Source organism: Castellaniella sp. (genome assembly GCF_049671645.1).
GTDB lineage: Bacteria > Pseudomonadota > Gammaproteobacteria > Burkholderiales > Burkholderiaceae_B > Castellaniella.
Genome location: NZ_JBATVG010000014.1, coordinates 56491 through 112504 on the forward strand (window position 1 = coordinate 56491; position 56014 = coordinate 112504).

Consider the following 56014-nt stretch of genomic DNA (forward strand, 5'->3'; position numbering starts at 1 on the left):
TGCTGGCCCTCATCGCGGCATGGCGATTGTTGTGTCTGCGTTACCAACGCGCCCACATCGCATTGCTGGGGCGCCATCTGGCCAGCCTGCAGCTCGAACGCCACATGGAAACGCTGACGCAGGGCTACACCCGCGCCATCCATGAGCAGGATGAAACCCGCCAGCTCCAGGTGCTGGACACCTTCGCCCCCACTGAACGCGCAGTGGCGGCACAGATACGGTCGCTGGCCGACGCCATGCAAAAGGAAAGCGCCCAGGCCACCCGCATGGGCGCGCTCTCGTTCTGCGTGCCCTACATCGAGCGCTTTCTTCCCGCATCGACACGGGACTTCCGCGCGCTGCTGCGCATCCACGCAGTCGGGCTGCGCCATGTCGTGGACAATGAAGACCAACTGGAGCCGAAAGACCGCGCCTACCACCTGTCGGCGGAACTCTACCTGCTGCAGCACAGCTGCCATTGGTTTTGCAAATCACGCGGCGTGGCCGACGCGCGGCTGATGCTGCGGCATCAGGTCCAGTACCGGAAGGCGCTGGAATCCGTGTCCGCCATAACCCGTTCGGCGTATCTGAAATGGCTGCAGGGCGCCGCCGCGCAGTAGGCCCCGCGCGGCAGGCCACTCCCCGCTCGATGACCGGCCGCCATACTCAATCCACAGCAATCATCCCCCTATGCCTCATCCTCACAACACAAAACCCGACGTCATCGTGATCGGCGGCGGCATCATCGGCACGCTGACCGCCTGGCGGCTCCGGGAGGCCGGCCAACAGGTCTGCCTGATCGAAGCCGATCTGGCCGGGCTGTGCTGCTCGACCGGGAACGCCGGCAGCATCAGCGCGGGCTCGGTGGCCCCGCTGGGCATGCCCGGCATCTGGAAACAGGTGCCGGGCATGCTGCTGGACGCGGACGGACCGCTCAGTATCCGCGCAGATTACGCGCTGCCGATCACGCCCTGGCTGATCCGCTTCCTGCGGTCCTCGACCCCCGCCCAGGTGGCGCGCACCGCCACGGCGCTGCACGCGCTGAACGCGATCGCCATGGCCGAATACCGGGATCTGGCCCGGCAGCTGGGCAGCCCCGACATCTTCCGGGCGACCGGACAACTGCAGGTCTATCGCAGCGCCGAAGCAGTTCTGAAGGACGCCGCGGGCTGGCGGCTAAGACGCGAACACGGCGTCGAAGTCCGCGACGTGGATGCCGGGGAACTGCACGATCTGGAACCCGACGTGGGCCCGCAGTTCACGCGGGGCGTCTTCCTGCCCGATGAAGGCATGATCGCCCACCCCGAACGCCTGCTCAGGACCCTGCGCGCGCAGTTCGCGGCGGCCGGAGGCGAGATCGTCGAGGCGCGGGCGGAGTCCGTCGATCCCGTCGACGAGGCAACGGTGGCTGTGCGGACTACCCAGGGTGTGCGCCAGGCGGGGAAAGCCGTGATCGCCGCCGGGGCCTGGTCGCGCCGGCTGGCCCGCAGCCTGGGCGACCGGGTGCCTCTGGAACCCCAGCGGGGGTATCACGTCGTCTTGCGCGACGCAGGCATCGCCCTGCAGCGTCCCGTGGTGGCCGCGGAGGCCAAGATCTTCGTCACGCCCATGGAGATGGGCCTGCGGGCGGCGGGCACCGTCGAATTCGGCCGCCTGGACAGCGCGCCCAATCCACGACGCGCCCAGGCGCTGATGCGCAACACGCAAACACTTTTCCCCGCGCTGAAAACCGGCGCGCCGGAAGACCGCAGCGAATGGATGGGAAACCGCCCCTGCCTTCCGGATTCCCTGCCGGTCATCGACCACGCACACCGTTCCAGGCGCATCCTTTATGCCTTTGGCCACGGCCACCTGGGCCTGACGCAGGCGCCGGCGACGGCCAGGATCATCACTGACCTGGTGCTGGACCGGTCGCCCGCCTGCGATCTCGCGCCGTATGGCGCGCGTCGATTCTAGCGTCCGCATGGGCGGCGCGAACCGCCCCCATCACCCGGACAAGTCAGCCATCCACAGGCTCGAGCGGCACGTCCAGCAGCAACTGGTAGAACGACAGATCCAGCCACCGCCCGAACTTGAAGCCCACCTGCGGCAGCGTGCCGACGTGACTGAATCCCAGACGCTTGTGCAGCGCGATGCTGCCGGCGTTGGCCGCGTCGATGCCCCCCACCAAGGCATGCACGCCGCGGTCCCGGGCCGCCGCGATCAACGCCTGCAGGATCTCGCGGCCCAGGCCCCGGCCCCGATGATCCGGATGCACGTACACGGAATGCTCGACCGTGTATTTGTAGGCCGGCCAGGCCCGAAATGTCCCGTAGCTGCCGAACGCCAGCAGCGCGCCGGAGGCGTCTTCGATGCCGATGACTGGAAATCCGCCCTTTTCCTTGGCCGCGAACCAGGGCCCCATGCTCTCCGGGGCGCGCGGCGCGTAGTCGTACAAGGCAGTCGAATTCAGGATCGCTTCATTGAAGATGTCCAGGATGGCCGTTGCGTGCCGCTCGTGTGAGCACGGCACGATGCGATGTGTTGTCATGGGGATTTCCGGGGATTGTCCGTTGCGCTGGACGATACCAGATCCCCTCCCCCTCCGGACAGGCGCAGCGTCGTCCGCACGCTGACGCGCTTGAAGTCCGACACCAGGATGTCGATGCGCACGTCCCAGTGATCCCGCTGCGGCAATTGAATGCCGCTCACCTTCCAACTGCCGTCTTCGGCCTGCCGCGCGGGATAGGCGATCGGCTCGATGCCGGCATCCGTGTCGGAAAACACCACCTCGACGGCCTGCGCCCGCAGGTTCTCGAAACCGGGCGTGGACAGGTACAGGGACAGCGATGCGGCGCCGCCTCGCGGCGCTGGCAGATAGCTCAGATCCACCATGGCCTGCGATCCGTGGATGTGTTCGGAGACCGCCGCCGGGACGGCGGCCCGGGCGGCCGCCTCCAGGGCGCGCGGGGGCGGCGTGAAGCGCCACAGCGCCACGACGGCCAGGATCGCGAGCCCGACGACGATTTCAGCGCAAACCACCCGGCGCAAGGAACGCCGGGCCGCCAACTCGCCCGCCAGCACCGCGCCGGTCAGGCGGTAGCGGTTGTACGCGCCCAGGGCCAGCAGGACGGCCACCAGCAGCAGCTTGCCGATCAGCACGCGCCCGTACGCCGTCCGCCACAGGGAAGACGGCGTATCGAACTGCAGATAGATCAGCGCCGCGCCACTGACCAGCAAGGCCAGCAGCGCAGCCGGAATCACGCGGGAGAACCATCGCAGCAGCGTCCCGCTTCCGGCCGGGGACCGCAGCATGACGTACAGCGGCGCGAGCGACCCGACCCACAGCGTGACGGCTACGACGTGCAGCCAGACAGCGGGGCGGGCCAGCCAGACGGGCGGCGCGGTGCTGGCATGCCCGCTGGCCGCCAGGGCGACGCCCAGCAACGCGGCCGACAGCAATGCCAGTCCGACGCGAAAACGGACGGGGGCCGTCATCCAGGAAGCCGCCGCGCAGGCCAGCGCCAGCAGGGCCAAGGCGGCCGACAGCCCAAAGGAAGTTGCGGCGGCGGTCTGCCAGGCCTGCGCCCGCAACAGCCCGGCCAGCGGCAGGTCCAGGGCATCGATCCCCAGCAAACCGACATTGACGACGACGACCGCGCCGGCCGCCGCCAGCCAGGACAGACCCAAGGCGCGGCGACGCGGCGACGCAGCTCCGCGCGCTGCGCAGAGGGCCAGGCCGACCCCGGAAATCAGCATCACGTACCAGGCGGCCGAGCCCAGCCAGACCCAGAAATCCCGGGCGAAATGCGCCGCATGGACCTGGGTGGGGCCGGCTCCCGGTTCCCCCACGGCGAACGTGAGGGTCCCGCCCACCGGATGGCCGTCCGCGGACACCACGCGCCAGCTCAAGGCATAGGTCCCGCGTTCCGACAGCGCAGGCAAGGACAGCATCAGACCATCGGCCACCGGCTGTATCTTGCGTACGTCCCGAGCCGTCCCGTCCGGTTCAATGATCTTGAAGACCAGCGCGGACACCGGTTCGTCGAACGTCAGGCGCGCTTCGTGCGGCGCTGTGGACAGCACCGCCCCTTGCGCGGGCGAACTCGATACCAGGGCCGCATGCGCGAAGGCGCGCGGCCCCCAGGCCAAGGCCGCCAGCACCCACAGCAGGCTTGCGAACCCTCGAAAACACAGGGCGTGAACGCGCCTTGTCGCACCCATCATGGGCAGATCCATGTTCATTCTCCCGAGCCCGGGGCGCCCGGCCGGCAGGCGCTCCGGAGGCCGCCCTTACTTGGCTTTCGGCAACAGCTTCAGGCCCGGCGCGGGCGTATCCCCGTGATCATCATGCCCATGCGCTTTTTCCTTGCCATCGGGAATATCGATCCAGCGGTCCACGCCTTTCTCGCATTCCTGGATCACCGGGAAATACAGGGTGCTGCCCGGCTTCAGGCTGCTGCTGATGTAGCCCCTGAACACGAACTCGTCATAAAAGTCATCGGGCAAGGGGCCGCCGGCCCAATCGACCTCCGTCACGCCGGAATCGACCTGTGAACCGTACAGATCATAGGGTTTGCTGTAATCGCCCTTCACGACCGTCAGCTGCCAGCCAGCTTTGGGCTGCGGCTTGACACCCAGGAAACCAGCCGGAATCTGGATACGCAGTTTGACGGTGGCGGAACCCTGGCAGCCATGGGGCACCCGCATCACCGCCTTATAGCTGGCGCCCACCGGCGCCTGCTGCGTTTCCAGCGTGATGTGGGAAAAGGCCGAAGGGGCGAACAACAGGGCGGCGCATGCCGCAGCGGCGCACGCGCCGGTACGAAAAATGGACATTGAAAACCTCGCTTGAAAGAATGAAAACCGTTCCGGCTGCGATCAACGTAGCCGTCAAAGGACAATCAGGCGAAATTCAACGGAGGGGCGCGCGACCCCAAGGGCGGTCCGGCTACGGGCGCAGCCACGCTCACCTTGGACGGCGCCAGGGCGAACAGCAGGAACTGCGCCGCCATCCCCACGACAGCCAGACCCGGTTGCGTGGGCAGCGGCGCATGCGAGGCGGCGACAAAGAACGGGCAGCTCTGGGACTCGTGATGCCCGTCGTCGTGATGCGTCAGGCGCTCCACCAGACGCGAGAACGTGACTCCCGCATCCCCGGTCCCTGTGCAAAACCACAAGACTCCCACACCCCCGGCCGCATTCGCGGCCGGCATGTAGCCGGCAGGAATCATCGCCCGACACAGGAACGCCACGACAGCCAGGCAAAAAACCAGTTGCCGGGCTGCTGCGCGTGGGATTCGGGAAGGCGGTCTCAGGGCGGGCATGGGGGCAATAATACGTCAAAGAATCGCTCCCACGCCACGCAAGTTATAATTTCGCTCGCATTGCTTTCATGGGTTCCCTCACCCCATCCACCAAAAAGGTCTTTCATGACACCCCTGCTCGTCCCGCCGTCGCGGACCTCCCGCTATCTGGCCCTGCTGGTCGCCTTTCACATCGCGATCATCATCGCCAGCAACTACCTGGTGCAATTGCCGATCGACCTGTTCGGCTTCCACAGCACGTGGGGCGCCTTCAGCTTCCCCTTCATTTTCCTGGCCACCGACCTGACCGTGCGGCTGATCGGCAAGGCGCAGGCTCGCCGGGTGATCGCGCGTGTGATGCTGCCGGCGCTGATCGCGTCCTATATCGTGTCGGTGCTGTTCCACGAAGGCCGGTTCAATGGGGCAGGCGCCCTGGGCGCGTTCGACGGCTTCGTGTTCCGGATCGCGCTGGCCAGCTTCGCGGCCTACGTGTTCGGGCAACTGCTGGATGTGCAGGTCTTTGACCGCATCCGCCGCAGCCGCATGCCGTGGTGGGTGGCGCCGTCCGCATCCGCCGTGCTGGGACAGGCGCTGGACACGGCGATCTTCTTTGCCGTGGCCTTCTGGCACAGCAGCAATCCGTTCATGGCGGAACATTGGGTCGAAATCGCCCTGGTGGATTACGCGATCAAGCTCACCGTCAGCCTGCTGCTGTTCGTGCCTTTGTACGGCATCGTCCTGAATGCGGTCCTCCGGGTCCTGGGGCGGCGCCCCCTGACCGAGGCGTCGCCGGCGTGAACACCGGTCGCGCCCTGGTCCTGCTCTCCGGCGGCCAGGATTCCACCACCTGCCTTGCCTGGGCGCTGACGCGCTTCGGCCACGTCGAAACCCTGGGCTTCGACTACGGCCAGCGCCACTGCGCGGAACTGGACTGCCGCGCGACGGTGCGCAGCCGCATCGCGACGTTGCAGCCGGACTGGGCGCAGCGTCTGGGCGACGACCATCTGCTGGACGCGGGCGTGCTCAAGCACCTGGGCGCATCCGCCATGACGGACGACGTCGCCATCGCCTTGCAGGAAGACGGCCTGCCCAATACCTTCGTGCCGGGCCGCAACCTGCTGTTCTTCACCCTGGCGGCCGCGCTGGCGTACCGCCGGGGCCTGGACGTGCTGGTGGGCGGCATGTCCCAGACCGACTATTCCGGCTACCCGGACTGCCGCGACAATACCCTCAAGGCGCTGCAGGTCGCACTCAGCCTGGGAACGGATCGCCCGCTGAGGCTCGAAACCCCGTTGATGTGGCTGGACAAGGCCGACACCTGGGATCTGGCCCGGCGACTGGGTGGCGCCGCCTTGGTAGACCTGGTGCGCGTCGAAACGCATACCTGCTATCTGAACCAGCGGGACCGGCTGCACGACTGGGGCTACGGCTGCGGGCAATGCCCGGCCTGCGTGCTGCGCGCACGGGGCTACCGGCAATGGGCGGCGCGGCGAACCCCGGCCTAGGCCTCGCCCGCGCAACGCTTCGTCCGTACAACAATCGTTCGCGATTTTGTCAGAAGACCCTACAGCGGATATCCACGCCTTCTCCCCTATAAGGCTGCGGCGCGCGGCCGATCGCACGGACGGCCCGCCCGGCCCGACTGTCGAACCCGCTTACAGTCCCCTCCGGAAGACCTTGATATGGTGTTTGTGAGACCCTCGTTTTCAGGAGATGCTCATGTCAAAGAAGATTCCCGGACTCCTCGCCGTTCTGGCCGGCAGCTTTATCCTGGCCGCCTGTTCAACCCCATCCACCGTGACGACAAACGATGGACGGACCGACTACACGGCCGACGCGCCGAAGACGGATACGGACGATGGTTTCGTCCACTATGAAAAAGACGGGCACGAGGTCAAGGTCAACAAGTCCGACGTCGAGCGGATCGAGGAAGTGAACTAAGGCAGCCGCTCCCCGCCCGACGGCGGCACGCCGCGGCGGAACAGCCTGATGCGGCCCTGCGGGAACGAGTCCTCGATGGCCGCATCAACCATAAGTGCGCAGGAAAAACACCACGGTGATGAAGAGCGTCAGCGCCAGGGTGCCGAAGCGGATGACCGGGGCCGGTATGCGCTTGCCCCACACCGCGCCCAGGTAGCCCCCGAGACTGGCCGTCACCAGCATCACCCCGGTTTCCCGCCACTGGACGGCGCCCGCGCTGATGAAGATGATCACGGCCATGGTGTTGGCCACCGTGACCATCAGCACACGCGGCCCGCTCATGCGTTTAATGTCGTGCGAACCCAATAGCCCCCAGACCGCCACCATCATGATGCCTACCGCGCCGCCGAAATAGCCGCCGTAGATTCCCAGGAAAAACTGCAGAATCATCACGACGGCCGGATGCACCCGGCAATGCGCCCGCACCCACTCGCCGATCCGGCGGCCGAAGCCCAGCGCGATGGTCGCCACCAGCAACAGCCAGGGCAGCACGAAATCGAACGCCCGCGAGGGCGTCAGCAACAAGAGCAAGGCGCCCGCGCTGCCTCCCAGCAGGGTGACGAAAAACAATTTGCGCAAAGGCACGTCGCCCACGCCGCCCAGGCCGTCGCGGTACGCCCAGGCGCTGGCCGCGCTGCCGGGATAGAGCGCCACGGTGCTGGATGTGTTGGCCAGCACCGGCGGCACGCCCGCCGCGATCAGGGCGGGCAGGCTGACGAAGGAGCCGCCGCCCGCCAGGGCATTCATGGCGCCGGCCGCCACACCGGCGCCGGCCACCAATAACAGGGATTCCATCGACAAGGCTCCTTGGTCCGTGGCGCCATCATAGCCGGGAGGTATGCATCCCGATACCCAGCGGCCCCGCGTTCAGGCCGGCGCCGGCGTCATTTTGTCCGCAGCACGATCTGCGTGATTTCCGAAGGCCGTCCCAGGCGGATCGCCAGGCCGTTCCACAAGCCGGTGCCATTGCTGACGTACAGCGTCATGGGACCGACCCGGTACAGGCCGGAGACGAAACCGTTATTGGCCCACTGAGTGATGAAGTGCAGCCCCAGGATCTGCCCGCCATGGGTATGCCCCGACAACTGCAGCGCCACGCCCGCGTCGGCGTTGGCGGGCGCGTCGCCCGGCCGGTGCTCCAGCAGGATCACCGGCGTTCCCGCCGGAATCCCCTGCAAGGCGGCCTTCAGGTCGGGGCGCGGCAGGCCGAAGGCGCCCGCCTGCCGGTCCGTCACCCCCGCCACCGCCAACGATGCCCCGTCCCGGTGGATCAGGACGTGGCTGTTTTCCATCATGGTCAGGCCCAGGGCGCGGTAGGCCTGCATCCAGCGGATGTAGTCGCTGTAGTATTCGTGGTTGCCCGGGATCGCCAGCACGCCATCCTTCGCCCTCAGGTCCCGCAGGGGCCGGACATCGGCTGCCCGGAGTTCGGGCGTGCCATCGGCCAGATCCCCCGTGATGACGATCAGGTCCGGATCCAGCCGGTCGGCCCGGGCCACCACGGCTGCCTGCCAGGATTGCGGCAGCAGGCGGCTGGCATGCAGATCCGTCAACTGCACGATGCGATAGCCGTCGAACGCCGCAGGCAGACCCGGAATCGTCACCGCTACGGTACGGATGCCGGGGACCTTGACCGCCTGCCAGACCCCGATGGCCGACAGGACCAGCGCCAGCCCCCCGAGGGACAGCCCTACCGCCCGACCTTGCAGGATCGCGCGCCCCGCCCCGTGCGCCGGCAGCCACACCAGCACACCGACGACATCCCTGACCAGCAACAGCAGCGCCAGCAGCAGCACCACGCCAAAGGCCCAGGCCAGGCCGATCAGGATCCACTGGGGCAACTCCGGAGATCCCAGGGTGCCGAAAAACCGCCCCGTGATCTGGTGATATTGGGCAGCCAGCAGCAGCTCCGCCGCCAACGCCACCCGGCCGGCAAGGCCGAAAGGCAAGGGCCAGACGAAACGCCACACGATGTACAGCCAGATGGCGCCAGTGACGAAGGGCAGGAGGGTTCCCATGAAATAGTCCTGTTGCAATCAAGAAGGCGGAATATCGCCATCGAACAAAGCATCTTACCAAGAGCCGCACTGAGCAAGCATGCGGAATCCCCGCCCGCCGCCGGCGCCCCGACCCTCCCGGCAGGTGCGTCCCGGCCGACATGAACTTCGCCTGAACAGCCGCTTCACACGCGATTCAGACGCCGGATTCCATACTGCCCGCATTGCCGATACCAATCGGCTCGCACTCGGAAATCCGCATGAAGACACGCACCGTTCTGTTCTCCTTTCTGGGGATTCTTGCCCTGGCCTGGGCCTGGGACGCATTCGTCCTGAACCCCATGGCCGGCGACGCCATCTGGGTCGCCCGCAAGCAGGGCATCTACTTGACCGGCATCTGGGCCATGGGGCTGATGTCCCTGACCATGATCCTGGCTACCCGCCCCGCGTGGCTGGAGCCCGCCCTGGGCGGCATGGACCGCATTTATCGGCTGCACAAATGGGCCGGCATCCTGGCGATCAGCCTGGGCATCACCCACTGGCTGATGGAGATCGGCGGAGGCGCCCTGCGCGCGCTGGTCGGCGCCGCCGTGAACAAACCGCCCCGCGTGGCCGTGGCCGAGTTCCTGCAATCCAGCCATGGCCTGGCCAAGGACGTGGGAGAGTGGGTGATCTACGCCTTGATCGCCTCTCTGCTGATCACCCTGTGGAAGGCGTTCCCTTACAAATCCTGGCGCGTCCTGCACCGGATCATGCCGCTGCTGTACCTGGCCCTGGTCTTTCACTCCGTCGCCCTGACCCCGGCCGCCTGGTGGCTGCAGCCGCTGGGCCTGATGATGGGCGCCCTGATGCTGGGCGGCAGCCTGTCGACCGTTCCCGCCTTGCGCCAGTCCATCGGCCACAGCCGCCGGCACGCCGGGCGCATCGAATCCGTGCGCCAGCTGGAAGGCGGCATCACAGAGGTGAACTGCGCCATGGAGCGGAGCTGGCCGGGCCACCGGGCGGGGCAATTCGCCTTTGTGACTTTCGACGCCCGCGAAGGCGCCCACCCCTATACGATCGCCAGCGCCGACCGGACCGGCCGCCTGACGTTCCAGATCAAGGCCCTGGGAGACTACACCCGCACACTGGCGCAGCGCCTGCAAGCCGGCCAGGCGATCCGGATCGAAGGCCCCTACGGCCGCTTCGATCACCGCCGGGGCGAAGACCGGCAGGCCTGGGTGGCTGGCGGCATCGGCATCACGCCGTTCCTGGCCTGGCTGGAAGCGTTGCAGGACCAGCCGAACGCCGCCCCGCAAGCGCGGCTGCACTACTGCGTGCGCGACGCGGCCCGGGACCCTTTCATCCGCCGACTGCGCGAACTATGCGCCAACCTGCCCCGCATCACCCTGCACATCCACGACGCCAGCGCCGGGCAACGGCTGGACGCGCGGACCTTGCGGGACGCCAGCGGAACGCAGTCCGGCGAAATGCCGGAGGTCTGGTTCTGCGGCCCGGCCGGTCTGGCCCGCCAACTGGAAACCGGCCTGCGATCCCTGGGCCTGAAGGACGTGCCGGTGCATCGGGAGGCCTTCGAGATGCGCTGAAAAATTTATCGTATAATGCTGGACTTGGCTGGATCACCCCAGCCCATCACCGGCGCAATGGCAGAGTGGTGATGCAGCGGACTGCAAATCCGTATACGTCGGTTCGATTCCGGCTTGCGCCTCCAGCATTCAAGCGGCTTTTCAGACGTCCGAAGCCCAGCGGGATTTCCGCGATTATGGAAATTTTCCGCAAAACACGCTATTCAGCCCGCCTCAGCGCGGGCTTTTTTGCGTCTGCGTGCCCCGCCCCCGGGCATCGCAGCGAGTCGTAATCTCGATGCCGTCCGTCGTCTTTTTTCATGCACCGGGCAGGCTTTCTATTGCCGGATAAAACTGCGTATTTTCTTTCACAATCCGCGAATGAACCATCTTTAATACGATATTCGCTTCATCACGGAATTTCTGGGGATCAGCGGCCAATGTGACTTGGTTCCAGTGTCGAGAAAATTTGATGTAAGCCGTCGCGATACCCTTCATCTCTTCCTGATACGCACTGCTCATCGCCGCTATTTTTGCGCTCTTGTCCTCACGCAGCACCGGATAAAGCACCAGATCCTCGGTAGCCAAGTGCGAACTGATTGTCCGGCTCATCGATGCCAATAACGCGGCAATTTCCGCAGAGTGGCTTTCGATTCCATGAAGCGATAACTCGCGCAATGACTTTATCTCGCTGAGTATTTCGACGTGCTGGGCTTTGAATTTATCAATATTCATCGGACTATCCTCCTTTTCTGAAGCATCTTTATTATTTATTTAAACTTCATACAAAATTGCTTCGTCAGTTTAGTCCCGCATCCGACCTTCGTTCAAGAGACTGCTGCAGGGGTGCGCAGCTGCTAACGTGCCTCCCACAGCGATCCACACAAGGACAACGCCGAGGGCTTCGATAGCCTCATGGGGTCATCTCCAATAGGCTCCGATTCCACCCACGAGCGCCGGAACGCACGACAGCAGACGAGGCAGCCGGCTACAAGCATTGCAAACGCAGGCACCGAAAGACTCGAAAGCGTGTCGGCGGCCAGCGCCTGCAACGGTCCGTCCGGACGACGGTGCAACGGCATGATGACTTCGAGGCTTTGCGCTCCAAAACAGTCAGTGCCAGATGCAAAACGGAAGAAGCGAGGCCCAGCTATCCCTGTAATGACCCAGCATAGCCACGTCCCCCGCCACTTTGCTGGCATGAGACCGCAGCCATCACCTGAACGTACTAATCACCTTGTAGGTGATGCCCGTATTATCCGCCTTGATCACTTCGAGCTCTGCTCCCTTATAGCCAATCCTGGAGGAGGTCGAAAGATCATATTCAACATCATTGTTGAATGCCGGCCGTGCGGTGTTACCGGAGAACTCACGGTATCCAATATTGATCTTGTCTCCAACCTTGCCACTGTATATTAAAGTCTGCTGAAAACTCGCCTCGCGAGCTGTTGTCCGCTTTTTGATCTCAAAATCCGCGTCATAGCAGGCCCTCGCACCATAAACCGTGACTACGCACACCTGTTTCGCACCGGGCTTCTTTACTGACAATAGCTGCACCGGATCTGCCAACGCTGCTCGAATGATGCCTGATGGATCAAAGAACTGTTCCTCACCTTTATCGCCAAGCTTCGGGTACACGCCTGAACGGATGTCATAAAACACCCCATCGACAGACTTCTTCAGATCGACAACATCCTCACTGACCAGTACGCCCTTTGTCAGCATTTCATCCCCAATCCTGGCAGTGACGATTTCACCAACAGTCGGATGGTCCACCATCTGCGTTTCAGGTAACGATGGGGTATAGCTCACCGCACAGCCAGTCAAGCCGAGCGCTGCTGCCACGCACAGCATCTTTCTAAACATAGGCCCTCCTTATTTGTAAGAGAATCATACGCCAGAAGTTATGCTAGGGCCCCCAGCGCCAGCCCTTCTCCAGAAGGCTTGCCGTATCATCCCCTACCCCATTGCTTTAGTTCCATAATGCGAACTCGCGCTTTCACCAACGGCGAACGAAGCGGATTTTGTGCTTAGCGACCAGGCTCGGATAACGCCGAATGTCCGTGACTCTGGGCACTAGGCCATCGTCACACGGTTGCTATCTGCACGTGCGTCAGGGCGAGTCCGGAGCCAAACTGCGAGTTGTCGCAGATGGAGAACTATCCGTCGTATTGGAGCGGACCCGCGAACGCCGTGCCACCTCCGAAATCATTACCACGCATCTAGCGGTCAGGCTGACTAGAATGCTGGTTCAATTTTTGGACATGCAATCGTCCCGAAACTCGCACCAACATTGGCACTTGTATGCAAGCTGCAAATCCGTATACGTCGGTTCATTCCGGCTTGCGCCTCCAAAACATAAAAAGGCCTGTGCTTCCAGCACAAGCCCTTTCTCAGCACCGCCCCATCAACCGCGCGGCAGCAGCGCCACCGGGCGGTAACGCGGCTCGGACGCCGCGCCATGGCCCGCGTCGACAGCCCGATCATCCACGCGGAACGTGCCCACCAGTCCGGCCAGGGTATTGGCCTGATCCTGCAGGCTGGCCGCGGCCGCGGCGGATTCCTCGACCAGGCTGGCGTTCTGGTGCGTGACGTCGTCCATCTGCGTCACTGCTGTATTGATCTGTTCGATGCCCGTGGTCTGTTCATGATTGGCGGCGCTGATTTCGCCCATGATGTCGGTCACGCGGCGGATGCCGTCCAGGATTTCCTGGGTAGCCTTGCTGGCGCTGGCGGCCTGCTGGTTGCCTTTGGTCGTGGCCTGCACAGAGACTTCGATCAGGTTGCGGATTTCCTTGGCCGACGCGGCGCTGCGCTGGGCCAGTGCTCGGACCTCGGCGGCCACCACGGCAAAGCCCCGCCCCTGTTCGCCGGCGCGGGCGGCTTCCACGGCTGCGTTCAGGGCCAGGATATTGGTCTGGAAGGCAATCGAGTCGATCACGCCGATGATCTCGGCCACCTGCTGGGACTTGGCGTTGATTTCGCTCATGGTCGTGACCAGTTCCTCCACGGTGGCGTTCCCGGCGGTGGTGGTCTTGGCGGCGGCCGCCGCCAGCGTATTGGCCTGCTGGACGTGGTCGGAATTCTGCCGCACCGTGGCGGTGATTTCCTCCATGGTCGCAGCGGTTTCCGCCAGCGAACTGGCCTGCTCCTCGGTGCGCGAGGACAGATCCTGGCTACCGCTGGCGATTTCCGTGGCGGCCGTCTGCACGGAATCGGAGGCGGCGCGGATGCGCACGAACACAGTGGAAATCTTATTGGCGAACAGGTTGAAGGCGCTGGCGATCTGCGTCAATTCATCCTTGCCGGATTCGCTGAGACGGCGGGTCAAGTCACCGTCGCCGGAAGCGATGTCCTGCAGGGCATCGCGCACCTGGACCAGCCTGCCCAACTGCTGACGCACGAAGCCGGCCATCAACAGGCCCGCCACCAGCACGCAGATCACGGCAATGACGACCGCCAGCCACAGAAGACGGTTCAAGGCCGCCGTGGCCTCGGCCTGATCGATGCTGATGCCCAGCACCCAATGCGTGCCGGCCACGTTCGCCGCATACAACATCTGCGGCGCTCCGCCGATCGAAACCACCTGGTGCCCGCCTTGCTTCGCCAGGCCGGACACCAGATCGGTGCTAAGTTCCGGAGACAGGTCCGTGATCGGCTTGAGAGTGAGACCGGAGTCCGGATGCGCCAGGATCTTGCCGGTGCTGGCATCCATCAGGAAGGCGAAGCTTTTTTCATAGGGGCGGATGTCGGCGACTTTCTTGATGACCGACTGCATGGTCATGTCCGAGGCCACCACGGCGACGGTCTTGCCGTTTTCCACGACCGGTTCGGCAAAGCTGAGGGTCAAATCGCCCGTCGCCGCATCAGCATAGATCGGCGTGACCACAGGCCCGCCCGCGGCGGCGGCCTGCTTATACCAGTCGCGCTGTGTCCCGTCGTAGCCATCAGGCTGCTTGCGGGTAAAGGCGTACGATTTATCGGCCCGCACGAAATAGGCCAGATCCAGACCGGCATTCTCAGCGGCCTTGAGAAAGGGAACGGGATCCTTTTGCGGCAACGCCAGCTTGATCGAGCTGGTGATCTGCTGCTTGTCCTGAACCCATTGAGTCAGTTCGCCCGCATAGATCTTGGCCAGCCGGTCCGTGCTGGCATCCAGGGAATCCAGCACGATGGACCGCACCACCAGAAAAACGGCGGCCGTCAGAATGATCAGGGACAGTGAAACAATCAGGACACTGACGCCGGTCAGACGGGCGCGCAAACTGTTGAACATGAGGAGACTGCCTTTGAAAGGTTTCGGTAAGTTTCAAAACCATTCTACAGAGCAGTCCGGGGGCGAAATCAGGGAAACTGGTGCCTGATCCGCCAGTAATACGCGGCTTTTGCCGCCATCAGAGCGGCAACGCGGCCATGGCCTGGGCGATGGCCGCCGTCAGCCGCTTGGCATAGGGCACGTGCAGGAATTCGTTGGGGCCATGGGCATTGGATTTCGGCCCCAGCACTCCGCACACCATGAACTGCGACGTCGGGAAACCCTGCAGCAGCAGATTCATCAGCGGAATCGTGCCGCCCTGCCCGATGTAGCCGCATGGCGCCCCGAAATACTGCTGCGACGCCGCATCCAGCGCATCCAGCAGCCAGGGGGCGGATGCGGGCGCATTCCAGCCGCTGGCCGCCCCGGGGTCGGGATGGAAGAGCACCCGCGCCTGATAGGGGGCATCCTGTTCCAGCAAGGCCTTCAATGTCCGCGCCGCAGCCACGGCATCCACCAGAGGCGGCAGCCGCAGAGACAGTTTGAAGGCGGTCCGCGGTCGCAGGACATTGCCGGCGCTGGCCAACGGCGGCAGGCCCTCGGCCCCCGTCACCGACAAGGCAGGGCGCCAGGTGCGGTTCAACATCGCCTGCTGAGGGTCCCGGGTCATGGGCAGGACAAAGCCCTGATCGGCGCCGCAGGCCCAGGGAAAACGTCGCCAGACCTCGTCCCCGAGGATGCGGGCCGCCTCTCGTGCCTGATCCCGGCGTTCGGCCGGGATATCGCAATGGAAACTGCCTGGCAGCACCCGGCCGGTGCCGCTGTCTTCCAGACGGTCCAGCAGATGACGCAGCACCCGGAAGCTGGACGGCACCACGCCGCTGGCATCCCCCGAATGCACGCCCTCGTCCAGCACCTGGACTTCCAGCACCCCGGAGACCAGCCCGCGCAGGGATGTCGTCATCCAGAGCTGGTCATAATTGCCGGCCCCGGAATCCAGGCAGACCACCAGCGCCACGCGCCCCAGGCGGTCCCGCACCGCATCGACATAAGGCAGCAGATCGTAGCTGCCGGATTCCTCGCAGGTTTCGATCAGCCCCACGCAACGCGGGCGCGGCACGCCCTGGCGGTCCAGGGCCTCGATGGCTGTCAGCGAGGCATAGACGGCATAACCGTCGTCGGCGCCGCCGCGCCCATAAAGCCTGCCGTCCTGCATGACCGGCTGCCAGGGGCCCAGGCCCGCGCGCCAGCCGGAAAATTCGGGCTGCTTGTCCAGGTGGCCATACATCAGCACGGCATCGCCCTGGTCCCGGCGCGTAGCGGGCGCCTCGAAGAACAGGACCGGCGTGCGGCCCGGCAAGCGCAGGATCTCGACCTTCAGGCCCGTGACCGGCCGGGATTCCAGCCATTGGGCCGCATCGCGCACAACCTGATCGATATAGCCACGCGTGGCCCAATCGGGGTCGAAGGCCGGGCTTTTGGCGGGGATGGCAATGTAGTGTTTCAGGGCGGGGACGATTTCCCGGTCCCACTGAGTATCGACGAAATCCTGCAACCCGGCAGGATTCAGACCCGCGCTGATGGGGGTATCCATGACGGTTTCCCGATGATCTTGGCAAACTCCCATTCTACGCCGGTCCCCGGGGGGGAATACCCCGCGCCATACCGCCGGAATGCTGCAGGCCGGCGATTTTCATGCCATCCTTGGCAGACACATCGATCACCGCAGGACGACGACATCATGGACGAACAGGTACTGGCTGCCATGGCCCGCTGGCCCGACGTGCCGGCGGCCTATGGCTGGCTGTCCCTGTCCCGGCGAGGACAGTGGTTGCTGCACCCGCACGGCCAAGGCTGGGGCGCGCCGGACGAAGAACCGGGGGAAACCATCACCAACCCGCAGATCGCGGCCTTCATGAACCGCAACTACCAGTCCGACGGCCAGGGCCGCTGGTTCTTCCAGAACGGCCCGCAACGCGTCTACGTGCGCCTGGACGGCGCCCCCTGGATTCTGCATACGCCGCCGGATACCCGGGGGCCGCTGCAGTTGCGGACCCATGCGGGCCAGCCCTACGGCCCCATCACCCACTGGTGGCTGGACGACGAAGGCTGCCTGTACGCCCAGTCGGACCAGGGCGCGGGGCTGGTCGCGGACCGGGATCTTGCCCAGGTGATCGAGGCATTGCGCACAGAGGACGGGCAGCCGGTCGGCGCCTGGCTGGAAGCCGGACCGGGCGCGCCGGGCGCGGACGCCATCATAAAGGTCCACGCGATCGACCCTGGCGCGGAGAACCCCGTCAGCGCGGGTCCGGGCGCCGGCGCTTCCCCGCAGGCGCCCGCGCCATTCGGGCGCCTGCGGGCGGCGGACGCGGGAGCCGCCCTGGGTTTCATCCGGCGGCCGGCCGCCGCGTCGACCGACACCACTGGCTGAAGCATCTCCGGCATCCCGCGCCCCGGCCGTCACGCTAAAATCAGCGCATGAACCCGTCCGACCCCGCCTTTTATCATCCCGCGCCCCGCACACAGCAATACTGCTCGCAATGCGGCCATGCGCTGACCCGCGACATCCCGCCGGACGACAATCGCATCCGGGACCTCTGCACCCACTGCGGGGCGGTGCACTACCAGAACCCGCGCAACGTGGTGGGTGTGGTGCCGATCCTGGGCGATCAGGTCCTGCTGTGCCGCCGCGCCATCGAACCGCGGCATGGCAAATGGACCTTGCCGGCCGGCTTCATGGAACTGGGCGAGACCACCGAGCAAGGCGCGGCCCGGGAGAACCAGGAAGAATCCGGCGCGCGCATTCAGATCCAGTCTTTGTATACGGTGATCGACGTGCCGTCGGTCAACCAGGTGCACCTGTTCTATCTGGCCCAAGCCATGGACACCCATCTGGCCCCCGGCCCTGAGACGCTGGAAGCCGCCTTCTTCGATCTGGACCGCATCCCCTGGCACGATCTGGCGTTCCGCACAGTCAGCACGACCCTGGAACACTACCTGAAGGATCGCGAACAGGGCCGGTTTCCCACCCGGCACTACGCCATCGATCTCCGGTTTCCAGACTGACCGGCCTACCCCGCCGCCGACTGCCATGCCGATCGCCTGGGTCGAATCCGACGCGCCCCTGCCCGATATCAGCCGGGCATCGCCCGAGGGCCTGGTAGCGGCCGGGCTGGATCTGTCGCCCGCGCGGCTGCAGGAGGCCTACCGCAAAGGTCTGTTTCCCTGGTACAGCCCCGGCGACCCCGTGCTCTGGTGGAGCCCGGACCCCCGCATGGTGCTGCATTGCCAGGATCTGCACATCAGCCATTCCCTGGCCAAGCGCATCCGCCAGTTCGGGCGCGCGCCCGCAACCGGCCCGCAGTCCCGCGAAGCGGGCGGCGCGCTGTCCGTCACGCTGAATCTGGCCTTCCCCGAAGTCATGGCCCGGTGCGCGGGGCGAGGCACGCCCCGGATCGGCCTGGGCCAGGCGCGGCTGGGCGGACAGTGGGCCGACCCCGGACACCCGGCGGGCCGGGATGCCACCTGGATCACGCCGGACATCATCCAGACCTACACAGCCTGGCATCGCATGGGGCGCGTCCACAGCGTCGAGACCTGGGTGGACGGCCGGCTGGCGGGCGGCCTGTACGGCGTCAGCCTGGGGCGATGTTTTTTCGGCGAATCGATGTTCAGCCTGGCCGCCGATGCCAGCAAAGTGGCCCTGGCCTATCTGGTGCGCTACCTGCAGGCCCAAGAGGTCCCCTGGATCGACTGCCAGCAGGCCACCCCGCACCTGGCCAGCCTGGGCGCCCGCCCGATTCCCCGAGCCCGGTTCCTGGGCCTGCTGGCCGCCGGGCGCGACGCCCCGCCCCCCGCCTGGGGACGGGGGCGCCTGCTGGCCGACGGCCGCCTGGTCGCCGAGGCCGCGCCGTCGGCGTAAGGCCCCGCGCTGCGCGGAGCCGATCCACGCACTTGAATTCTGAATCCGGCGGGACGCCCCGGCGCCTCGCAGGCCTCAGGCCACCGGCGTCAACAAACGCTGGTGGTCCTGCCAGGCGTTCAGATTATCGACCACCAGCTGCGACATCTTGCCGGCGGTTTCCCGGGTGCTGCTGGCGGCATGCGGCATCAGCACCACGTGATCGATCGCGGCCAGGTCGGCGGGAACGCCGGGCTCATGTTCAAACACATCCAGACCCGCCCCGCCCACGGCCCCCGACTGCAGCAGGGGAATCAGCGCCGATTCGTCCACCACGGAACCCCGCGCGATGTTGACCAGCAGGCCTTGCGGCCCCAAGGCCCGCAGGACCGGCTCATCCACCAGATGCCGGGTGGCCGCGCCGCCCGGGCAGGCCACCACCAGGAAATCGGCCCATCGAGCCAGTTCGACCAGCGAGGGCTCGTAGCCGTAGTCCGGCAGATCCGTGCGCGGCCGGCGATTGTGGTAGCGCGTCGTCATGCCGAATCCTTGGCCACGCCGAGCGATGGCCTCGCCGATCCGGCCCATCCCCAGAATGCCCAGCCGCTTGCCCCAGGCCTGGGTGCTGAGCGGGAATTTTCCCTGCGCCACCCAGCGGCCTGAGCGCGCGTACCGATCGCCCGCCGGAATCTGGCGGGCGCCGGATAGCAACAGCCCCCAGGCCATGTCCGCCACGCACTCGCTCAGCACGTCGGGCGTGTTGCTCACGACGACCCGCCGCGCCCGGGCGGCCTCCAGCGGCAAGGCGTCGCAGCCCACGCCCCAGCTGCAAATGGCCTGCAAGCGCGGCAAGGCCTGCAACGTATCGGCCGTCAAACCCACCCGGGCGGACGTGACCAATAACCGGACGTCGGGCGCCAGGGATTTGAGCCGCGCCTCGGGCGCGTCCTCCTCGAACAGGGGCAACACCCGCCAGCGGGCCGCCAACTGCGCGTTGTAATCCGCCCCGAGAGATACCAATTGCGCAAGCTCCGCGCCCACCTGTGCCATGCCGTCCTCCAAAACCAAATTTTTCCAGACCTATGTTGTACGACAACAAGCCCGGGCAATTCAAGCGGCGCGCAGGCGGCTGGCCTTCGCCCGTGGCAGGTGTCACAATGAACCGACAGGAATTCCGGTCTTCGCCATGAGCAAACCCAGTGAATCGATTTTCCGCCGACTGCAGTTCTACACCACGGCCGCCTATCCCTGCAGCTATCTGCCGGGGCGCATGGCCCGGTCCGAAGTCGCCGCCCCTGCCCACCTGGTGGACGATGCCGCCTATTCACGCCTGATCGAACAGGGTTTCCGCCGCAGCGGCCTGTTCACCTACCGACCCGCCTGCGATGGCTGCCAGGCCTGCATCCCGCTGCGCGTCGACGCGCAGCGCTTTCAGCTCGACCGCACCCAGCGCAAACTTTGGCGCCACATGCAGGCGGCGCTGACGGCGCAACTGGCGCCGCTGCACTGGGACGCCCGGCATTTCGACCTGTACCTGCGCTATCAGCAGCAGCGTCATCCGGGCGCCGGCATGGATCAGGACGACCAGGCGCAGTACACGCAGTTCCTGCTGACCAGCCGCGTGCGCACCGAAATGGCGGAATTCCGCGACGCGCAAGGCGCCCTGCGCATGGTCTCCATCATGGACCGCATCGATCACGGGATCTCGGCGGTCTACACCTTCTACGACCCGGACTGGCCCGGCAGCCTGGGCACCTACGGAATCCTGTGGCAACTGGATTATTGCCGGCGCCTGGGCGTGCCCTGGCTGTACCTGGGCTACTGGATCGCCGAAAGCCGTAAAATGGCCTACAAATCGCGGTTTCAGCCGCATCAGATCCTGCAGAACGGCGTCTGGAGCGAACCGGCGCCGCACGCAGCCGATTGACCCGCTGGTGTCCTGACTACCCGAACAGGACACTAACGACCAGCGCCGCCACGATCCTCACGGAATTCCGACCCACGCCATGTCCCTGTTCTTCAACGCCTACCCACTGGCTCGCGCCGCCCTGTTCTCCATGGACGCCGAACAGGCGCACGAATGGACCTTGAAGACGCTGCAGCGCAGCCATGACTGCACCCTCACGCGGCTGGCCACGGCGACACGCCAGCCTACGCTGCCGCGCACGATCATGGGGCTGCCCCTGCGCAATCCGGTCGGCCTGGCCGCCGGGCTGGACAAAAACGGCGCGCACATCGACGCGCTGGCGGCCCTGGGCTTCGGCTTCATCGAAGTCGGCACCGTCACACCCCGCGCCCAGCCCGGGAATCCGAAACCGCGCATGTTCCGCCTGCCCCGCGCCCGCTGCCTGATCAATCGCATGGGGTTCAACAACGACGGCCTGGACACCTTCATCGCCAACGTGCAACGCAGCCAGTGGCGCCGCCAGGGCGGCATCCTGGGACTGAACATCGGCAAGAATGCCGCCACCCCCATCGAACATGCCGTGGACGACTACCTGCGCTGCCTGGACGGCGTCTACCCGCATGCCGATTACGTCACGGTGAATATTTCCTCGCCCAACACGAAAAACCTGCGCAGCCTGCAAAGCCACGACGCGCTGGACGCCCTGCTGGCCGCCCTGCAGGCCCGCCGCCAGGCCCTGGCCGACCAGTACGGGCGCCGCACCCCGCTGGTGGTGAAAATCGCGCCCGACCTGCAACCCGGGGAAATCGACGCCATCGCCGACCTGGTCCCGCGCCACGGCATCGACGGCATCATCGCCACCAACACCACCCTGTCGCGGGATGCCGTGCGCGGCCTGCCCCACGAAGACGAGGCCGGCGGCCTGTCAGGCCCTCCGGTGCACGAACTGTCGCTGGCCGTGATCCGCCGCCTGCGCGAGCATCTGGGCGCGGACACGGCCATCGTCGGCGTGGGCGGCATCGAATCGGGCCGGCAGGCCCGGGAGAAAATCCAGGCCGGCGCCGACGCCGTCCAGCTCTACACGGGCCTGATCTACCGGGGGCCCGCGCTGGTCCGGGAATGCGTCCAGGCGCTGGAATGAAGCGCGCGGATCCCGGGATTTACCAGGGTTTACCCGCGTTTACCCCGTCCTGCCCCGTAAAACCGCGTTACACTGGGCTACGATTTCATCGTGCGTGACGCGCCAGGTAGCCCGCGACCGCTACGCAGCTGCATATCCATCTGTTCAGGGTAGCGCCGCCAGTGAATCCGGTCTGACGACCTGCCCTTTCATAGGAGGCAGGTCATGTCGTTCACACGCTCTACGCTTTCCCCGGAACATCCCTCCCTATCCCGGTCCGATTCCCCCCCGTCCCCTTCCCGACGCCATATCCTGCAGGCAGGCAGCCTCGCCGGGCTGGCGGTCCTGGGCGTGCCGTTCCTGCCGGCCCGCGCCTTCGCCGCCGGCAAGACCCTGAAGATCCTCCAATGGAGCCACTTCGTTCCCAGCTACGACAAATGGTTCGACACCTTTGCCAAAGCCTGGGGCGAAGCCAACGGCGTGCAGATCACGGTCGATCACATCAACATCGGCGATCTGGTCACGGCCACGACGTCCGAACTCTCGGCCAATTCCGGCCACGACATCATTGAACTCGGGCCGGAAGCCGCTCAGTTCACCCCCAACGTGCTGGACATGGCCGACGTCAACCAGCAGGCCGCCAAACAGTTCGGCGACATCTTCCCCATCATCCAGCGCGTGTCCTACAACCCGGTCGTCAAGACCTGGTATGCCTTCTGTCACGGCTGGACCATCGACTGCGGCGACTACCGCAAGTCCCTGTGGGACAAGGCCGGCATGGCCAACGGCCCGGACACCTGGCAGCAATTGCTGGACGTGGGCGAGAAAATCCGCAAGGAACAAGGCGTCCAGGTCGGCATCGGCATGTCCCAGGAACTGGACTCGAACATGGTGGCGCGATCCGTGCTGTGGTCCTGGGGAGCCTCGGTCCAGGACGCCGAGGACAACGTGATCCTGGGGCAGGGCAACAACCGCGCCCTGGCCATCGAGGCCGTCAAATACATGGCGGACCTCTACCACCGCACCATGACGCCCGCCGTGTTTTCCTGGAACGCCGCATCCAATAACCAGGACCTGATCGCAGGCAAGGCATCCTACATCGTCAATTCGATCTCGGCCTACCGCTCGGCGCAGGCGGCCAAGCCCGACATCGCCAAGGACGTGTTCTTCACCGGCCCGCTGGCCGGCCCGAAAGGAGACCGCTGGGCCAATGTGCACGTGCTGTACAACTACATCATCCCGAAATTCGCAAAGGCCCGCGAAGACCTGGCCAAACAGTTCATTCTGCATCTGGCGGCGAATTACGACCAGGCGATGTACCAGAGCAAGCTCTACAACTCCCCCAGCTTCTTCGGCACACCCGTGCCCGGCGGCGACCGGGGCTATGCGGCGGTCCAGGGCGCCAAGACGCTGAAAAACCTGAACGACGCCTGGTTCGCCCATGATCCATTCAAGCTGGATGGCGAGGCCGACGGCAAACTGGCCCCCCTGGTGCCGGCTCCCGACTGGACCACCAACCTGGGCCACCCCGGCTATTCCAACCCGGCCGTGGGCGAAGTCTTCAACACCTTCATCCTGCCCAACATGATGGCCAAGGCCGCGCGAGGCGATCTGACGCCGGAACAGGCGGTGGACGAAGCCGCCAAGCAATGCGAAAGCATTTACGCCCAGTGGCGCGGCCGCGGCCTGATCGGCGGCAAGAAGGCCTGAACCCCCAAAAAGGAATCCCCTTATGGCCAGCCTGAGCATCGAGCACCTGAGCACCACCTACGACCACGGCCGCGTCAAGGCAGTCGATGACGTCAGCCTGGATGTCCCCGACGGGGAATTCCTGGTGCTGCTGGGCGCCTCGGGCTCGGGAAAATCCACCCTGATGCGCACCATCGCCGGGCTGGAGCACCCCGGCAGCGGCACCATCCGCATCGATGGACGCGTGGCCAACGAGGAACCCCCGCGCCTGCGCAACATCGCCATGGTTTTTCAAAGCTATGCGCTCTACCCGCACAAGACGGTCGCCCGCAACATCGCCTTTCCGCTGGAGGCCATCAAGATGCCGGCCGCCCAGATCCAGGACAAGGTCCGGTGGGCGGCCGATCTGTTCGGCATCGGCCAATTGCTGGGCCGCAAGCCCCGCGAACTGTCCGGAGGCGAACGCCAGCGGGTTGCGCTGGCCCGCGCCCTGGTCCGGACGCCCAGCCTGTTCCTGATGGACGAACCCTTGTCCAACCTGGATGCGAAGCTGCGTCACTCCGCCCGCCGGGAATTCAAGCGCCTGCACCAGCAGACCGGCATCACCACCTTGTACGTGACCCACGACCAGGTCGAAGCCATGGGACTGGGGCAACGCATCGCGGTCATGAACCACGGCAAGATCCAGCAGATCGGCACGCCCTACGAGATCTATCACGAGCCCGCCAACACCTTCGTGGCGCAGTTCATGGGTTCGCCTCCCATGAACCTGATCCCGTCGGGCGACTGGCTGCTGGGCTTCCATCCGGAAGACGCCCGCCTGACCGAACACGCCGAACTGCCGCAGCACCACATGCTGCCCATCGAAATCCAGCAGGTGGAAAACCTGGGGGCCGACGCCCTGGTCTACGGCACGTTCACGCCCAATCGCAGCGACGTCATCCTGAAGCTGCCGGAACGCCTGGCCGAAGGCCTGGCCGCCGGGCAAGCGTGCACATTCTGCGTGCCCGACGCGCTAATGCGCCGCTTCGATCCCCGCAGCGGCCTGCGGATCCAGGACTGAGCCCATGCCGCGCCGCCATACCTCGACCCTGACCCTGAACCAGCGCGACACGCTGCTGGCCATGGGCATGGTGCTGCCCGCCGTCCTGTACATCACCCTGCTGCTGGGCATTCCCATCGTGCTGGCCGTGATCTACAGCCTGAATGACGTCACCACCGGCAGCCCGGTGATGCGCTTCATCGGTCTGGAAAACTTCCGGGCCTTGCTGGACACACCCGACTTTCTGCGGGCCATCGGCAACACCTTCGTCATCACGATCAGCACTCTGATCGGCGTGCTGGTGCTGGGCACCATCCAGGCCGAACTGCTGCTGCGCCCCATCCGGGGAAAATGGCTGATCCGCTTCCTGATCCTGCTGCCCTGGACAGCGCCGGCATCCCTGAGCGCGATCGCCTGGCTGTGGATGCTGGATTCGACGTTCAGTCCGCTGGACTGGATCCTGCGAGGGCTGGGCCTGCTGGGCCACCCCGGCGCCCTGTTCGGGGATTTCGACAATACCTTCTGGCTGGGACGCAGCGGCCTGGCGCTGTTTTCCATCATCCTGGTCAACGTCTGGCGCCTGTTGCCGCTGGCCACCGTCATCATCCTGGCAGGCCTGAACGGTGTGCCGCGCGACATCCTGGAACAATCCGAAATCGACGGCGCAGGCTACTTCCGGCGCCTGTTCCACATCATCCTGCCCATGCTGATTCCGGTGTTCGGCGTCACGATCCTGTTCACCTTCGTCTTCGTCTTCACGGACATCGTCACCGTCTTCATCCTGACGCGCGGCGGCCCGGCCAACGCCACCCAGGTGCTGCCCACCCTGGCCTTCTTCACCGGGGTCCAGGGGGGATCGCTGGGGCGCGGCGCCGCCACGGCGCTGTTCCTGCTGCCGGTGCTGGCCGCCGTCTCGATCGTGATCCTGTCCATCATCCGCCGCCGGGAGATCTGAACCATGCGCATCGCGTCCCGATCCCCCGCCCGCACCAGCGGCCTCTACATCGCCACGCTGCTGTTCGTGGTGTTTTCCGCCTTGCCCTTCTACGTGATGCTGATCACCAGTTTCAAAACCCAGGGCGACATCTTTTCACCGGCGGTCAACCCCTTCTGGTTTTCCGCGCCGCCCACTCTGGCGAACATCAAGCTCCTGTTTTTCCAGACCCAGTTCGTCCAATGGTTGATCAACACGGTCTGGGTGGGGCTGGCGGTGGTCGTCATCACGCTGGCGCTGGCGGTGCCGGCGGCCTATGGGCTGGCCCGCATCGCAGGCGGCTGGGGCGAAACGCTGGGGATCGGCATTTTCCTCAGCTACCTGGTGCCCCCCACCCTGCTGTTCATCCCGTTTTCCAAGGTCATCGCCTTTCTGGGGCTGCAGAATTCGCTCTGGGCGCTGATCGTGGCCTACCCGACTTTCACCGTGCCGTTCTGCACCTGGCTGCTGATGGGGTTTTTCAAGGGAATCCCCCGCGATATCGAGGAACAGGCCATGATCGACGGCCACGATCGCTTCAGCGCCTTCATCCACGTAGTGCTGCCCCTGGCCCTGCCCGGACTGATGACGGTGGTGGTCTTCGCCTTCACCTTGTCGACCAGCGAATTCATCTACGCGCTGGCCTTCGTCACGCACACGGCCGACAAGACCATCAGCATCGCCGTGCCCACCGAACTGATCCGGGGCGACGTCTATCACTGGGGGCCGCTGCTGGCGGGCGCGCTGATCGCCAGCATCCCGATCGCCGTGCTGTACACGTTCTTCATCGACCAACTGGTGGCGGGGCTGACGTCGGTGGCGCGCAACTGAGGCCTGCGCCACATCACGGGGCCGGGAAGCCTTGGAGCCAGGAGGCCGGGCGCTGTCACTACCCGGCGCCCCGCTGCGCACTGCCCCGCCCAGCGGGCCGGATTCCGTTCACCGACCCGTCGGGCTCGTTGCGCGAGCCGCCACCCGCCGGCTGCGCAGCCGCCGCGCCTGCTTCAACGCCCGCCCCCGCACATAATGGTGATGCACGCGATCCAGGTACAGGTAGACGACCGGCGTCGTGTACAGCGTCAGGGCCTGGGACAGGATCAGCCCGCCCACCATGGTGTAGCCCAGGGGCTGGCGCAATTCCGACCCCGCCCCCGTGCCCAGCATCAACGGCAGCCCGGCAAACAGGGCGCACAGCGTCGTCATCAGGATGGGGCGGAACCGCAGCAAGCAGGCCTGGTAGATCGCCTCGCGCGATGACAAGCCCTGTTCGCGTTCGGCCACGATGGCGAAGTCGATCAGCAGAATGCCGTTTTTCTTCACGATGCCGATCAGCAGCAGGATGCCAATCAGGGCAATCACGCTGAAATCCATGCCGCTGACCATCAGGATCAGCAAGGCGCCCACCCCCGCCGCCGGCAGCGTGGACAGAATGGTCAGCGGATGGATATAGCTTTCATACAGCAGGCCCAGCACGATGTAGACCGCCACCAGGGCGGCCGTGATCAGGTAGGGCTGCGTGGCCAGCGATTCCTGGAAGGCCTGGGCCGTGCCCTGGAAGGACCCCTGCACTGAAATCGGCACGGCCATCTCCGCCTGGGCCTGGTTGATGGCATCCACCGCCTGGCCCAGCGAATACCCATGCGCCAGGTTGAAGGAAATCGTCACTGCCGGGAACTGCCCCTGGTGATTGATGGAGAGATAGCCGGTCTTGGAGGTATCCACCTTCACCAGGCTGGACAGCGGCACCTGCTGTCCCGTCAGCGGCGAGGTGATGTACAGGTGCGAGAACACGTCCGGATCGCGCTGCCATTCGGGCGTGACTTCCAGCACGACGTTATAGCTGTTGATCTGGGTGAAATACTGGGCCACCTGGCGCTGGCCCAGCGCGTCGTAGATGGTGCTGTCGATCATGGCCGGAGAAATGCCGAACATCGCGGCCCTTGCCCGGTCGATGGTGACCACCGCCGTATTGGCGCTGTTCTGCTGATCGGTGGCCAGATCGGTCAGCGGCGCCAGGGTGCGGAAGCGGTCCAGCAGCCGGGGCGCCCAGACGTTGAGTTCGTCCAGATCGGCGCTGGTCAGCGTGTACTGGTACTGCGTGCGCGACATCCGCCCGCCGACGTTGATATCCTGCCCCGCCTGCATGAACAGGCGCACCCCGGGCACTTTCGCCAGTTGCGGATTCAGGCGCCGGATCACGGCATCGGCCGAGGCCGTGCGGCCCTGGTCCCTGGGCCTCAGGCTGATGAAGAAGCGGCCGGTGTTGAAGGTCGGCGCGTTGCTGGTCATGCCGAAAGAGGCGACGTCGGGGTCCTGACGCAGCACGTCAGCCAAGGCCATCATATGATCGTTCATGGCCTCGAACGAGCTGTCCTGGGAGGTTTCCGCCAGGCCGAAGATCGCGCCGGTGTCCTGCTGCGGGAAAAAGCCCTTGGGAATGACCACCAGCAGGACCGCCGAGGCGGCGAGCGTGGCCAGGAACACGCACAGCGTCAGGAAGGCATGGTTCAGGACCACGTCCAGGCTGCGCCGGTAAGCATTCAACAGGACATCGAAGCCGCGTTCAAAGGCCAGGTAGACGCGCCCATGCCGCGCGTGCTGCAGATCCCGCAGGAACTTCGAACAGAGCATGGGCGTGAGCGTCAGCGTGACCAGGACCGAGAGCCCGATGGTCATGACGACCGTCACGGCGAATTCCCGGAACAGCCGCCCCACGATCCCCCCCATCAGCAGCAAGGGGATGAACACGGCCATCAGCGACACGGAAATCGACACGATGGTAAAGCCGATCTCGCGCGCGCCGCGCAAGGCGGCATCCAGCGGCTTCATCCCTTCTTCGACATGCCGCCAGATGTTTTCCAGCATCACGACGGCGTCGTCGACGATGAAACCGACCGAAATCGTGAGGGCCATGAGCGACAGGTTGTCCAGGCTGTAGCCCGCCAGGTACATCAGGGCGAACGTCCCCATCAGGGCCAGCGGCACCGTCACGCTGGCGATGAGGGTGCCGGCCAGGCTGCGCAGGAACATGAAGATGACCAGGACCACCAGCACGATGGACAGGATCAGCGTGAACTCGACCTCGTGCACGGATGCCTGGATATTCTGGGTGCGGTCCATCAGGGTGCTGACATGCACGCTGGCCGGCATGGCCGCCATCAGCTTGGGCATTTCGGCCCGGATGCGGGCCACCGTATCGATGACGTTGGCCCCCGGCTGCTTGGTGACGCCGACCACCAGGGAGCGGCCATTGATGGCCACGTCATGAGGCCCGGCCCCGCGTCCCGCAAACGCCCAGGCGGCCTGCTTCGCGTCTTCCGGTCCTGGCACGGCCTGGCCGATGTCGCGCACCCGCACAGGCGCTCCGTTGCGCCAAGCGATGATCGCGTCATTCCACTGGTCCACGTCCGTCAACTGATCGTTGGTATAGACGGTGTAGCTCTGCCGTGTGCCATCCACCGAGCCCTTGGGCTGGCTGACGGTGGTGGTGGCGATCACGCCCCGGATGGATTCCAGGTCCAGCCCCAGCGCGGCGATCTTGCGCGGGTCGACCTGGACCCGGATGGCGGGCTTCTGCTGGCCGAAAATATTGACCTGTCCCACGCCATCCACCCGCGACAGTTGCTGCGCCAGGATGTTGTCGGCGTAGTCGTTCACGACGGTGATCGGCAGGACGTCGGACTGCACGGACAGCAGCAGGATCGAGAAATCGGCGGGGTTGATCTTGCGGAAGGTCGGCGGGCTGGGCATGTTCGACGGCAGTTGGCGCGCCGCCGCCGCAATCGATGTCTGCACGTCCAGGGCTGCGCCATCAATGTTGCGGTCCAGATCGAACTGCAGCGTGATGCGCGAGGCGCCCAGCGTGTTTTCCGAACTCATCTGCACCAGGCCGGGGATGGTGGAAAACTGCCGTTCCAGTGGTTGGGCCACACTGGTCGCCATGGTTTCCGGACTGCCGCCGGGCAGTTTGGCGGTGACTTGAATGGTGGGAAAATCCACCTGCGGCAAGGGCGCCACCGGCAGCAGCGGGAACACCGCCAGCCCCACCAGGAACAGGGCCAGGGCCAGCAGCGACGTGCCGATGGGCCGCTGGATGAAAAGAGTGGAAATATTCAAGATTCAGCCCCGATCACGATGCGGCGTCCGTGGCCGGGGCAGCGGCCGGCTTGGCCTCCTGCGCCGTCCCGGCGCTTTCGTCCGCCCGAGGCTGGATTTCGGCGACCCGGACGCCGGGCCGCAACCGGTATTGCCCGTCCACCACGACCCGATCGCCTGCCGCCAGGCCCTGGGCGATCACGCTGAGCCCGTCCTGAGAGGCCGACACCTGCACGGGTTGCGGCTGGACGACGTCGTCCTTGCCCACCACATAGACGAACAAGCCCTGCGCCCCGCGCTGCACGGCCGGATCCGGCACCACCAGCGCATCATGCCGCACCCCGAGGACCAGCCGCACGTCCACGGTCTGGCCCGGCCACAGGCGCTGGCCGGGGTTGGCCAATTTGGCCTTCAGGCGCAACGTGCCGCTTGCGGCGTCGATCTGGTTGTCCACCAGCACCAGGCTGCCCTGGCCCAGCACCTGGGATTGCCCCTGGGACAGCACCTGGACCTGGATCGCTCCTCCGGAGGGATCCGCCGCAGCCTTGGCCCCGGGAGTTTCGGAGGCGGTCTGCCCGGCGTCGCGGTCTTGGCCCGCCGCCTGCAAGGCTGCGCGGATCTGCGTGTAAGCGGTATCCGGCACGGTGAAACTGACGGCGATGGGATCGACCTGATTGATGACCACCAGCCCCTGGACATCAGTGGCCCGCACCAGATTGCCGGGATCCACCAGCCGCGCCCCGGTGCGGCCGGCAAACGGCGCCACGATCCGGGTGTAGGCCAGTTGCACCTGCGCCGCCTGGACCTGGGCGCCATCCGCCTGCACAGTGGCCTGCAGCGCCGCCACCTGGGCCCGCTGGGTGTCGAGCGTCTGGCGATCGATGGCCGCATGGCGGGCCAGTTCGGCATAACGCTTCAGGTCCCGGCGGGCATTATCCAGCTGCGCCTGATCGCGGCTTCGCTGCGCCACAGCTTGCGCCAGCTGCGCCTTCTGTACCCGGTCGTCCAGCTGCGCGATCAACTGCCCCTGGCGCACCGTGTCGCCTTCCTTGAAACCGACGGATTCCAGCTGGCCGTCGATGCGGGAACGCACCGTGACGGTTTCCCAGGCCTGGACGGCGCCCAACCCCGGCAGACGGATGGGCATGTCCTGCGCCTGGACGATGGCCGTTCGCACCAGAACCGGTCCGCCGCCGCCCGCCTGGGGCGCTGGCGCAGCCGCCGGACGGCTGAACCACCAGATGGCGACCCCCAGCAAGATCAGAATCGGCAGGCCAATCAACAACAAAGAACGGCGCACAGCGGACATGCTTTAAGGTCCCCGACAGATTGTGACGGAATGGAACAGACGCCGACAGACGCCCTGTGCGAGTATAAGGGCAAGGCCGCCCCAAAAGATGAAGGAATTCTGGAATTCACACCCCCACGCCGCGCAGGCTGGCGCCTGCTTGCTGCCCCCCGAGGGGGCGCTTTTGCCTTGGGGCGGCCCGGCGGCAAAAGCCACGCCCCCACGCCCCGCAGGCTGGCGCCTGCTTGCTGCAGGCCCGGGACGAAAAAAAGCCAGGCGGATGCCTGGCTTTTGAAGACGGAGCCGGCCGGCTACGGAACCGACCGATGCCGCTGCTGCAATCAGTTGGCCGAGCGGCGAGCGCGGGCGGGCTTGGAAGCCTTGGACACGTCGGAGGCGGCCTTCAGGGTGGCGTTGGTCGCGGCGGCGAAGTTGGATTCGGCGGCGCTGGCGGCCTGGCGGGCAGCCTTGGCAGCGGATTCGTAGGCGTTCGTCGCGGTGGCCAGAGAGGACTTCAGCAGCGCCACGGCGCCTTCGGAGCCGGTGGGAGCGTTGCGGGAGAACTGTTCCACGGCGTCGGCCACGCGTTCCTGGTTCTGGGCCAGTTGCGCTTCAGCCAGCTTGCTCAGCTCGCCCTGCACGTCGGCCAGGATTTCGTAGACGTCCTTGCCATAGGCCACGGCCTGTTCCGGGCGCACCAGCGCCGAGGTGAAAGCCAGCAGTTCCTGGGCGTCTTTCAGTTCGGCGGCTTCCTGGGATTTCTGGGCGGCGTCTTCCATCGCGGCCTTGGTGGCCTTCAGGTTGAGATCGACCAGCTTCTCGAAGCCGCTGAAGAAAGTACCCTGGACAGCCAGGAAGTTGTCGACGATGGCCTTTTGCGAGGCTAGCAAGGCTTGGGGGTTTGCGCTCATGATGACTCCTAGTCAGTAAGTAGAAGGCTTCCTCAGAGGCATCATGCCCGGCACCTTCTCGACTGCAACCGTAATGTTGCAGTGCACAAATCAAATTCTAAATCAACCAACAGCGAAGTCAAGCGTTTTTTGTTGCGGCGCAACAAAACAATCCGGACCTGCCGCGTGACGGTTGTTTCAATGCTGGGACTCGTAGCCCAGCGCCTCGGAAATGCTGGTGGTGGCCGCCAGCAGCAGCGGGATCCAGTCGTCGCGCATGCGCTCCGCCGGCGCGGACAAGGACAGCCCCGCCAACAGAGTGCCGGTGTCGTCGTAGACCCCGGCGGCAATGCAGCGCACGCCCAGTTCCAGTTCCTCGTTGTCGCGTGAATACCCATGACGCCGCACCAGGGCCAATTCGCGTTCCAGCTGGTCCAGCTGGGTGATGCTGTTGCGCGTGTTGCCGGCCAGGCCGGTGCGCATGGCATAGCTGCGCACGCCGCGCGCGTCCCAGGTGGACAGGAACAGCTTCCCGGTGGACGTCAGGTGCAGGGGAGCCCGTCCGCCGATGGCCCGCACGACCTGCATGCCGGAGCGTTCGCTCCAGGCGCGTTCGATGTAGACGATCTCGTCTCCCTGCGCCAGGGACAGATTGACGGTCTGCCCCGTCTGGCGATGCAATTCGCGCATGGGCCCCATGGAAGCAGCGCGCACGTCCAGGCGCCCCTTGACCAGGGACCCCAATTCCAGCAGGCGCATGCCCAGGCGGTACAGGCCGCTGTCCACCCGCTCGACATAGCGTCCGACAGCCAGATCGGCCAGGATGCGATGGGTGGTCGAGGCGTGCAGCCCCGTGGCGGCCGCCAGATCCTTCAGGGCCACAGGGTCGCGCTGTCCGGCCAGGACGTCGAGGATGCGCATGGCGCGATCCAGCACCTGGATCGTGACGGAACTGTGTTCAGCCACGGTATCCCGCAGCGATGGCTGGGGGGAGGACAACAGAGAGGAAGAGCTGGAGGGACGCGCCATAAATGGAATTTGTTGCAATGCCACAATTCCATACTATGAAAAATCACTCCATCTGGCAAGCGCTAAATGTCGAACAGGCGCGGACACGCCCCGGGATATTTCAGACCGGCGGGTTCAGGCGTCCCCCCAGGGACAGGACCTCCGTGCGCAGCCAGGCCAGCGCCCGGGCCGCGGAATCGGGTTCGCCTTTCACACCCAGTTCGATGTGCGGATGGCCGCCCGAATCCCCGACATTGGGCAGACTGAAGGCCCGGATCCCGGGCCAGCGCTGCTCCAGGGATTCCAGGGCGGGCGTGATGCGCGATTCGGGCAGGCCGAAGACCAGGAAGGAATGTTCGACCCGGGCTTCCTGGTGATGCCAGCGGGCGTAGCGGGTATCCAGCGTCCAGGCCATCATGGGGTGGGCCATGACGGGGAAACCCGGCATGAAGCTGTGATTGCGGATGTAAAACCCGGGGATGCGGTTGTAGCTGTTGGGAATGATGTCCGCGCCCACCGGGAATACCCCCATCTGCAGGCGCTGCTGGTTCTCGGGGGTGGACATGTCGGCGCTGCCCTGCCCCTTGGCCGCCATTTCCGCGCACCGTTCGCCGATCAGCCGGGCCGCTTCGGGATGCAGGGCCAGGCCCACCCCCAAAGCGCGGGCGGCCGCCTGGCGGGTACGGTCGTCGGGCGTGGCCCCGATGCCGCCGCAGCAAAAAACCAGATCGCCGGTCGCGAAGCTGCGTCGCAGACAGGCCGTGATGTCGTCCTCGTCGTCGGAAATGAATTCCGCCGCCTTCAGCCGCATGCCGCGGGCCTGCAGCAGTTCGATCAGGGTGGCGAAGTGCTTGTCCTGGCGCCGACCCGACAGGATTTCGTCGCCAATCGCAATCAGGCGCACCGACGGAACGGGTGAGCGCGCCGCCTGTGACGCAGACGGAGGGATGCTCGGGGAGGATGTCATCGAAGGGTTCCCGTTTGAGGATCAGAAATCAGGGGCCGGGGACCGCGGCTAGCGTCCCGGCATGTCGATCACGGTTTCCGCCCGCAGGCGCCCGATGGCGTCCAGGCAGAAATGGGCATAGACCAGCGCTGAAAATACCGGCATCACGAGCCAGAACAAAGGCACCAGATTGATCACGGCCAGAATGGCGGCGATCAGCCAGAGCTGCCGGTTGTGGCGGCGCCATAGCAGGCGCCGCTCGGCCGGGCTGGCGTGTTCGATCATGGCATCGACCCGCAGCATGCGGTTCAGCGCGAAGGCCCACCAGAAAATGGGCAGGACCAGCGCCATGGGCGGCAGCAGCCACAAAGGCATGGTGAACAGCCAGCCCAGGCAGAACAGCAGACCCACCCAGATGGCATTCCAGGTGCCCAGCACGGTCGCATGCTGCCCCTGGCGGCCAAGCCCCGGATAATCACGTTTTTCCAGGTGCTGCAGCACCAGGGGCATGACGAAGACGGCGGCAATGCCCAGCCCCAGGATCCCCGCCAGCGGCAGCAGCAGGCCGACCGCCATCAAGGGCACCAGCCAGAGCTTGAGCGAAAACAGCCCCACCGCCACCAGCCAGCCGTCCACCGTGTTGAATACCCCCCAGGATGTGGCTTCCTGATCCAGCCAGCCGGTCAAGGGCGACCAGAAGAACCACAGCAGGACGACCGCCCCCAGCGCAGCCACCAAAAAAGGCAGGAATAGCGCGGCGACCATGCGCGGATGCAATTGACTGAGCAGGGCGCGACGGAACGCCTGCCCGACCAGGGACAGGCCACGAGAAGACTGCGACCCGCGCAAGACAAGATTCTGATGCGTCATACGGCACACATGGTGTGAAAAGAAGATGGAATTTTCATACTATATTGCCCTGATGAAAGTATTCAACCCCCACACCGATCTGCCCGCCCTGCGCGAGCGCCTGGCCCGGGACGACGGGCGCCGCATCGTGTGCTATTGCGCCGCCTGGTGCCGCACCTGCGATGGCTATCAACCCGCCCTGGAATCGCTGGCCGCGCAGCATCCCGACTGGACCTTCATCTGGGTGGACGTCGAGGACAGCCCCGACTGGCTGGGCGACGAAGACATCGAAAACTTTCCCACCGTGCTGGTGCAGGATCGCGCCGGCACACGCTTCTGGGGGGTTCAGCTGCCCTATGTCGAACATCTGCGGCGCCTGTTGGACGGCGCGGACGATCTACCGGTGCGGGATGACGGCCCCGGCCGTATCGACGACCTGGCAGGCGCCTGAATCGGCCGGGTCGGGGCCGGCCATCCGCCGGCCGGGCCTGGAGAGATCAGTCGGACTTGCGGGGGCCGCCCAGCAGCACCCCGACCGGCCGCCGCGCCGGCGTGACCGCGGGCCGGACATCCGGCATGGCGGGCTGATCGCCGACGGCCGCAGGAACATACGGCTGGGTGAAAAAATCATCCAGCGGCGCTTCGGAGGCGTGCCAGCCCTGCCCCCCGCTGCGATGCACCCCGACCGGACGGCGGCGGGGCTGGCGCGGCAATTCCAGCTCCCCGCGCGGGATCTTGGTCTTGATGAGTTTTTCGATATCCAGCAGGTAGCGCTCTTCATCCGGAGAGAACAGGGCGATGGCCTCGCCTTCCGCGCCCGCGCGGCCCGTACGTCCGATGCGGTGCACGTAGTCTTCCGGATTGCGCGGCAGATCGTAATTGATGACGCAGGGGATACCGGCCACGTCCAGTCCCCGGGCAGCCACGTCCGTGGCAACCAGGACTTCCAGCGTGCCGGCCTTGAAGGCGTCCAGGGCCTTCATGCGTTCGACCTGGGACTTGTTGCCATGAATGGATTCCGCCCGGATGCCGTCCTGTTCCAGTTGCCGCGCCAGGCGGCTGCAGCCGATCTTGGTGTTGGAAAACACGATGACCTGGTTGAGCTGGCGGGATTTCACCAGATGCACCACGGCGCGGCGCTTGGCCTCGCCTTCCAGGGGATAGGCGATCTGCGTGACGGTATCGGCCGTGGCATTGGGCCGGGCGACTTCGACTTCGACGGGAGTGCGCAGGAAACTGCGGCCCAGCTTGCGGATTTCAGGGCTGAAGGTGGCGGAAAACAGCAGCCCCTGACGCCCCGGGGGCAACAGGCGCATGATGCGGTCCAGGTCGGGCAGGAAGCCCATGTCCAGCATGCGGTCGGCCTCGTCCAGCACCAGGATGCCGACCTGACCGAGGTTCACATTGCGCTGTTCCACGTGATCCAGCAGCCGCCCCGGGGTGGCGATCAGGATTTCGCAGCCCTGGCGCAGTTGTTCTTTTTGCGGGCGGATGTCCACGCCGCCGAAGACCACGGCCGCGCGCAGAGGCACGAACTGGCTGTAGCGCTGCACGTTTTCGTGAATCTGGTCGGCCAGTTCGCGTGTGGGGGTCAGGATCAGCGCCCGCACCGGATGACGGGCCGGCGATGCGCTGGTGCTGGCAAACGGCATCAGGCGATGCAGGATGGGCAGGGAAAATGCGGCGGTCTTGCCGGTGCCGGTCTGGGCCGCCCCCATGACGTCGCGCCCCGTCAGGGCAATCGGGATGGCCTTGGCCTGGATCGGCGTGGCGGACGTGTAGCCCGTGGCCTCGATGGCCTTCATGATGCCTGGATGCAGGCCGAACTGGCCAAACGCGACGGGTTGTTCGGCAATGGGATCGGTAGGGGTGGATTCGGTCATTCGTAGCTAAAGGAACACAGGCGCCGGAATCGGCCCTGCGTGTTCATGAACAGTCTATTTTAACGTGCATCGCCGCAGGGCGGGCAATTGGTACAATAAATCCCTAATTCATCTGGGAGACGGCAATGTCCATGGCTGACCGCGATGGGGTGATCTGGTATGACGGCAAACTCGTGCCCTGGCGCGACGCCACCACCCACGTCCTGACACACTCACTGCATTACGGCTTGTCCGTCTTCGAGGGCGTCCGAGCCTACAAGACCGACCACGGCACCGCCATCTTCCGCCTCGAAGACCACACCCGGCGCCTGTTCAATTCGGCGCATATCTACCAGATCAAGATTCCCTACACGCGCGAGGCCATCTCCGAAGCCCAGATCGAAGTCGTGCGCCGCAACGAACTGGAATCCTGCTACATCCGCCCGATCGTGTTCTACGGCTCCGAAAAAATGGGGGTTTCGCCCAAAGGCGCCATGGTGCACGTCGCCATCGCCGCCTGGCCCTGGGGCGCGTACCTGGGCGAAGAAGCCCTGAAGCAGGGCATCCGCGTCAAGATCTCTTCCTACGCCCGCCAGCATGTGAACGTCACCATGCCGCGCGCGAAGATCGCCAGCACCTACGCCAATTCCATCCTGGCCAATACCGAAGCCCTGGAACACGGCTACGACGAGGCCATCCTGCTGGACACTGACGGCTTCGTGGCCGAAGGTTCCGGCGAAAACCTGTTCATCGTGCGCGACGGCGTGATCTACGAACCGGATATCGCCTGCGCACTGACCGGCATCACCCGCGCCACGATCCACCAGATCGCCGCCGACCTGGGCCTGCAGGTCGCGTCCCGGCGCCTGACGCGCGACGACCTGTACATCGCCGACGAGGCCTTCTTCACCGGCACGGCTGCCGAAGTCACGCCCATCCGTGAAATCGACGGCCGCCAGATCGGGGCCGGCGAACGCGGCCCCATCACCGCCCAATTGCAAAAAGCATTCTTCGAAGCCGTCTCGGGCAAAACCCCGAAATACCACCATTGGCTCTCGAAAGTCTGACAGGAAACCTCATGAGCAGCACGCCCGCTTCATCCCAGAAACCGGAACCCATCGTCGTCGGCGCCGAAGACCTGCCCGTCTACTGCCCCGGCCCGAAATCCCCGCTCTGGTCCATGCACCCCCGCACCTACATCGAAGTCGTGAAAAACGGGGTCGCCAAATGCCAGTACTGCGGCACTGAATACATTCTGCGCGACGGCGACCACCCGCATGGCCACGAACAGGCCGGCATCCGTATCTGATTCGCCCGCCCGTCTCGACATCAGCCGCTGCCCCGTGCCGGCCTGGCTGCCGGGCGGGCATGCGCAAACGCTGTACGGCGCTTTCTGCGCGCAGCACCCCGCGATCCGCTTCGTCCGCGAACGGGTCGATACGCCCGACGGCGATTTCGTGGATCTGGACTGGTGCGGCCCGGGTCTGGATCCGCATGTCCGGCCGGATGGTCTGGCCACGCCCCACGAATCCAGCCTGGTCGGCACGGCCGCCAGTCGCTGGATGGAACCGGCCGACTGGCCCCGCCTGCCCGCGGACGCCCCCGCCCTGATCCTGTTCCACGGCCTGGAAGGCAGCAGCCTGAGTCCCTACATGCAGGCTATCGCCCATGCCTTCCGCAGCCGGGGCTGGGTGGTGGCGGCCGCCCATTTTCGGGGCTGCTCAGGCGTGCCCAATCGCATGGCGCGGGCCTACTACAGCGGCGACTCCTCGGAAATCGCCTTCCTCCTGGATCATGTCCGCTCGCGCCTGCCGCGGGCCGCCTGGCACGCCGCCGGTATTTCCCTGGGGGGCAACGCGCTGCTGAAACACCTGGGCGAGACCGGCCGCGGCGCGCAAGGACTCCGGGCGGCGGCCGCCATTTCCGTGCCCATGGACTTGGCCGCCTGCGGGCGCCGGCTATCGGACACCGTCTGGGGGCGGCAGCTGTATTCACGCTATTTCCTGCACAGCATCCGCCGCAAAATCTTCGGCAAGGCTCAGGAATTCCCGGGCTCGGTGGACGTGCTGCGCACCCAGCGCATGCGCAGCCTGCGCGAATTCGACGATCTGTACACCGCCCCCATGCACGGCTACCGCAACGCGCTGGACTACTGGACACGTGCGGCCTGCCTGCCCCTGCTGCCGGACATCCGCGTACCCACCCTGATCCTGAACGCTCGCAACGACCCCTTCGTGCCCGAAGCCTCGCTGCCCGGAAGCCGCGACGCTTCATCGGACGTCCTGCTGCATCAGCCCAGCCAGGGGGGGCACGCCAGTTTCGTCACCGGCATGTTCCCGGGCCACCTGGGCTGGCTGCCCGCCCGGCTGCACCAGTTCTTCGACAGCGGGCGATAGCCGGCCGCCCGCTCCGGGCAATGCGTTATTTCTTGTAGGGTTCCAGCAGCGCCCGCTGATTTTCCAGGCGATCGCGCAAGGCGCGGATGCGCATGTCCAGACGCGACTGCTCGTAGAAGTCCCGGGACAGGCGGCGCGCCTGCTGCAGGTGTTCCATGGCCGTCGGCAAGGCGCCCGTCTGCTCGAAATAGGACGCCATGGCTTCGTGCGCCTGGACTTTTTCGCCCAGGCGTTCCAGGCTGGTGGACAGCAACTGCTGGAATTCCGGCGTGTCGGGCCATTGCTGGATGGCGGCCTTCAGGAAATCCACTGCGGCCTGATCCTGCCCGGCCGCTTGCAAGGCGCGCGCCCGTTCGTCCGCGACCCCCTGGCTATGCGGCCAATGTTTCCAGGCCTGGGCCGATGCCTCCACAGCGGCACTCGCGCTGCGCGCCCGCGCCAGACGGACCTCCAGCATATCCAGCTGGGGAGCCGGCTGTACCGCCCGGGCGGCCTCCACCTGCTGCTGGGCTGCCGCGGCCTGGCCGGCTTTCCAGTCCAGCCAGGCCAGGCCGTACAGAGCGGCGGCCTGACGGCTGCCCTGCCGATCGCGAGCCTCGCTCTTGAAAGTCTGCCGCAGGCGGTCCTCGGTGCCACGCCCCTGGATCAGCGCCAGCCGCGCCCGCACGAACCAGAACTCGGGATCCGGATGCGCAGCGACAGGCGGCAGTTCGGCGATCCGGTTCTCGATATCGGACAGGCGCCGGATGGACAAGGGGTGGGTCGAGGCGTAGCCGCCTCCTGCGCCCTCGTTCAGGCGTGAGGCATTCATCAGGCGCCGGAACATATCCACCATGCCCCGGGGGTCGAAGCCCGCCTGGCGCATCATCTGGAAACCCGCGCGATCGGCTTCCTGTTCCGCGCTGCGGGAAAAACCCAACTGGCGATCGATCGTGGCGGCCTGACCGAACGTCGCCACCCCCATGGCCAGATCCCCCTGCCCCGCCAAGGCCGCCAGCAGCGCCCCGATCAGGCTGGCCACCATCAGCCCGGTGCCCTGCGACTGCTGGGCGATGCCCCGGGCGATGTGGCGCTGCATGACGTGGCCGATTTCGTGCGCCAGCACGCCGGCCAGTTCGGATTCGCTCTGGGCGGCCACGACCAGGCCACTGTGGATGCCGATATAGCCGCCCGGCAGGGCGAAGGCGTTGATGGCCGGATCGCGCACCGCAAAGACGGTGATGGTCTGGGACAGCGGCTGGGGCGCATGTGAAGCCAGCTTCCGCCCCAGGCTGGTCAGGTATTGATTGATGTCCAGGTCAGCGATATAGGTCGGGTCATGGCGGCCCTGCTCCATGATGGCCTGGCCCAGGGTACGCTCGACCAGAGGCGATAACTCCGCCGCGGACGCGGCTCCCATCGATGGCAGCCCCATGGGCTGGCCCCAGGCGGGGAAGGCGCAGGCCAGCGCCGCCGACAGGCAGAAGGTTTGTCCGATGCGGCGCAGGCCGGTGTTCATGGGCGGGCTACGAAGCGGCACGGGTCGAAGGCTGTGGCGCCCGGCGCTTGGGCTGCGGCAGACGGCCGCGCGACGACAGGCGCATCAAGGTCCCCAGGGCATACAAGAGGCCGAAGGTTTCGATCAGGCCCGCCGGCACCCACATGATCAGCCCCCCGATCACCTGATCGTCCAGCGCGCTGAAACCGGGCAACGCCCGGCCGCACAGATCAAAAACCGGGTAGAGATCATGCCCCGTGAAGGCGATGATCGCCCCGGCCAGCATCTGCGGCGCCATGGTGAACACCGGGGAAAAGATGCGTCCGCCCGCGGACAGGGAGGCGGGCGGGTGGGGCCGCCGATCCAGAATCAGATTCCAATAGAGCAGGCCGCTGATGACCACCGACCAGTTCATGAAGCGGTAGATGCGCCAGTCCAGCATGGAATAGAACTGCACGGTCGGCTCCAGCCAGATCAGCACCAGCAGGACAAACAGGAAGGGAATCAGAAAGCGGTGGGTGGCCAGGGCTTCCAGCCGCCGCACCGGGCCGTGCCGCCGCGCAGCCGCCAGCCACACGCGCCAGCGCAGGGGCAGACCCGCCCGCATGACCTGGCCGGGATAGGCCCCCATGATCAGCAAGGGCCCCAGGTGGTGCAGCACCAAGTGCTGCACGCGGTGGATGAAGAACATGCGTTCGGCGTAGTAGTCCACCCGGGTATGCAGGGACAGATACAGCAGCGCCCAGCCGATCCAGAACAGCGTCTGGCGCGCCCGGCCTACCCGATGAACATGCAATCCGCGCAGGAACAGCCACGCCGAGGCCAGAAAGGCCAATACCAGGGTGGGAGAAAATTCCCAGGGCTGCAGCCAGGCAAGCAGATCCATGAGACAGCGCAATGGCTCGGAAAAACGCAATCCGTCTAGTTTAAAGCATTCTAAAATGGGCGTTTTCCCTGATCGCCCGCCCTGCCCATGTCCGACCACCCGACCTACGACATCGTGATTCTCGGCTCCGGCCCGGTCGGCTGCGTGCTGGCCCTGGATCTGGCCCGCAGCGCGCCGCGCCCGGACCGCATCGCCCTGATGGGCCCCGATCCGGCCCCGCGCGCGCCCGACCAGGCCATCGACCCCCGCGCCCTGGCCCTGAATCACGGCAGCCGCCAACTGCTGCAGCACCTGGGGGCCTGGCCGGCCCGCGCCGCCGACATCCTGACCGTGCACGTGTCCCAGGCGGGACACCTGGGCCGCACCCTGATCGACCAGGCGGAGCTGGGCGTGCCCCGCCTGGGCTGCGTCGTGGCCTACGACGCGCTGCTGGAATCCCTGCACGCGGCGGTCCGGCGCAGCGGCGTGCGACGGATCACCGAACGTCCGGCCCGGCCCCGACCCGGCCAGCCCGTCACCCTGCAACTGGCCGATGGCCCCGTCACCAGCCGCCTGGTGCTGATGTCCGACGGCGCCCGCCCCCAGGGGCTGCACCGTGAATATGGCCAGACCGCCGTGCTGGCCACGGTCCGGGCGGCACAGCCCGTCGCCGGGCGCGCCTTCGAACGCTTCACCCGCACCGGTCCGCTGGCCCTGCTGCCCCATCCCGCCGGCCAGGATCTGTACAGCCTGGTCTGGTGCGTCCGGCCCGAGCAGGCGCGCGCGCTGGCCGATCTGCCGCCCGACGCCTTCAACCAGGCCCTGCAGACCGCCTTCGGCCAACGCCTGGGCGCACTGGAACGGACAGGCGGCGTCCATACTTTCCCGCTGTCCCTGCATGCGGGCCCCAGCCTTCAGGGCGCGGGCATCGTCGCCGTGGGCAATGCGGCCCAGACCCTGCACCCGGTGGCGGGACAGGGGCTGAACCTCGGGCTGCGCGATGCCGCCCAACTGGCGCATGCCCTGCAGCCCTGGCTGTCGGACCCCGCGCAGCCGCTGCAGCCGCTGCTGGAACATCACGCCCGCCAGCGCCGCCTGGACCGGGGGCTGACGCTGGGCATCACCGATCTGCTGCCGCGGATCTTCGCCACATCCAACCCCGCGCTGCGCCACCTGGGCGGCCTGGGCCTGGCGGCGCTGGACGTGCTGCCGGCCCTGCGCAAACCCCTGGCCCGCCACCTGCTGCAGGGCCAGCGGCTGTAGCCGCACGCCTGCTTCTACAATACCGGCCATGCGTATCGGAACCTGGACCCTGCCGCACCCTGTCTGCGCGGCCCCCATGGCGGGGGTCACGGACCGCCCCTACCGGCGCCTGTGCAAGGCGCTGGGAGCGGCCTATGCAGTCTCCGAAATGGCCGCCAGCAACCCCCGTCTATGGGACAGCGTGAAGACGTCCCGCCGCCTGAATCACGACGGCGAGCCCGACCCCATCGCCATCCAGATCGCCGGCGCCGATCCCGAGATGCTGGCCGAGGCCGCCCTGTTCAACATCCGCAAGGGCGCCCGCATCATCGACATCAATATGGGCTGCCCGGTGAAAAAGGTCTGCAACATCGCTTCGGGGTCGGCCTTGCTGCGCGACGAGGGCCTGGTGGCCCGCATCCTGCAGCGCGTGGTGGCGGCATGCGCCCCGCTGGGCATCCCCGTGACCCTGAAGACCCGCACCGGCTGGGATCGCGACAGCCGCAACGCCGTGCGCATCGCCCGCCTGGCGGAAGACTGCGGCATCGCCGCATTGACCCTGCATGGCCGCACGCGCTGCGACCTGTACGCCGGCCAGGCCGAATACGACACCATCCGCGACGTCCGCCAGGCCATCCGCATCCCCCTGATCGCCAACGGCGACATCGACAGCCCGGAAAAAGCCCGCAGCGTTCTGGACTACACTGGGGCCGATGCGATCATGGTCGGACGCGCCGCCCAGGGTCGCCCCTGGATCTTTCGCGAGATCGCCCACTATCTGGCGCACGGCACCTATCTGCCACCCCCCACGTACGGCGAACTGCGCGAACACCTGCTCGGCCACCTCGAAGACCACTACACTTTTTACGGCGAGCGCACCGGAGTGCGGACGGCTCGCAAGCACATCGGCTGGTATCTGGCGGACCTGCCAGGGGCCGACGCCCTGCTGCCCGCCATCATGGCGCTCGACAGCACGGCGCAGCAGTCCCTGGCGCTGCGGCGCTGGCTGGATGAACAGCCCGCCGATGCACCCGCAGTCCCGGCTCCGGCCATATTGCACTGACGCTTTTTTTATCCAAGACCCTTTCCTGATTCCTTTTATCCCATGCCTACCACGACGCCCCTGGAAAAAGCCGTTCGCGACCAGTTGGATCGCTATTTCGAAGATCTCGGGGATTCCGCGCCCAACGACATGCTGGCCATGGTGAATCTGTGCGTCGAACGCGCCGTGCTGCAAGTCGCGCTGGAACGCACCGAAGGCAACCAGACACGCGCCGCCGACATGCTGGGCATCACCCGCGGGACCCTGCGCAAGAAACTCCAGGTCCACCAACTGACCGCCTGATCTCTTTTCCGTCCTTTCCCTGCTGCCATGACCATACAGACTGCTTTGATCTCCGTGTCCGATAAATCGGGCGTCGTCGAATTCGCCCAGGCGCTGGCCCAGCGCGGCGTCGCCCTGCTCTCCACCGGCGGCACCGCCCGCCTGCTTCGCGACGCCGGCCTGACCGTGACCGAAGTCGCCACCCACACGGGATCCCCGGAAATCCTGGACGGCCGTGTCAAGACCCTGCACCCGCGCATCCATGGCGGCCTGCTGGCCCGGCGCGACGACCCGCAGCACATGCAGACCCTGAAGGACCAGGACATCCCGACCATCGATCTGCTGGTGGTCAACCTGTATCCCTTCCAGCAAACGATCAGCAAACCCGACTGCATCCTGGCCGACGCAATCGAGAACATCGACATCGGGGGCCCCGCCATGCTGCGCTCCGCGGCCAAGAATCATGGCTCGGATCAGGGCGGCGTCACGGTGGTCATCGACCCGGCCGACTACCCGCGCGTGCTGGCCGACATGGACGGCCCGACGCGCCAACCGTCCTACGGCCTGCGCCTGGAACTGGCCGCCAAGGTCTACGCTCACACGGCCGCCTATGATGGCGCCATCGCGGGCTACCTCAGCAGTCTGGCCGAGCGCGAACCGGCCCCCGCGCAGGTGCCGGTGCGAGAATCCTGGCCCCGGGTGCTGACCGTGCAGATGGAACGCCAACAAGCCCTGCGCTACGGCGAAAACCCCCACCAGGGCGCCGCCGTCTACCACGACAAGCCCATCGGCAAAGGCCTGCTGGCCGGCTATCGCCAGATCCAGGGCAAGGAACTGTCCTACAACAACATCGCCGACGCCGACGCCGCCTGGGAATGCGTGCGCAGCTTCGCGACCGGCGCCTGCGTCATCGTCAAGCATGCCAACCCCTGCGGCGTGGCCCTGGGCGCGAACGCGCTGGCCGCCTACCAGCAGGCCTTCAAGACCGACCCGACATCGGCCTTTGGCGGCATCATCGCCTTCAACACCACGGTGGATGACGACGCCGCTCGCGCAGTCAGCGAGCAGTTCCTGGAAGTCCTGATCGCGCCGGCCTACACCGGCGCGGCGCTGGCCGTGCTGGCGGCGAAAAAGAACGTGCGCGTGCTGGAGATCCCGCCGGGCGCCGCCCGCAACCCCTTCGACGTCAAGCGCGTGGGCGGCGGCTGGCTGGTGCAGGATCCGGATGGCCATCCGGCCGGCGAATCCGACGTCAAGGTCGTCACCCGCCTGGCGCCGACCGCCGCGCAGATGCAGGATCTGCTGTTCGCCTGGAACGTGGCGCAGTACGTGAAGTCCAATGCCATCGTCTTCTGCGGCCAGGGCATGACCCTGGGCGTCGGGGCCGGCCAGATGAGCCGCATCGACTCGGCCCGCATCGCATCGATCAAGGCGGAAAAGGCCGGCCTGTCGCTGCAGGGATCGGCCGTGGCGTCGGATGCCTTCTTCCCCTTCCGCGACGGTCTGGACGTGGTGGCCGATGCAGGCGCAACCTGCGTGATCCAGCCGGGCGGCAGCATCCGCGACGACGAAGTCATCGCCGCCGCCGACGAGCGCGGGATCGCCATGGTCTTCACCGGCACCCGGCACTTCCGCCACTGATGCGCATTCTGGGTGTCGATCCGGGCTTGCGCCGCACGGGCTTCGGCGTCATAGAGGTCCATGGCGCCCGGCTGCGCTATGTCGCCAGCGGCACCATCGTCGTGCCGCCCGCCCTGCCGCTGCATGCCCGCCTGAAGGTCATTCTGGACAATCTGCGGGAAGTCGCCCGGGATGCCCAGGCCGATCAGGCCGCGCTGGAAAAAGTCTTTCTGAACGCCAACCCGGCCTCGACCCTGCTGCTGGGCCAGGCCCGGGGCGCGGCCCTGTGCGCGCTGGCCGACAGCGGCCTGGCCGTGCAGGAATACACGGCCCTGCAGATCAAGAAGGCCGTGGTCGGCACCGGCCGCGCCAGCAAGGAGCAGATCCAGGCCATGGTGCGCCGCCTGCTGGCGCTGGACGGCGAGCCCGCGCCGGACGCCGCCGACGCCCTGGCCTGCGCCATCTGCCACGCGCACTGCGCCCCGCTGGCCAGCCGGCTGCAGGCGCTGGCCCCCGAGACTTTATCGTCCCGCACCCGGCGCCTGCGCACAGGCCGTCTGGTATCCTGAAGGCCACCCACGGCCTGCCCTCCATGCACGTCCCGCGTCACTCATCCCCCAGGAATCCACCATGATTGGCCGCATCACCGGCACCCTGATCGAACTGAGCCCTCCGACCGTCTGTATTCAAACAGGCGGGCTGGGCTACGAAATCGACGTGCCCATGAGCACGCTCTACAAGCTGCCCCCGGTGGGCCAGACCGTCAGCCTGCACACGCACCTGGCGATCCGGGAAGATGCGCACGTGCTCTACGGCTTCGCCAGCGCCGCCGAACGCAGCGCCTTCCGGGCCTTGATCAAGGTCACCGGGATCGGCGCCCGCACCGCGCTGGCCGTGCTGTCGGGCCTCAGCGTCGAAGACCTGGCCGATGCCGTCGAACGCCAGGAATCCGGGCGGCTGGTCAAAGTCCCCGGCATCGGCAAGAAAACCGCCGAACGCCTGCTGCTGGAATTGCGCGACAAGCTCACCCCGCTGGCGGGCGCGCCGCGCACCGATGGCGCTCCCGCCGGCGCGAGCGACAGCGACGTCCTCAACGCCCTGCAGGCCCTGGGCTATTCCAGCGCCGAGGCGCGGCGCGCCATCGGCGCTCTGCCGGAGGGCCTGACCGTATCCGACGGCATCCGCCAGGCCCTGAAAGCGCTGTCCCGGGCATGAGTCCGGACACTGATATCGACATGCCCATGCACGACGAGGATCGGATGCCCTTCTGGGACGCGGACGGCGAACCGGTGCAGGCCCTGGCCCCGGGCGATGCCCCCGCCCCCATCCGCTATGACTCCGCCCTGGACGCGCTGCGCGAGGTCTTCGGCTACGAGGCCTTCCGCGGCGAGCAGCAAGCCATCATCGAGCACATCATCTCGGGGGGCGATGCCCTGGTGCTGATGCCTACCGGGGGCGGGAAATCACTGTGCTACCAGATCCCATCCCTGGTGCGGCCCGGCGTCGGCGTGGTGATTTCGCCTCTGATCGCGCTGATGCAGGATCAGGTAGACGCCCTGCAGGAGTTGGGGGTGCGGGCCGCGTTCCTGAATTCCACCCAGACGCCGGGCCAGGCCCGCGAGGTCGAGCGCGCCTTCCTGCGCGGCGAGCTGGATCTGCTGTACGTGGCTCCGGAACGGCTGCTCACCCCCCGCTGCCTGGACTTCCTGAGCCAGGGCCGCATCGCGCTGTTCGCCATCGACGAGGCCCACTGCGTCTCGCAGTGGGGGCACGACTTCCGCCCCGAATACCAGGGCCTGAGCCTGCTGGCCGAACGCTGGCCCGGCATCCCCCGGGTGGCGCTGACGGCGACCGCCACGGCGGCGACCCGCAGCGACATCGTCTCCTGCCTGGCCTTGCAGGACGCCCCGCAGTTCGTCGCCAGCTTCGACCGGCCCAACCTGTACTACCGCATCGTCGAAAAACAGGAAGTCCGCCGCCAGCTGCTGGATTTCATCCGCGCGGAACACGCCGGGGAATGCGGCATCATCTATGCGCTATCGCGCACCCGCGTGGAACAGACGGCGGAATTTCTGACGCGCAACGGCATCACGGCCCTGCCCTATCACGCCGGGCTGGACGCGCGGATCCGCGCCGACCACCAGGCTCGTTTCCTGCGTGAAGACGGCATCGTCATGGTGGCCACGATCGCCTTCGGCATGGGGGTGAACAAACCCGACGTGCGCTTCGTGGCCCACATCGACCTGCCGAAATCCGTCGAAGGCTACTACCAGGAAACCGGACGCGCCGGACGCGACGGCCTGCCGGCGGATGCCTGGCTGGCCTACGGCCTGCAGGATGTGGTGCAGCAACGGCGCATGATCGACGATTCAGACGGCGACCCTCTGCACCAGCGCCGCCAGATGCGGCAACTGGACGCCATGCTGGCCCTCTGCGAAACCGTCACCTGCCGACGTCAGGATCTGCTGGCGTATTTCGGCCAGACCATCGAGCCTTGCGGAAATTGCGACACCTGCCTGGAACCGCCTGCCGCCTGGGACGGCACGGTGGCGGTGCAGAAACTGCTGTCCGCCGTCTACCGCCTGTGGCGCGAACGCGGCCAGCGCTTTGGCGGCGGACACCTGATCGACATCCTGCGCGGCCAGATGACCGATCGCGTGAAGCAGCACGGGCACGACACGCTCAGCGTCTTCGGCGTGGGGGAAAACCTGTCGGTAGACGCGTGGCGCGGCATCCTGCGCCAGGCCCTGGCCCTGGGCCTGCTGACGGTGGACCTGGAAGGCTACGGCACCCTGGCCCTGACCGAAGCCAGCCGCGCCGTGCTGAAGGGGGAACGCACCCTGATGCTGCGCCCGGTGGCCGTCAAACGCGCCAAAACCAGCCGCCAGCGCACCACCACAGCCGCCCAGTTGGACGCCCTGCCACCCGACGCCCTGGCCCGCTTCGAGCATCTGCGGGCTTGGCGGGCCCGCGTGGCCAAAGAGCACAGCCTGCCCGCCTATGTCATCTTCCACGATGCCACCCTGCGGGAAATCGCCTTGCAATGCCCCGACAGCCTGGACGCCCTGGCCGGCATCAGCGGCGTGGGCGCCCGCAAGCTGGAGACCTACGGCGCCGATGTGGTGGCCTGCGTGGCGCAGGTCCAGAGCTAGCACACCGGGCGCCCTTCCATCCATCTGAAGGGCGCGACGAGACGGTCTGCGTCACGAGCGATCAGCGATGCTGCCAGAACGTGCCTTGCACGTAGGTCGGCGCCTGCGAATAAGGCGCGGGCGGCTCCCAATCCACGGCCGCATACCAGGCGGACCAGGCCACGATCACCAAAGACAGCACCCAGAGCCAGACGGGAATGGGCGACGGCGACTCGGCCCGGCGCGGTTCGAACGGCTCCTCGGCTCCAAAGGCGTTGACCGTGAAATGCAGATTGCCATGCACGATCGCCTCGGCCCGAATCCCGGTGAGCGTGATGCCCGGCCCGTTGCGCACCTGGAATGGCACCTCGCGCACACCCACCTGGCCGTCGTGGCCGCGCGCCTCGATCCGCAGGCGGTGCGGGCCGTCCGGCAAGGCCCGCGTGTCCAGGTTCACCGCCACCGGCGGCGCATACTCCGCGATGGGTTCGGGTTGCTCGTCGAGATAGATGCGGATGCGCGATTCATCTGCCATGGCACTGACTCCTTTACCGATCATCCCGCAAGATCCCGTATTTGGGATGATGTGTTTCCTGCTCGCCCGGATGGATCAGCATCCGCAGCGCGACCGCGAAGCACGCGACGGTTCCCAAGCCGAACACCGCCAGAATCACCAGATTGCCCACCCAATGGTCAGCCCAGGCTTCCATCATCATGGCTGCTCTCCCTTGGCCCGGATCGCCGCCACCTCGCCGGCCGTCACCGCAGGCGCATGATTGCCCCACGACGTTCGTTCGTGGTCGATGATGTCGGCGATCTGGGCATCGCTCAGTTGCGCCGCAAAGGACGGCATTTGCGCGGCATAGGTCGTGCCGCCGATGGCCCGGCCGTGCAGGCCGTGCAGCACCACCCGGACGTGCTCGCCGGGATCCTTGTCGTTCACCACGGGATTACCGGCCAGCGGCGGAAACACGCCCGGAACCCCGGCCCCCTGGGCGCCATGGCAGGCCGCGCAGGTCGACGCAAAGAGCCGGGCGCCATCCGCCGCATCGAACGCAACCGCGACCCCGGCCGCAGTCGCGCTGCTGCCCGCCGGGACCGCGCCGCCGCCCGGCGACGACGATGCGGCCGGTTGCGCGGCGCCCGCCGCCGCCATCGCCGAGCTTCCGGATTGCCCCTTGGGCAAAGCCGGCTGCTTCAGCGACAGCAGATACGCCACGAGAGCCTTGGCATCGGCAGTCGGCACCACCACGCCATGCGCGGGGGCGTAGGACTTGGGGACCGGCACAGCCTGCTCGCCCGCGGACGCCTGGTCCCGGACCTCGAACAAGGCCCTGAACGAGGGCATGACCGACTGCGGCACCACCGCTCGCGGATCGTACAGGTGGATGTACTGCCAGATAGCGCTGGACTGGCGCTGGCCCACATTGGTCAGGTCGGGGCCGGTCCGTTCCGACCCCAGCAGTTCGGGTGTCTGGTAGGCAAAGTCCCCAGGCGCGGAAGGGCGACCGAAGATCCGATCCACCGGCAAAGGCCGGACCTGCTGCGTGTGGCAGTAGGCGCACCCTTCACTGACATAGACATCCCGACCGTGCTGCTGCAGCAGGGTCAACTGATCCACCCCGGAACCGGGCGGCACGGCCGCCAGCTCGAAACCGGGCAATATCGCCATCATGAACGACCAGACGGCATACAACAGGGCGGAACCCCCGGCGATCGCCAGCAACTTGAACATGAATCACACTCCCGTTCCGACCGCCGCAGGCATCCCAGCCACGCCCGGCGCACGACGATAGGTCATGTCCCAGACGTTCCAGGCGAATACCAGATGACTCAGGAACATCAGCAAGCCGCCCACGGACCGCCACAACCAGTAGGGGGCCATGTCCGCCACCGACTGGATGAAGGGCTTTCCGGCCACCCAGTCCAAGCCCTGAACCGTGCCGCCGATGGACAGCGCCATCACATAGACCACGATGCCCACCGTGGCCAGCCAGAAATGGATGCCCAACAGCAGATTGTCGGGCTTGCGGCCCGTCGCGCGCGGCAACAGCTCATAGATGCCTCCCCAGATGGCGAAGGTCACGAAACCGTACATCGTCAGATGCGAATGCCCCACCGCGTAATTGGTGAAGTGCCAGATCGCCTGCATGGAGCGAAAGGCCTCGAGCGTGCCCTGAGTGGAGCCGATCAGATAGCCCAGCACGCCCACGAGGATGAACATGGCCGGCGCCCGATACAGGCGCTCCGGCCGCCCGCGCATGGTGAGCAGATAATTGGCGCTGCCGCCCCACACAGGGACGAGCATGGCCACGCTCGCGATGATGGCCGTGGTCTGCAGCCACCAGGGAAGCGGACTGAACAGGAAATGATGCGCCCCCAGCAGCGGATAGAAAGCCAGATTGGTCCAGAACGCGAAAATGCCCAGCGAATATGAATAGATAGGCCGGTTCATCGCCTTGGGCAGCGCATAGTAGAAAATCCCCAGGCACAGCGGCGTGAACCACATGCCCACGGCGTTGTGCATGTAATAGCCCTGCACGGCGACCTGCCCCAGGCCACGCTGGTACCAGGGCGCCAGCGTGATGAGCACGATGATGATGGTCCACAATGTCCCGCCGATGGTGTACCAGTTCGACAGATAGATATCCTTGCCCGCCCGGCGGGCCACCGTGCCGATGAGATTCCACGCGGTCAGCACCAGCCCCGCCCCCAGGATCACGCGGATCCACCACAGCCATTCACGGTATTCCTGAGCGCCGTTGTTCAAACCCAGGTCCAGCGCCACCGTGCCGGCCAGCGCCGCGACGTTCAGCAGGATCAGGGTGATCCAGGCGAGTCGCGCGCTATAGAGCCGCGCTCCTGAGCTTTTTGCCGCGATGTAAAGCGCCAGCCCGATCATCGCCGGGCTGGCCCACGCGTAGAAGGTGTCATTGGTATGGATCGGCCTCAGGCGCCCGAACGTCAGCGACAGGGCGGTGCCGGCGAATTCCGGGTAGACCAGCTTGACGGCCAGGAGCATGCCGACCGCCGTTGCGAACACCAGCCAGATCGTCGCACAGACTGTATAGGCGCTGAAAATGCGCGTCAGCTCGGCATCCGGCCCGACAGGCGCCGCCCGCGACGCCCCGGCGAGATTTTCTTCAGTCACTGTGTACCTCCGGCAGAAAATCGCTTTCATGGTACGTCGCCGAAAAGAGTCGGAGCCCCAATTCATGCGAAGCAATCAGTGTTTAAAGAAAAATGTCAAGTATTTTTAAGATATGTGTAAGACGCGCCTCATACACTGGAAAGTGTCTGCCTTTCGCGACAGGCACGGCGCTTGCTCGATCCGAACCCGCCAGGCGCCTGGCGCCTTTCGGCAGAACTCAGGTTCGTGGCAAGGAGACATGCAATGAAGTTTCCAACACTTCGGCCATGGATAGCATTCACGACCGCACTCCTGGGCGTAGCCGGCTACGCCCTGACCATCCCGCAGGCAGCCGCCGCTGAGCCCATCGCCATCGGCGTGCTGGCCCCCAAGAGCCAGATACTGGGCAAATCCATTTTCAATTCGGCCGAGCTGGCCGCCGCGGAGATCAATGCCAGCGGCGGGATAGACGGCCGCCCCATCAAACTGCACGAATACGACACGCAGGAATCCGCCACCAACGCGGCGCAAGCTTTCCAGCGCACGGTGCAGGAAGACCATTCCGTCGCCGCAGTGGGGATTTTCGAGAGCGAAGTGGGGCTCGCCCTGATGCCCTGGGCTTCCCGCCTGAAGACCCCGCTGCTGGTGACCGCCACAGCCTCGCCCGAAATCCCGGGCCGCACGCACGCGCAGCCGGACCGCTTCAAATACACGTTCTCTTTCTGGTTCAACTCCGAGGTCCAGGCTCAGCAGATCTGCCAGATCGGCCACGACACGCTGATCCGGAATCCACAACTGGCGGGATTCAACCGCGTCGCCATCCTGAGCGAAGACGCCGACTGGACCAAAGCCGTGGACAAGACCTATGAGAGCTGCCTGCCCAAGGCCGGTTTCAAGGTGGTGAATCACACGCGCTTCGCCCCCAGCACCACGGATTTCACCCCGATCTACAGCAAGATCAAGAGCGATCACGCCAACGTCATCATGGCGGGGGTCGCCCACGTCAGCGTGCCGCCGGTGGTGCAGTGGCATCAGCAGCAAGTGCCCGCGCTTTTCGACGGCATCAATGCCTCGGCGAGTTCGTCCGACTTCTGGGCGGCGACCAACGGCGCGACGGATGGACTGATCACCACCAGCGCCGGCTTGTCGGGCGCCGCAGTGACCAGCCGCACCGCCGCCTTCTACAACGCCTACAAGAAGCGCTTCGGCATCGACCAGCCCGCCTACGGCGCCTATTCCACCTACGAAGCCATGTATGCGCTGGCCGACGCCCTCAAGCGCACCCACGGCGCCGCCAAGGGCGATGCGCTGGTCAAGGCGCTGGAAGGCACCCACATCGAAGGCGTGATGGGCCAGATCCGCTTCTATGGCCTCGACAGCCCGTTCGCCCACGAGCTGGTGGCCGACCCCGACCCCGCCAAGGGCGCATCGGTCGTGGCCTTCCAGTGGCAAAACGGCAAACAGGTGATCGTCTGGCCGTCGCGGCTGGCAACCGGGAAGATCGAAGTGCCGAGCTTCGTCCCCGCTCCCAAGTCCTGACGGCATGCCGCCACGCGCCGGACCATGGATCTTCTCATCCAAATCCTGATCAGCGGCTTCATCATCGGGGCGATCTACGCACTGGGCGCCGCCGGCATGGCCGCCATCTTCGGCATTTCGGGGATCCTCAACCTGGCGCATGGCGCGCTCATTGTCCTGGCCGCCATGGTGGCCTGGTACGTCGGGCAACACACAGCGCTTGGCCTCTACGGAGCCGCCGGGGTCGGGATCCTGGCGGCGATCGCGGCCACCTACCTGCTCTACGGGCTGGTCATCCTGCCGCTGGAACGCTTCCGGCACATTCCGCCTGAAGAAAAGCACGTGTTCCAGCTGGTCGCCACGCTGCTGGTCGCCATCGTCATCCAGGGCATCCTGGAGTGGGCCTTCGGCGCCACGCCGGTCACAACGCCGCCGATGATGGACGGAGTCATCCGGATCGGCGGCAACACCGTCCCGCGCAACAGCCTGCTGATCGGCGCCGTCGCCTGGCTCGTGCTGCTCGGCCTCTGGCTTTTCATCTCCCGCACCCGGCTGGGCAAGGCCATGCTGGCCGCCTCGATGAGCCCCAAGGGACTGGCCATCGTGGGCTATGACATCGGCCGCATCCATCTCGCCATCTGGGGCCTGTACGGCCTGGTGGTCGGCGTCGCGGGCGTCCTGCTGGCCTCGTTCACCAGCGCCAGCGGTCCCGTCGCGACCAACCTCACGGCCATCTCCTTCACCATCGTGGTGCTGGGCGGGCTGGGCAGCATCCTGGGTTCCCTGGCGGGGGCCTACATCCTCGGTTTCCTGAGCACGCTCACGGCTTACCTGATTTCTCCGGCCCTCAGCGAGCTGCCCGGGCTGGTGCTGCTGATCCTGGTCCTGTACGTCCGCCCCCAAGGCCTGTTCGGGCGGCGCTGACCACACCTTCACCGTCAGGGATTCGCGCATGTCTCCTACCGCCCCCGCCGATCCGCACACGACAGGACGAGCTCATGGCCTGCGCTGGCAGACCGCAGCGGCGCTGCTGTTCTTCGCGCTGCTGGCGTGCATCCCGCTGCTGGCCACCGGCTACTACCTGGGCGTGCTGACCTTCGCCTTCTACGTGGCGGTCTACGCCATGAACTGGGACCTGCTGTTCGGCTACCTGGGCGAGGTGAACTTCGGTCCGACCTTCCTGATCGGCCTGGGCGCATACGGCGCGGGCCTGTGCAACACCCTGTGGAACTGGCCCGTTTGGGCCAGCATCCCGGCCGGCGTGGTCGCCGCCATCGCGGGCGGCCTGCTGTTGGCCGGTCCGGCACTGCGCCTGAAGGGCCCCTATTTCGGGCTGGTCACGCTGGTCGCCCTCTTGATCCTGAGCGATCTCATCACCCTTTTCGCCAACTACACGGGCGGCGAAATCGGCTTGGCGCTGCCGGACATTCTGACCGACAGCAGCGCCGGAAACTTCTACTACGCCTGGGGCCTGATGGCCGTGACCGCGGTCACACTGCGGCTCATCGTGCGTTCGCCCCTGGGCCTGATCCTCCAGGCGATCGGACAGGATGCCGACGCGGCCAGGACCCTGGGTTTCAACACGGCCAAATTCAAGATCTTCGCCTTCGCGCTGAGCGCTTTCTTCTCGGGGCTGGCGGGCGCCATGACGGTCTTCTACTTCGGCACGGCATCGCCCGGCACGGTGGTGGCCCTGTCCGTGGTGGTCCAGATCATCATCGCCGCCATCATCGGCGGCCGGCGCTCCATCTTCGGATCCGTGCTGGGCGCCATCTTCCTGATCGTGGCCGGTGAAATGCTGCGTCCCTTCGGCCAATTGAGCAACGCCGCCGTGGCGGTGCTGGGCCTGCTCGTGCTGCTGTTCGCACCCGGAGGCTTCGTGAGCCTCTTCCGCGCTCACGCGGAGGAAAAGCATGGCGACTCTTGAAGTCTCGGGGCTTTCCAAACGCTTCGGCGGGCTGCAGGCCGTGGACGACATGGCCTTCTCGGTGGACGGCGGCGAGATCCTGGGTCTGATCGGGCCCAACGGCTCGGGGAAATCCACGACCCTCATCCTCACCATGGGCATCACGCGGCCGGACAGGGGAACGGTCCGGCTGCGCGGGCGGGACATGTCGGGGCTGCCGACCCACGCCATCGCCAAGGCCGGGATGACCATGGTCTTCCAGCATTCGCGCCCGCTGCGGCGCCAGACCGTGCTGGAAAACATCCAGTTGGCGCTGCTGCCCGACGCGCTTCTGCAGTGGCGCATCCCGCCGCGACTCGACCAGAGGGCCCGGGACGTGGCGCATCGGGTGGGTCTGAGCCACGTCCTGCGCCAGCGTCCGGACTCCCTGCCCTTTGCCGACCTGCGCAGGCTCGAAATCGCCAAGGCCCTGGCCTCCAACCCGCACGTGCTGCTGCTGGACGAACCTTTTGCCGGACTCGCTCCGCGTGAAACCGGCGAATTCTCGGAACTGTTCCTGGCCATGCGCGAAGCCGGATGCGCCATCGTGCTCGTGGACCACAACGTCAAGGCCGTCGCGAAACTGGTGGACCGGATCGCCGTCATGCACACGGGCCGCAAGATCTTCGAAGGCTCTCCGGCCGAAGCCACAGGCAATGAACGGGTCAGGGAAGTCTACTTCGGCAAATCCCTGGATGCGGCCCAGTCCCCCCGCAGCGCGACCCAGCACGTCACA

54 protein-coding genes and 1 tRNA gene (2 of these 55 running past the window's edge) are annotated in these 56014 nt (G+C 66.1%); 31 read left to right on the plus strand and 24 right to left on the minus strand.

The window, feature by feature from the left end:
• Window positions 1–599: the 3' portion of a hypothetical protein gene (locus WBG56_RS04885; protein WP_424265822.1), read on the plus strand. It extends 19 nt beyond the left edge of the window; only the last 599 of its 618 coding nucleotides appear in the window; its start codon lies beyond the left edge, outside the window; the stop codon is at window positions 597–599.
• Window positions 600–669: 70 nt separating this feature from the next.
• Complete coding sequence (locus WBG56_RS04890) at window positions 670–1935, plus strand: NAD(P)/FAD-dependent oxidoreductase (protein WP_424265824.1); 1266 nt, start codon at window positions 670–672, stop codon at window positions 1933–1935.
• Between the two features lie 43 nt (window positions 1936–1978).
• Here the strand turns inward: WBG56_RS04890 and WBG56_RS04895 are convergent, their stop codons facing one another.
• The 4 genes from WBG56_RS04895 to WBG56_RS04910 all read right to left on the minus strand — a co-directional run bounded on the left by WBG56_RS04895 (window position 1979) and on the right by WBG56_RS04910 (window position 5174).
• Window positions 1979–2509, minus strand: a complete 531-nt coding sequence (locus WBG56_RS04895; RefSeq protein ID WP_424265826.1) for an N-acetyltransferase family protein — start codon at window positions 2507–2509, stop codon at window positions 1979–1981.
• Window positions 2506–4197, minus strand: coding sequence for a copper resistance CopC/CopD family protein (locus WBG56_RS04900; RefSeq protein WP_424265828.1), 1692 nt, complete (start codon window positions 4195–4197; stop codon window positions 2506–2508). Before WBG56_RS04900 ends, WBG56_RS04895 begins: the two co-directional genes overlap by 4 nt.
• A 54-nt stretch (window positions 4198–4251) precedes the next feature.
• Window positions 4252–4797: a YcnI family protein gene (locus WBG56_RS04905; protein WP_424265830.1), complete on the minus strand. Its 546-nt coding sequence runs from the start codon at window positions 4795–4797 to the stop codon at window positions 4252–4254.
• Window positions 4798–4862: 65 nt separating this feature from the next.
• A complete protein-coding gene (locus WBG56_RS04910; RefSeq protein ID WP_424265832.1) occupies window positions 4863–5174 on the minus strand; it encodes a hypothetical protein in 312 nt (103 codons plus the stop codon).
• Window positions 5175–5390: 216 nt separating this feature from the next.
• Between WBG56_RS04910 and WBG56_RS04915 the strand changes: the two genes are divergently transcribed.
• The 3 genes from WBG56_RS04915 to WBG56_RS04925 all read left to right on the plus strand — a co-directional run bounded on the left by WBG56_RS04915 (window position 5391) and on the right by WBG56_RS04925 (window position 7205).
• Entirely contained in the window at window positions 5391–6062 is a 672-nt protein-coding gene (locus WBG56_RS04915; RefSeq protein ID WP_424265834.1) for a 7-cyano-7-deazaguanine/7-aminomethyl-7-deazaguanine transporter, read from the plus strand.
• A complete protein-coding gene (gene queC / locus WBG56_RS04920) occupies window positions 6059–6769 on the plus strand; it encodes a 7-cyano-7-deazaguanine synthase QueC (protein ID WP_424265836.1) in 711 nt (236 codons plus the stop codon). The genes WBG56_RS04915 and queC overlap by 4 nt, the downstream gene beginning before the upstream one ends.
• Before the next feature lie 214 nt (window positions 6770–6983).
• Window positions 6984–7205, plus strand: a complete 222-nt coding sequence (locus tag WBG56_RS04925; RefSeq protein ID WP_424265838.1) for a YgdI/YgdR family lipoprotein — start codon at window positions 6984–6986, stop codon at window positions 7203–7205.
• 84 nt (window positions 7206–7289) lie between these two features.
• Here WBG56_RS04925 and WBG56_RS04930 read toward each other — a convergent pair whose 3' ends face one another.
• Together WBG56_RS04930 and WBG56_RS04935 are read right to left on the minus strand one after the other, a co-directional pair.
• Window positions 7290–8039 (minus strand): sulfite exporter TauE/SafE family protein, encoded by a 750-nt coding sequence (locus tag WBG56_RS04930; RefSeq protein ID WP_424265840.1) that lies wholly within the window; start codon window positions 8037–8039, stop codon window positions 7290–7292.
• 89 nt (window positions 8040–8128) lie between these two features.
• On the minus strand, window positions 8129–9262 hold the full coding sequence (locus tag WBG56_RS04935) for a metallophosphoesterase (protein ID WP_424265842.1): 1134 nt from the start codon (window positions 9260–9262) through the stop codon (window positions 8129–8131).
• A gap of 239 nt (window positions 9263–9501) precedes the next feature.
• On the opposite strand from WBG56_RS04935, the gene WBG56_RS04940 reads away from it, so the two are divergent.
• Both WBG56_RS04940 and WBG56_RS04945 read left to right on the plus strand, forming a co-directional pair.
• Window positions 9502–10827: a ferredoxin reductase family protein gene (locus tag WBG56_RS04940; protein ID WP_424265844.1), complete on the plus strand. Its 1326-nt coding sequence runs from the start codon at window positions 9502–9504 to the stop codon at window positions 10825–10827.
• A gap of 51 nt (window positions 10828–10878) precedes the next feature.
• Window positions 10879–10952 (plus strand) — tRNA-Cys (locus tag WBG56_RS04945).
• Between the two features lie 172 nt (window positions 10953–11124).
• On the opposite strand, the gene WBG56_RS04950 is transcribed toward WBG56_RS04945, so the two are convergent.
• The 4 genes from WBG56_RS04950 to WBG56_RS04965 all read right to left on the minus strand — a co-directional run bounded on the left by WBG56_RS04950 (window position 11125) and on the right by WBG56_RS04965 (window position 16655).
• A complete protein-coding gene (locus tag WBG56_RS04950; protein WP_424265846.1) occupies window positions 11125–11541 on the minus strand; it encodes a hemerythrin domain-containing protein in 417 nt (138 codons plus the stop codon).
• Window positions 11542–12021: 480 nt separating this feature from the next.
• Window positions 12022–12672 carry a hypothetical protein gene (locus tag WBG56_RS04955; protein ID WP_424265848.1) on the minus strand — a complete coding sequence of 217 codons (651 nt, stop codon included), beginning with the start codon at window positions 12670–12672 and terminating at the stop codon, window positions 12022–12024.
• Window positions 12673–13213: 541 nt separating this feature from the next.
• Entirely contained in the window at window positions 13214–15082 is a 1869-nt protein-coding gene (locus tag WBG56_RS04960; protein ID WP_424265850.1) for a methyl-accepting chemotaxis protein, read from the minus strand.
• Between the two features lie 118 nt (window positions 15083–15200).
• Window positions 15201–16655: a M20 family metallopeptidase gene (locus WBG56_RS04965; protein ID WP_424265852.1), complete on the minus strand. Its 1455-nt coding sequence runs from the start codon at window positions 16653–16655 to the stop codon at window positions 15201–15203.
• 147 nt (window positions 16656–16802) lie between these two features.
• On the opposite strand from WBG56_RS04965, the gene WBG56_RS04970 reads away from it, so the two are divergent.
• From WBG56_RS04970 to aat, 3 genes are read left to right on the plus strand one after another with little or no spacing between them, the layout of a single operon-like run.
• Entirely contained in the window at window positions 16803–17492 is a 690-nt protein-coding gene (locus WBG56_RS04970) for a DUF2946 family protein (RefSeq protein ID WP_424265854.1), read from the plus strand.
• A gap of 47 nt (window positions 17493–17539) precedes the next feature.
• Window positions 17540–18127, plus strand: a complete 588-nt coding sequence (locus WBG56_RS04975) for an NUDIX hydrolase (RefSeq protein ID WP_424265856.1) — start codon at window positions 17540–17542, stop codon at window positions 18125–18127.
• A gap of 25 nt (window positions 18128–18152) precedes the next feature.
• Window positions 18153–18983: a leucyl/phenylalanyl-tRNA--protein transferase gene (aat, locus tag WBG56_RS04980; protein ID WP_424265858.1), complete on the plus strand. Its 831-nt coding sequence runs from the start codon at window positions 18153–18155 to the stop codon at window positions 18981–18983.
• 75 nt (window positions 18984–19058) lie between these two features.
• Here aat and WBG56_RS04985 read toward each other — a convergent pair whose 3' ends face one another.
• Window positions 19059–20012 carry a 2-hydroxyacid dehydrogenase gene (locus WBG56_RS04985; RefSeq protein WP_424265860.1) on the minus strand — a complete coding sequence of 318 codons (954 nt, stop codon included), beginning with the start codon at window positions 20010–20012 and terminating at the stop codon, window positions 19059–19061.
• A gap of 136 nt (window positions 20013–20148) precedes the next feature.
• Here WBG56_RS04985 and WBG56_RS04990 point away from each other — a divergent pair, with 136 nt between their 5' ends.
• From WBG56_RS04990 to WBG56_RS05015, 6 genes are all read left to right on the plus strand, one after another.
• Window positions 20149–20889 carry an arginyltransferase gene (locus WBG56_RS04990; protein ID WP_424265862.1) on the plus strand — a complete coding sequence of 247 codons (741 nt, stop codon included), beginning with the start codon at window positions 20149–20151 and terminating at the stop codon, window positions 20887–20889.
• A gap of 79 nt (window positions 20890–20968) precedes the next feature.
• Window positions 20969–22009 (plus strand): quinone-dependent dihydroorotate dehydrogenase, encoded by a 1041-nt coding sequence (locus WBG56_RS04995; RefSeq protein WP_424265864.1) that lies wholly within the window; start codon window positions 20969–20971, stop codon window positions 22007–22009.
• A 204-nt stretch (window positions 22010–22213) separates the two neighbouring features.
• Entirely contained in the window at window positions 22214–23698 is a 1485-nt protein-coding gene (locus WBG56_RS05000) for an ABC transporter substrate-binding protein (protein ID WP_424265866.1), read from the plus strand.
• Between the two features lie 22 nt (window positions 23699–23720).
• Window positions 23721–24740 (plus strand): ABC transporter ATP-binding protein, encoded by a 1020-nt coding sequence (locus tag WBG56_RS05005; RefSeq protein WP_424265868.1) that lies wholly within the window; start codon window positions 23721–23723, stop codon window positions 24738–24740.
• 4 nt (window positions 24741–24744) lie between these two features.
• Window positions 24745–25674 (plus strand): carbohydrate ABC transporter permease, encoded by a 930-nt coding sequence (locus tag WBG56_RS05010; protein ID WP_424265870.1) that lies wholly within the window; start codon window positions 24745–24747, stop codon window positions 25672–25674.
• Window positions 25675–25677: 3 nt separating this feature from the next.
• Window positions 25678–26523, plus strand: coding sequence for a carbohydrate ABC transporter permease (locus WBG56_RS05015; protein ID WP_424265872.1), 846 nt, complete (start codon window positions 25678–25680; stop codon window positions 26521–26523).
• A gap of 108 nt (window positions 26524–26631) precedes the next feature.
• On the opposite strand, the gene WBG56_RS05020 is transcribed toward WBG56_RS05015, so the two are convergent.
• From WBG56_RS05020 to WBG56_RS05045, 6 genes are all read right to left on the minus strand, one after another.
• Window positions 26632–29808, minus strand: coding sequence for an efflux RND transporter permease subunit (locus WBG56_RS05020; protein WP_424265874.1), 3177 nt, complete (start codon window positions 29806–29808; stop codon window positions 26632–26634).
• Between the two features lie 13 nt (window positions 29809–29821).
• Entirely contained in the window at window positions 29822–31096 is a 1275-nt protein-coding gene (locus WBG56_RS05025; protein WP_424265876.1) for an efflux RND transporter periplasmic adaptor subunit, read from the minus strand.
• Window positions 31097–31416: 320 nt separating this feature from the next.
• Window positions 31417–31986 carry a phasin family protein gene (locus tag WBG56_RS05030; protein ID WP_424265878.1) on the minus strand — a complete coding sequence of 190 codons (570 nt, stop codon included), beginning with the start codon at window positions 31984–31986 and terminating at the stop codon, window positions 31417–31419.
• A gap of 177 nt (window positions 31987–32163) precedes the next feature.
• Window positions 32164–32886, minus strand: a complete 723-nt coding sequence (locus tag WBG56_RS05035) for an IclR family transcriptional regulator (RefSeq protein ID WP_424266351.1) — start codon at window positions 32884–32886, stop codon at window positions 32164–32166.
• Between the two features lie 208 nt (window positions 32887–33094).
• Window positions 33095–33940, minus strand: coding sequence for a competence/damage-inducible protein A (locus WBG56_RS05040; RefSeq protein WP_424265880.1), 846 nt, complete (start codon window positions 33938–33940; stop codon window positions 33095–33097).
• A gap of 48 nt (window positions 33941–33988) precedes the next feature.
• Complete coding sequence (locus WBG56_RS05045; protein ID WP_424265882.1) at window positions 33989–34789, minus strand: EI24 domain-containing protein; 801 nt, start codon at window positions 34787–34789, stop codon at window positions 33989–33991.
• 25 nt (window positions 34790–34814) lie between these two features.
• Here WBG56_RS05045 and WBG56_RS05050 point away from each other — a divergent pair, with 25 nt between their 5' ends.
• Window positions 34815–35219, plus strand: coding sequence for a thioredoxin family protein (locus WBG56_RS05050; RefSeq protein ID WP_424265884.1), 405 nt, complete (start codon window positions 34815–34817; stop codon window positions 35217–35219).
• A 46-nt stretch (window positions 35220–35265) separates the two neighbouring features.
• On the opposite strand, the gene WBG56_RS05055 is transcribed toward WBG56_RS05050, so the two are convergent.
• On the minus strand, window positions 35266–36651 hold the full coding sequence (locus WBG56_RS05055) for a DEAD/DEAH box helicase (protein ID WP_424265886.1): 1386 nt from the start codon (window positions 36649–36651) through the stop codon (window positions 35266–35268).
• A 125-nt stretch (window positions 36652–36776) separates the two neighbouring features.
• Between WBG56_RS05055 and WBG56_RS05060 the strand changes: the two genes are divergently transcribed.
• From WBG56_RS05060 to WBG56_RS05070, 3 genes are read left to right on the plus strand one after another with little or no spacing between them, the layout of a single operon-like run.
• Window positions 36777–37697 (plus strand): branched-chain amino acid transaminase, encoded by a 921-nt coding sequence (locus WBG56_RS05060; RefSeq protein ID WP_424265888.1) that lies wholly within the window; start codon window positions 36777–36779, stop codon window positions 37695–37697.
• An 11-nt stretch (window positions 37698–37708) separates the two neighbouring features.
• Window positions 37709–37939 (plus strand): zinc-finger domain-containing protein, encoded by a 231-nt coding sequence (locus WBG56_RS05065; protein ID WP_424265890.1) that lies wholly within the window; start codon window positions 37709–37711, stop codon window positions 37937–37939.
• Window positions 37908–39026 (plus strand): YheT family hydrolase, encoded by a 1119-nt coding sequence (locus tag WBG56_RS05070; RefSeq protein ID WP_424265892.1) that lies wholly within the window; start codon window positions 37908–37910, stop codon window positions 39024–39026. Before WBG56_RS05065 ends, WBG56_RS05070 begins: the two co-directional genes overlap by 32 nt.
• Window positions 39027–39051: 25 nt before the next feature.
• On the opposite strand, the gene WBG56_RS05075 is transcribed toward WBG56_RS05070, so the two are convergent.
• Window positions 39052–40524, minus strand: a complete 1473-nt coding sequence (locus WBG56_RS05075) for a M48 family metalloprotease (RefSeq protein ID WP_424265894.1) — start codon at window positions 40522–40524, stop codon at window positions 39052–39054.
• Between the two features lie 7 nt (window positions 40525–40531).
• On the minus strand, window positions 40532–41389 hold the full coding sequence (locus tag WBG56_RS05080; RefSeq protein ID WP_424265896.1) for a cytochrome c oxidase assembly protein: 858 nt from the start codon (window positions 41387–41389) through the stop codon (window positions 40532–40534).
• Between the two features lie 87 nt (window positions 41390–41476).
• Here WBG56_RS05080 and WBG56_RS05085 point away from each other — a divergent pair, with 87 nt between their 5' ends.
• The 7 genes from WBG56_RS05085 to recQ all read left to right on the plus strand — a co-directional run bounded on the left by WBG56_RS05085 (window position 41477) and on the right by recQ (window position 48706).
• Entirely contained in the window at window positions 41477–42631 is a 1155-nt protein-coding gene (locus tag WBG56_RS05085) for an FAD-dependent monooxygenase (RefSeq protein ID WP_424265898.1), read from the plus strand.
• A 28-nt stretch (window positions 42632–42659) separates the two neighbouring features.
• Window positions 42660–43673, plus strand: a complete 1014-nt coding sequence (dusB, locus tag WBG56_RS05090; RefSeq protein ID WP_424265900.1) for a tRNA dihydrouridine synthase DusB — start codon at window positions 42660–42662, stop codon at window positions 43671–43673.
• 42 nt (window positions 43674–43715) lie between these two features.
• Window positions 43716–43955 carry a helix-turn-helix domain-containing protein gene (locus WBG56_RS05095; RefSeq protein ID WP_424265902.1) on the plus strand — a complete coding sequence of 80 codons (240 nt, stop codon included), beginning with the start codon at window positions 43716–43718 and terminating at the stop codon, window positions 43953–43955.
• Window positions 43956–43982: 27 nt separating this feature from the next.
• Complete coding sequence (purH, locus tag WBG56_RS05100; RefSeq protein ID WP_424265904.1) at window positions 43983–45575, plus strand: bifunctional phosphoribosylaminoimidazolecarboxamide formyltransferase/IMP cyclohydrolase; 1593 nt, start codon at window positions 43983–43985, stop codon at window positions 45573–45575.
• Window positions 45575–46123, plus strand: coding sequence for a crossover junction endodeoxyribonuclease RuvC (gene ruvC, locus WBG56_RS05105; RefSeq protein WP_424265906.1), 549 nt, complete (start codon window positions 45575–45577; stop codon window positions 46121–46123). Before purH ends, ruvC begins: the two co-directional genes overlap by 1 nt.
• Window positions 46124–46184: 61 nt before the next feature.
• A complete protein-coding gene (gene ruvA / locus WBG56_RS05110; RefSeq protein WP_424265908.1) occupies window positions 46185–46769 on the plus strand; it encodes a Holliday junction branch migration protein RuvA in 585 nt (194 codons plus the stop codon).
• Window positions 46766–48706: a DNA helicase RecQ gene (gene recQ / locus WBG56_RS05115; RefSeq protein ID WP_424265910.1), complete on the plus strand. Its 1941-nt coding sequence runs from the start codon at window positions 46766–46768 to the stop codon at window positions 48704–48706. Before ruvA ends, recQ begins: the two co-directional genes overlap by 4 nt.
• A 61-nt stretch (window positions 48707–48767) precedes the next feature.
• On the opposite strand, the gene WBG56_RS05120 is transcribed toward recQ, so the two are convergent.
• Genes WBG56_RS05120 through WBG56_RS05135 form a run of 4 tightly spaced genes read right to left on the minus strand, consistent with a single transcriptional unit; the run spans window position 48768 to window position 51836 of the window.
• Window positions 48768–49220 carry a hypothetical protein gene (locus tag WBG56_RS05120; protein ID WP_424265912.1) on the minus strand — a complete coding sequence of 151 codons (453 nt, stop codon included), beginning with the start codon at window positions 49218–49220 and terminating at the stop codon, window positions 48768–48770.
• A 13-nt stretch (window positions 49221–49233) separates the two neighbouring features.
• Window positions 49234–49401, minus strand: coding sequence for a hypothetical protein (locus tag WBG56_RS05125; RefSeq protein ID WP_424265914.1), 168 nt, complete (start codon window positions 49399–49401; stop codon window positions 49234–49236).
• Window positions 49398–50420, minus strand: a complete 1023-nt coding sequence (locus tag WBG56_RS05130) for a cbb3-type cytochrome c oxidase subunit II (protein WP_424265916.1) — start codon at window positions 50418–50420, stop codon at window positions 49398–49400. Before WBG56_RS05130 ends, WBG56_RS05125 begins: the two co-directional genes overlap by 4 nt.
• Before the next feature lie 3 nt (window positions 50421–50423).
• Window positions 50424–51836 (minus strand): cbb3-type cytochrome c oxidase subunit I, encoded by a 1413-nt coding sequence (locus tag WBG56_RS05135; protein ID WP_424265918.1) that lies wholly within the window; start codon window positions 51834–51836, stop codon window positions 50424–50426.
• 243 nt (window positions 51837–52079) lie between these two features.
• On the opposite strand from WBG56_RS05135, the gene WBG56_RS05140 reads away from it, so the two are divergent.
• The 4 genes in view from WBG56_RS05140 to WBG56_RS05155 are tightly spaced (at most 28 nt apart) and all read left to right on the plus strand, a layout consistent with a single transcriptional unit that may run on beyond the window.
• Window positions 52080–53354, plus strand: a complete 1275-nt coding sequence (locus tag WBG56_RS05140; RefSeq protein ID WP_424265920.1) for an ABC transporter substrate-binding protein — start codon at window positions 52080–52082, stop codon at window positions 53352–53354.
• A gap of 24 nt (window positions 53355–53378) precedes the next feature.
• Window positions 53379–54257: a branched-chain amino acid ABC transporter permease gene (locus WBG56_RS05145; RefSeq protein ID WP_424265922.1), complete on the plus strand. Its 879-nt coding sequence runs from the start codon at window positions 53379–53381 to the stop codon at window positions 54255–54257.
• A 28-nt stretch (window positions 54258–54285) separates the two neighbouring features.
• On the plus strand, window positions 54286–55260 hold the full coding sequence (locus WBG56_RS05150) for a branched-chain amino acid ABC transporter permease (RefSeq protein WP_424265924.1): 975 nt from the start codon (window positions 54286–54288) through the stop codon (window positions 55258–55260).
• On the plus strand, window positions 55247–56014 hold the 5' portion of the coding sequence (locus WBG56_RS05155) for an ATP-binding cassette domain-containing protein (RefSeq protein WP_424265926.1). The gene runs 702 nt beyond the window's last position; only the first 768 of its 1470 coding nucleotides appear in the window; it begins with the start codon at window positions 55247–55249; the stop codon falls past the right edge of the window. Before WBG56_RS05150 ends, WBG56_RS05155 begins: the two co-directional genes overlap by 14 nt.

Excerpts from the sequence above, each read along its gene's own strand:
- WBG56_RS05145 (WP_424265922.1), top strand. The coding sequence starts at position 53,379 with ATGGATCTTCTCATCCAAATCCTGATCAGCGGCTTCATCATCGGGGCG.
- WBG56_RS05140 (WP_424265920.1), top strand. The coding sequence starts at position 52,080 with ATGAAGTTTCCAACACTTCGGCCATGGATAGCATTCACGACCGCACTC.
- ruvC (WP_424265906.1), top strand. The coding sequence starts at position 45,575 with ATGCGCATTCTGGGTGTCGATCCGGGCTTGCGCCGCACGGGCTTCGGC.
- ruvA (WP_424265908.1), top strand. The coding sequence starts at position 46,185 with ATGATTGGCCGCATCACCGGCACCCTGATCGAACTGAGCCCTCCGACC.
- WBG56_RS05010 (WP_424265870.1), top strand. The coding sequence starts at position 24,745 with ATGCCGCGCCGCCATACCTCGACCCTGACCCTGAACCAGCGCGACACG.
- WBG56_RS04960 (WP_424265850.1), bottom strand. The coding sequence starts at position 15,082 with ATGTTCAACAGTTTGCGCGCCCGTCTGACCGGCGTCAGTGTCCTGATT.
- WBG56_RS04930 (WP_424265840.1), bottom strand. The coding sequence starts at position 8,039 with ATGGAATCCCTGTTATTGGTGGCCGGCGCCGGTGTGGCGGCCGGCGCC.
- WBG56_RS05150 (WP_424265924.1), top strand. The coding sequence starts at position 54,286 with ATGTCTCCTACCGCCCCCGCCGATCCGCACACGACAGGACGAGCTCAT.
- WBG56_RS05055 (WP_424265886.1), bottom strand. The coding sequence starts at position 36,651 with ATGACCGAATCCACCCCTACCGATCCCATTGCCGAACAACCCGTCGCG.
- WBG56_RS05045 (WP_424265882.1), bottom strand. The coding sequence starts at position 34,789 with ATGACGCATCAGAATCTTGTCTTGCGCGGGTCGCAGTCTTCTCGTGGC.
- WBG56_RS04995 (WP_424265864.1), top strand. The coding sequence starts at position 20,969 with ATGTCCCTGTTCTTCAACGCCTACCCACTGGCTCGCGCCGCCCTGTTC.
- aat (WP_424265858.1), top strand. The coding sequence starts at position 18,153 with ATGCCGATCGCCTGGGTCGAATCCGACGCGCCCCTGCCCGATATCAGC.
- WBG56_RS04900 (WP_424265828.1), bottom strand. The coding sequence starts at position 4,197 with ATGGATCTGCCCATGATGGGTGCGACAAGGCGCGTTCACGCCCTGTGT.
- WBG56_RS05025 (WP_424265876.1), bottom strand. The coding sequence starts at position 31,096 with ATGTCCGCTGTGCGCCGTTCTTTGTTGTTGATTGGCCTGCCGATTCTG.
- WBG56_RS05080 (WP_424265896.1), bottom strand. The coding sequence starts at position 41,389 with ATGGATCTGCTTGCCTGGCTGCAGCCCTGGGAATTTTCTCCCACCCTG.
- WBG56_RS05125 (WP_424265914.1), bottom strand. The coding sequence starts at position 49,401 with ATGATGATGGAAGCCTGGGCTGACCATTGGGTGGGCAATCTGGTGATT.
- WBG56_RS05060 (WP_424265888.1), top strand. The coding sequence starts at position 36,777 with ATGTCCATGGCTGACCGCGATGGGGTGATCTGGTATGACGGCAAACTC.
- WBG56_RS05030 (WP_424265878.1), bottom strand. The coding sequence starts at position 31,986 with ATGAGCGCAAACCCCCAAGCCTTGCTAGCCTCGCAAAAGGCCATCGTC.
- WBG56_RS05065 (WP_424265890.1), top strand. The coding sequence starts at position 37,709 with ATGAGCAGCACGCCCGCTTCATCCCAGAAACCGGAACCCATCGTCGTC.
- WBG56_RS05120 (WP_424265912.1), bottom strand. The coding sequence starts at position 49,220 with ATGGCAGATGAATCGCGCATCCGCATCTATCTCGACGAGCAACCCGAA.
- WBG56_RS05040 (WP_424265880.1), bottom strand. The coding sequence starts at position 33,940 with ATGACATCCTCCCCGAGCATCCCTCCGTCTGCGTCACAGGCGGCGCGC.
- WBG56_RS05075 (WP_424265894.1), bottom strand. The coding sequence starts at position 40,524 with ATGAACACCGGCCTGCGCCGCATCGGACAAACCTTCTGCCTGTCGGCG.
- WBG56_RS05035 (WP_424266351.1), bottom strand. The coding sequence starts at position 32,886 with ATGCGCATCCTCGACGTCCTGGCCGGACAGCGCGACCCTGTGGCCCTG.
- WBG56_RS04895 (WP_424265826.1), bottom strand. The coding sequence starts at position 2,509 with ATGACAACACATCGCATCGTGCCGTGCTCACACGAGCGGCACGCAACG.
- WBG56_RS05050 (WP_424265884.1), top strand. The coding sequence starts at position 34,815 with ATGGAATTTTCATACTATATTGCCCTGATGAAAGTATTCAACCCCCAC.
- WBG56_RS04910 (WP_424265832.1), bottom strand. The coding sequence starts at position 5,174 with ATGCCGGCCGCGAATGCGGCCGGGGGTGTGGGAGTCTTGTGGTTTTGC.
- WBG56_RS05005 (WP_424265868.1), top strand. The coding sequence starts at position 23,721 with ATGGCCAGCCTGAGCATCGAGCACCTGAGCACCACCTACGACCACGGC.
- WBG56_RS05000 (WP_424265866.1), top strand. The coding sequence starts at position 22,214 with ATGTCGTTCACACGCTCTACGCTTTCCCCGGAACATCCCTCCCTATCC.
- WBG56_RS05130 (WP_424265916.1), bottom strand. The coding sequence starts at position 50,420 with ATGTTCAAGTTGCTGGCGATCGCCGGGGGTTCCGCCCTGTTGTATGCC.
- WBG56_RS04970 (WP_424265854.1), top strand. The coding sequence starts at position 16,803 with ATGGACGAACAGGTACTGGCTGCCATGGCCCGCTGGCCCGACGTGCCG.
- WBG56_RS04950 (WP_424265846.1), bottom strand. The coding sequence starts at position 11,541 with ATGAATATTGATAAATTCAAAGCCCAGCACGTCGAAATACTCAGCGAG.
- WBG56_RS04985 (WP_424265860.1), bottom strand. The coding sequence starts at position 20,012 with ATGGCACAGGTGGGCGCGGAGCTTGCGCAATTGGTATCTCTCGGGGCG.
- WBG56_RS04935 (WP_424265842.1), bottom strand. The coding sequence starts at position 9,262 with ATGGGAACCCTCCTGCCCTTCGTCACTGGCGCCATCTGGCTGTACATC.
- WBG56_RS05015 (WP_424265872.1), top strand. The coding sequence starts at position 25,678 with ATGCGCATCGCGTCCCGATCCCCCGCCCGCACCAGCGGCCTCTACATC.
- dusB (WP_424265900.1), top strand. The coding sequence starts at position 42,660 with ATGCGTATCGGAACCTGGACCCTGCCGCACCCTGTCTGCGCGGCCCCC.
- WBG56_RS05070 (WP_424265892.1), top strand. The coding sequence starts at position 37,908 with ATGGCCACGAACAGGCCGGCATCCGTATCTGATTCGCCCGCCCGTCTC.
- WBG56_RS04990 (WP_424265862.1), top strand. The coding sequence starts at position 20,149 with ATGAGCAAACCCAGTGAATCGATTTTCCGCCGACTGCAGTTCTACACC.
- purH (WP_424265904.1), top strand. The coding sequence starts at position 43,983 with ATGACCATACAGACTGCTTTGATCTCCGTGTCCGATAAATCGGGCGTC.
- WBG56_RS04915 (WP_424265834.1), top strand. The coding sequence starts at position 5,391 with ATGACACCCCTGCTCGTCCCGCCGTCGCGGACCTCCCGCTATCTGGCC.
- WBG56_RS04955 (WP_424265848.1), bottom strand. The coding sequence starts at position 12,672 with ATGTTTAGAAAGATGCTGTGCGTGGCAGCAGCGCTCGGCTTGACTGGC.
- WBG56_RS05085 (WP_424265898.1), top strand. The coding sequence starts at position 41,477 with ATGTCCGACCACCCGACCTACGACATCGTGATTCTCGGCTCCGGCCCG.
- WBG56_RS05095 (WP_424265902.1), top strand. The coding sequence starts at position 43,716 with ATGCCTACCACGACGCCCCTGGAAAAAGCCGTTCGCGACCAGTTGGAT.
- WBG56_RS04940 (WP_424265844.1), top strand. The coding sequence starts at position 9,502 with ATGAAGACACGCACCGTTCTGTTCTCCTTTCTGGGGATTCTTGCCCTG.
- WBG56_RS04975 (WP_424265856.1), top strand. The coding sequence starts at position 17,540 with ATGAACCCGTCCGACCCCGCCTTTTATCATCCCGCGCCCCGCACACAG.
- WBG56_RS04890 (WP_424265824.1), top strand. The coding sequence starts at position 670 with ATGCCTCATCCTCACAACACAAAACCCGACGTCATCGTGATCGGCGGC.
- WBG56_RS04965 (WP_424265852.1), bottom strand. The coding sequence starts at position 16,655 with ATGGATACCCCCATCAGCGCGGGTCTGAATCCTGCCGGGTTGCAGGAT.
- recQ (WP_424265910.1), top strand. The coding sequence starts at position 46,766 with ATGAGTCCGGACACTGATATCGACATGCCCATGCACGACGAGGATCGG.
- WBG56_RS04925 (WP_424265838.1), top strand. The coding sequence starts at position 6,984 with ATGTCAAAGAAGATTCCCGGACTCCTCGCCGTTCTGGCCGGCAGCTTT.
- WBG56_RS04905 (WP_424265830.1), bottom strand. The coding sequence starts at position 4,797 with ATGTCCATTTTTCGTACCGGCGCGTGCGCCGCTGCGGCATGCGCCGCC.